Raw genomic sequence first — 57,671 nt, 5'->3', positions numbered from 1 at the left:
TACTAAGCCAATTAGTGATTTGTATGATGGTCTTAGAAATTAGAGATAGCAATGAAATTTATCCATTTTGCGGATGCACATTTAGATAGTCCATTTTTAGGACTATCTTTTTTACCATCTAATAGCTTTACCAAAATTCATCGAGCTCCCAACGATTCACTTACTAAAATTGTTGATTTGGCAGTGAAAGAACAAGTTGATCTGGTTTTAATAGCGGGTGATACCTTTGACAGTCCACGTCCTAATCCTAGCAGTCAGCTGTTTTTTTCGCATGAAATTGAGCGTTTAATTGAGGCAAGAATTCAAGTAGTTATGATTTTTGGTAATCATGACCATATGGAAAAAAAAGACTTGCTGGTTTCTGATAGTCCCTACTTTAAATTACTTGGTGACAGGGAACAAATTGAAACTATTACCAGGCGTACTAAGGGGGGGTTTGACTATGATGTAACGGGCTTTTCTTATTTAAATAATCATATTACAAATGATTTGGTTAACGATTTTCCTGTAAAAAGTTCCAATTACACCTTTGGTATGATGCATGCGCAGGAAAAATCAGGTAGCGGAGGACAAAATGTTTATGCGCCATTTAATTTAAGCGAGTTAAAGGAGCTTAATTACAATTATATGGCTTTGGGGCATATTCATTTACGACAAGTCCTTTCTCAAGCTCCTCTGATTGTATATTCGGGTAATATTCAAGGAAGACATATCAACGAAATGGGAGCTAAGGGTTGTTATTTAGGTGAAATCAATGAACAAACATTTCAAACGCAAATTCGTTTTATTCAAACTGGACCAATCACATGGCAACAAGCTGCAATTAAAATAACTGAACCTATTTCACAAACAGATTTACAGAGTAAAATTTTGCTGAACCTCACTCCTAAAGAAACCACATATTATAGTCTTAAAATTACAGGAGCAGAATTTTTAAATGATCAAGAGCGTGAGTTAGTTGAAGATAGTGAATTTTGGCAAATGATATCGCACAAACTCGATTTCGATTCACAACTTGTCGATGTCCGTTTCGCGGTAAGCAGTCGACTAAAGATTGCAGAAAATGATCAAGCATATTTTAAGAAAGCGCAGGAAGAAGTATTTACTGAGGATCAAATTCTGCGTCTATGTAAAGATTGGGCACAAAAAGATTCTTTTGCAACAGAACTTGCCCAAAATTCGCAATTCTTAAATGAAGTAAGGCAATTGGCTGAAGTAGAGTTAAACAGCAAGTTGAAAGGTAATTAACAATGAAATTAGTTAAAATCGCAATCGTTAATTTTGGCCAATTTTCAGATATGACAATCGATCTACCCAGTTCTGATATTAATGTTTTTTTTGGATCCAATGAGGCAGGGAAAAGTACAATTGTTGCCTTTATAAAGCAAATAATGTTTGGCTTTCATTTGGCTAAACATAAGAGCGACTTTTTCGAAGATTATCAACCGTTAGCTCGTGTTAGTCCTATGGGGGGATCTTTGTTTTTTGAAAATGCACAGGGTGATATTTATGAACTAGAGCGCTTATTTGCGAGTGGTAAGGGCTCTAAAGCAGGAACATTAACTGTTAAGCTCAATGATCAGGCAGTACCAGAAAGTACATTTTTTGACCAAATCAAAAATATTGATGGTTCTTTTTTTGCAGATAGTTTTATTTTTAATCAAGATATGTTAGCTAAAGTAAGTTCCATTCAGCAGACAGATTTGCTGGAGCGAATTTATTATCTTGGTGCAGCTGATAGTGACAAGTTAATTGATTTACGCGATTTTTTTGCCAAGAAGGCTAGTGAATTATTTAAAAAAGGAGGCTCTAAACCACCTCTTAATCAGTTAATCAAACGATTACAATCTCAAAAAAGTAAGGTTGATGATGCTGAAAGTGAGTTTACGACTTATCAAGAATTGAATTCAGACTTTAAAAACTTACAACAGCAACAAAAAGAGTATGAGAATGAACTTTTACAGCTTCAAAAAAAACAGAATAAATTACAACATTTACAAAATTTGATTCCTAGCTATCAAGAACTGACTTCGTTAGAAAAACAGCTAAAACCTGTCGAGTTTGATGAAGAAAAATATCAAGAAGCACAAACACTTTCCTTAAAGCTGCAGAGTTTAGAAGATCATCAGCGAAATTTACAAGAACGCTTAGCACAACTCAATCAGAATCAAGAAAATATGGCTGATGCTAGCAAATTATTGCAAAAAAAACCTGCTTTGCTGCAGTGGCAGGCTGAAGATCATAATTGTAGTCAAAAAAACCAGCAGCTTGCTAATGAACGTCAGCAATTATTAGCATTAGATCCTGAATTGTCTCAAATCGCTAAATTGGATCAGACAGCAGTTGCTCAACTTCAAGAAGAATATCAAAAATTATTGTCTCTTAATACCGATGTAGTAGTTCAAGAGGATAAGCAAGGACAAAGCCTGCTAGTGTTAGGAGTTGTTCTAGTACTTATTGGTATAGTTCTAATTTTGAGTATTTCTAAAATTGGTGGTTGTTTACTGGTAATGAGTGGAATTGTCTTTTTTTTGTTAGGAATAAAAAATCAGCAAAAACAAACTCAGATACAAAAACGTGCACAGAAAAGAAAACTTTTGGCAGAAAAGCAGCGCACTGCTTTTACAGCTAAATATGGTTTAAAACCAGATCGACTTGATATTACTAGATTAATTAATGATTGGCGACAATTTCAAACACTTGAGCACCAAAATAAAGTTAATCTCCAAAAAGAACAACAATTGGCAGATCAGTTAAAGCAACTAGCTATTGAAATAAGTGCGGTTCTGCATCAACGAGTTCAACCTGATTTTACCATTGTGGTTAGAGCGATGGATGAACTAGATAATAAATACAGTCAAAGTCGCTATCAGCAAGAAGCAGCCACTAACTTGAAGAATAATCTTGCAGAAAATTCTACAGCCTTAAAGAAAGCAAACTTGAGCCTGCAAACTGCTATGGCAGAATTTCAGGTACATAGTATGGCTGAATATGCGAATTTACAGGCTCAAAAGCAGAAGCAGACTGAATTACAGACTCAGATTAGTATCTTACAGAAAAATTTAGCAAAAGACTTGCCTCAATTAAAGTCATTTTTATTGGAGTCACAAACTGTAACAGATCAAAATAACCAATTACTTTATGAGATAAAGAAATGCCAAGAAAAACTTCAGACCACGCAAAGTGCAATTGCAGAAATCAAGGTAAAAATGGCCAACTTAGCTAATTCAACTGCTGTCTTTGCTGCTAAACAGGAATTAGCTGATTTGCAAACAGATTTTAGAAATTTATCAGCTAAATACTTGGCAAATGTTCTTGCTTGTGAATGGGTGGGACGTGCATTGGATTTGGCATCTAATGAGCGTTTTCCGAAGATGCTGGTAGTCGCCAAAGACTATTTGCGACTACTAACAAATAATCGGTATAATAATATTGAAGTTGGTAAGAAATTAACTGTTAGTCGCTATGACGGAAAGAAGATAAAAGTCCAATATTTATCACGTGGGACTTCTGAACAGCTTTACTTTGCTCTTAAACTGGCTTTTGTTCAGCAGATAGGGGATCAAATTAATTTACCAATTTTAATTGATGATTCATTTGTAAATTTTGATGATCAAAGAACAGAGTTAATAAAGGATCTACTAAAACAAATTGCTATGAGCAATCAAATATTGATTTTTACGGCTCAAGATAAAATAGTTGGTAAATTGCAGCACCCAATACTGCTAACGAAAGGAACCCAAAATGTATAGACGTTTGCTAGATTATAATGATGGTGAAGAATTAGAGTTAGTTGTTTTAATTAAAAATTCACAGTTACGGCATACTAAAAAGGGTAAATTATATTTGGCTTTAACTTTTGGAGATTCCTCAGGGGAAATTCATGGTAACTACTGGGATGCCAATAATCAAGATGCGACAATGTACAGCGCTGGAACGATTGTTGAACTTGATGGTAAACGAGAAGAATATCAAAGCCAGCCTCAGATTAAAATTTATAGTCTACGTGTTGTAGGACCTGAAGAAGGGTATGATCTTAAACAATTTATTAAGTCTGCTCCTGAAAAGATTTCAACAATGAAAGAAGAAATTAATCAATACGTTTTCGAAATTTTGAATCCGGTATGGAACCGAATAGTGCGCTTTTTGTTAAAAAAATGGAATCAGCGCTTTTTTGACTATCCAGCAGGTAAAAGTAATCATCATGCTGTTCGTGGAGGCCTAGCATATCATACTTTATCAATGTTACGCGATGCCAAGGCACTTGCTGATAACTATCCGCAAGTGAACCGCTCGCTGCTATATGCAGGCTGTATTCTACATGATATGGGAAAGGTACTAGAACTCACTGGCCCCGCCGCTACACAATATACAACAGAGGGAAATTTAATTGGCCATTTGGTACTGATTGATGAGCAAATTATGATTGCAGCGCATGAACTAGGAATTGATTCAGAGTCCGAAGACTTATTACTGTTACGGCACATGGTTTTGGCACATCATGGCAAATACGAGTATGGCTCGCCAAAGTTGCCAGCCTTACTTGAAGCAGAATTATTACACAGAATTGATGACTTAGATGCAGCGATTTATGCAATAACAAATGCTCTGCAACACACTCGTCCAGGTAGCTTTACTGATAGTATAATGAGTCAAGGTGGACGTAAATTTTATCGACCTCAAGTAGATGAAGCATTAACAAAATCTCATAAATTAGAATAAAATATTGTTTAGGGCGGAAGTTTATATAATCACTGCAGGCTCTTTATGAATGCTCAAATAGTTAGAATAACAACTAAGTATTAAGAGAATTTTTAAATGACTAAATATTTTAAGTCGGTAAAAGTAGGCAATAATTAGACAAAGAAAAGTGCTTAATTTTTGTTGTTCTTCAATTATGACTTTTTAGAAGATACCAAAAAGGGCTAATTCCATTATAATCTGGAGTTAGCCCTTTTTTATAAATTACTGATTAAAGCTCAAGATGATTATTTCTTATTTTCAGGAGTACTAATGTATGATGAAAGGGCATCTTGTAAGTCTTTATCCTTAATTTGAGGATCGGATTTCTTCAAAACAGTTGAAATAACGCTCCGCATTACTTCTTGATTCTGTGACATTGAACGATAAATTTGATCATCAATGTTTTTCTTGTGTGAAGCAAATGAACCTTTATCTGGATGGTCAATCATTCTAATTATGTGATATCCAGATTGTGATTTAACGGGGGTCTTAGTTGTTTGACCAGTCTTTAACTTAAATGCAGCTGCCTTGAATGCGGGATCTAAAGTTGAATCTGTTGAATCAAATGCTGGTAATTTTCCATCATTTGGTTTTGTAGCGGTATCAAGTGAATATTTCTTCACTAAACTCTTAAAACTCTTGCCATCTTTCAACTCGCTAATAACTTGTTCAGCTTTTGATTTTTTCGAAACTAAAATATGTTGAACAGTTACCTTAGGTTCATATGTTTTCCAAACTTTATCTTCTTGACTCTTGGAAATTTTTTTAACATCTTTCAAAGCTGCTTCAGTCAATAAGTTAGTCTTTAAACTCTGCTTGAAACTGGAAGCAGTCATTCCGTTTTGTTGCAATACAGCGTCGAATTGAGAACCATATTGCTTTTTATAGTTATTAAATTGCTTATCAACTTGACTACTAGAAACTTTACTACCATATTGTTGTTCCAATGCGCGATTGATGATCATATTTGCCAGGGTAGTTTTACCTGCTTGTGATTTTTTCAATTCTTCGTAATAATCTTGTTGGGTGATTTTACCACCTTTGTATGAGGCAACAGTCTTGCCCCCATTAGAACAAGCAGCAGTTGATAATGCAATTCCAGCTACAGCAACTACTGCAGCTAATCTTTTAATATATTTGTTCATAAAATAAATCTCCACATCCTTATTTAATTAAGTCACCGAGAACTAATATAACATAAACTGAGTAAAAACGTTTTTAATTTGTTGATTTTTACGGAAAAATCATTCTTTCTTTAATCTTTTTTAGAATTAGTTTTATTATCAATAACCAATTGTTCAGCCTGTTTTTGTAGTTCATCAATTAAGCGACTAATACTCATTTGATAATATTCAAAATCATTTTGCAGTGCTGAGATTGCCCTTTTACTTGCAGGTAATGTATCATTTAATTCTTGACGAGCGTTTTTTAAGTTAGAAATTGCCTGTGCAAGATTTGTCGCATCTTTTTTTGTTGCTTGCCCTTGATCTTGTATAGATTGTCCGAGCCGCCTGCCATTTTTAAATTTAAACAACGAAAGAATTATTCCACAAGCAGCTCCCGTAGCTAATCCCACATTAAAGTTAAATCGTTTCATAATTCCTCCTTAAAACTGTGCTTTTATTTGTGTAGCAATTTTTTGATAATCTGCCTCACTATATTGTTCTTCATTATTGCGAGTGGCAATTTTGAGCCCATCGCCTTCAAAGCGTGGAATGAAATGAATATGTGAGTGCATTACAACTTGTCCAGCACTGCTACCATTGTTCGTACTAATATTCATTCCGGATATTTTAGGGTCGAATTTTTTAATTGCATTAGCAATTTCTGGGATATACTGTAAGTATTTTTGTATATCTAGGGATGAATAATCGAAAAAGTTAACGAGATGTTTTTTGGGTATCATCAGAGTATGTCCAGGGTTAACTTGCGACAAGTCCAAAAAAGCTTTGACATCCTCATTTTCAAAAATGGTATAGCTGGGAACTTCACCGCGAATAATTTTACAAAATAAACAATCTTGTTTTAGTTCGTTCATGTTAAAACCTCTTAATTTCAAAATTTAGTTTCTTTTAGTATCATGCTATCATATAAGAAGAGTAAATTCATTAAAAGAAAGACAGGAATTATGGTTCTAAAAATAGATCATTTGACGGGGGGCTATGCTGGTGTCCCAGTTGTTAAAGATATTAACTTAGAAATTAAACCCGGTGAAGCTTTGGGACTGATTGGGCTTAACGGCGCTGGTAAATCAACAACGATTAAACATATTTTGGGACTGTTACGTCCGCAAAAGGGGAAAATATCAGTAAATGGGATTGAGCTAAGTAGCAATCCATCTGCCTTTAAGAAACAGGTGTCATATATTCCTGAGATGCCAGTTCTATATCCAGAGCTAACGTTACAAGAACATTTAGAACTGACAATTCTAAGTTATAATTTGAATAAGAAAAAAGCGAAAAAGAGGGCGAAAGAACTTTTACAGCAATTTCGCTTAGATGACAAACTGGACTGGCTTCCCATTCATTTTTCTAAAGGAATGAAGCAAAAGGTTATGATTGTGACGGCTTTTCTTGCCGATACGCAATTACTGGTAATTGATGAACCCTTTACTGGTCTTGATCCTTTAGCCGTTGCCAATTTGATTGCTTTAATTAAACAAGCTGTTGATAATGGAAAAATGATTTTGATGTCTACTCATATTTTGGCTGATGCCGAACAAGCAATCTCGAATTATGCTGTCTTAAATAATGGGACAATTGAAGTAGTTGGAAGTTTACAACAGTTGCGTGAACATTACGGCTTAAAAGCTGCCGATTCATTCGATAAAATTTATCGTATTCTAAACCAGGAGCAGCAACATGCGTAAGTTAGCGAAAAAGAGATTAAAGAAAAATTTCCAGCAATCACTTAAGTATTTGGTTCTTGTGTTTAACGATTTTTTTGTTTTAGCGTTGATTTTTTTATTTGGTGCATTGATGTTTTGGTATGCTCAAAGTATGAAAGTTATGCCTGAAAATTTATGGTTTTATCGACCAATAGTTGGTGCATTATTGTCCTTACCCATATTTGTAGGCAAACTAGTAACATTGATTCAACCAGCCGATTTACAATTTTTATTACCAGAAGATGAGAATATGCTCATTTATTTAGCTCCAATGCTTAAGTATAGTTTATTAGTTCCGGTAATCTGCTTATTATTTCTTGCAGGAATTTTATTTCCGTTTGCAACGATTAAGGCATTAGTTCCTTCATTAACTTATGTGATTGCAGTTTTAGCAGTTTTAGCAGCAAAGATTTTGCAGCTAAAAGTAATGGAATACAATCTATTTTTCACACGTAAAGTTTCACTTATCACTGTTAATTTACTGTTTTTGGCTATCTTTACTTTTGCGTTGATTTGGCCACAAACTATTTATATCATTGCGATTTTATTAATCATAATTTTGCTTTTTTTGCTATTGAAGCCGCAAAACGTTACCCTATTTGATTGGCGATATGCAGTTAAGCAAGAGCAAAATCGTAAAAGTCAAATTTATAATGTCTTTAGCATGTTTACTGACGTTAAGGAAAAAGTGCCCAAAATTAAGCGACGGAAATACTTGGATTTTTTGTTGCCTAAATCATTAGCAAAAGAAAATCCAAACGGTTTTCTTTACCGACGTTCGCTTTTACGAAATCCGGAAAATTTAAACTTACTAGTTAGAATGACAGCCTTTGCTGTTTTAATTTCATGGTTAGTACAAAACTGGCTTTGGGCACTTGGATTATCATGTTTGGTGGTTTTTTTGACCGTTTATCAATTATTACCCATGGCAAGCGAATTTGATGATAATATTATGTATCGGATTTATCCAATTGAGTCAGCCAAAAGAGGCCAAGATTTGGTAATGGTTTTAGCACTAGCATTAATTATGCAGTGGTTAATTATTAGTTTATTTTGGTTGTTGATTTTACCGATCAATCTGCAATTATTTGAAGCAAGTGGGCTACTTTTAATCTTTAGTTTATTAGTTGGCCGATTATATTTACCAATAAAAATTAAGCAAAGGAAGATTTAATCGATGAGATTACGTAATAAACCGTGGGCAGTTAACTTAGTGAATGAACATCCAGAAAGTGTTTTAGATCGTCCAGACCCTGATCAAAAAATCAATTGGGCAAACCGCTTTCCAGATCCTTCCAAGCCTCTAGCCGTCGAAATCGGGTCCGGCAAAGGAAAGTTTATTACTACACTGGCTGAGCAACATCCTGAAATAAATTTTGTGGCTGTGGAATTACAAATTACGGCTGCCGGAATTATTTTGCGCACAAAATTAGAAAAGCAATTAGATAATTTACAGATTTTATGCGCAGACGCTGCTAATATTGATCATTTTTTTGAAAAGCATAGTGCAGGGGTGCTATATTTGAATTTTAGTGATCCATGGCCGAAGACTCGTCATGAAAAGCGTCGTTTAACTTATAAGAATTTTTTGACAAAATATCAAGCAATATTGGTTCCAGAAGGGCAAATTGAATTTAAGACCGATAATTCCGGACTCTTTTCTTATTCGTTGCAGAGCATGAATAATTATGGAATGCACTTTGATTATGTTTCAGTAGATTTGCACAACGACTCAAGTGAGATTGCTAATGATAATATTGAAACCGAGTATGAACATAAATTTGCGGCCAAAGGTAATCCGATTTATGCCCTTCATGCTGATTTTGGAGTAAAATAGTAAATTAACAGTAATGATTGTGAGGTTTTTACATTGGAACAAATTAAAGAGTTAGATCAAGCTAAATTAACTGAAATTACTAAGTCAGGTCGTGTTGTCCTAGAATTTTCGGCCGATTGGTGCCCAGATTGCCGTTTTTTAGACCCATTTTTACCTGAAATTGAACAAGATTTTTCCAATATTAAGTTTTATCAAATCGACCGGGATGGTTCGATTGATTTAGCGAAAGAATTGAATATTATGGGAATTCCTTCATTTGTTGTCTACCAAGATGGCAAAGAAATTGGTAGACTAGTTAATAAGGATCGCAAAACTAAGGAAGAAGTAGAAAACTTTTTGCGATCACTTGACTAAATGAAAGAGGATTATAATAGATGATTACTAGTATTAACAAACGCAGCTACCCTAATACTTTGATTGTGATCTTAGGTCAAGACCATGGCAAAAGTAATTATGAAGAAAAAGATGGCGTAACGCGTATTAGCAATGAGGATGGTACTGTTACTGGCTATAACTTTTTTAATGTTGACCAATTAATCGCATATGATAAGTTACCAGATGGTCAAGTTAAACTTTCAGATGCTGAGCTTGCTGCTTTAAACAAAAAATTGACTGAAGTGGGTTTTGATGAAAAAATTGCTTATGGTCAACCAACGCTCGTTTATGGCTATGTTAAGAGCTGTGAGAAGCACCCAGATTCCGATCATCTGCATGTTACCACGGTTGAAGTGGGAAATGGTAAGGAGTATCAAATTGTCTGTGGTGCTCCTAATATAGCTCAAGGGCAAAAAGTTGTTGTGGCGTTACCTGGTACTTTAATGCCTAATGGTCAAATAATTTGGCCAGGTGCATTGCGTCACGTTGATTCTTATGGAATGATTTGTTCGGCACGTGAGTTAGGCCTTGAACATGCGCCTCAAAAGCGTGGTATTTTAGTGGTTCCGGATGATTTTGTGATCGGAGCTGCTTTTAATCCAGAAAAATGTGATGAGTTACTTGCGAGTGGCAAAATTAGCATGTAGCAGTAAAAAGAACTTTTTAATAAAAGTTCTTTTTTTATGGGTAGTGTTTCACTAACGCTTCTGCTCTTTTATAAAAATAATGGTAAAATGATAAGCAATGTGAATTAAATTTTGGAGCTTAAAATATGTTAGATAAAAATAAACAGATTTGGTTTATCGGAATTAAGGGAACTGGCATGGCCTCATTGGCACTGCTGCTTAATGATTTGGGATACAATGTTGCTGGTAGTGATATTGAAAAATACACCTTTACTCAGGTACCACTGAAAAAAGCCGGGATCAAAGTAGCTAAATTTGATGCAAAAAATATTAAGCCAAACGGTCAAATTGTTGTTAAGGGAAATGCTTTTAAAGAAGATAATATTGAAGTTAAGGCATGTCAAGATAAAAAGATTTCTTGGCAAAGTTACCCCGATACAGTTGAAGAAGTTGTTAAAATGCACACTAGTATTGGCGTTTCTGGGACTCACGGTAAGACTTCGACAACCGGCTTGCTTGCTCATGTATTAGGTGAAGCAGCTCCTACTTCCTATCTTATTGGTGATGGTGAAGGCAAAGGAGTTCAAAACTCGCGTTTCTTTGTTTATGAAGCTGATGAATATCGCAGGCACTTCTTAGCATATCATCCCGATTACCAAATTATGACTAACATTGATTTTGATCATCCTGATTATTTTAAGGATCAAGCGGACTATGCCTCAGCATTTCAAACAGCAGCTGATCAAACCCAAAAGGGCTTATTTGTTTGGGGAGCAGATGAACGGCTAAAGCAGTTACAAACGCGAATTCCTAAATATACATATGGCTTTAGCGCTAATGATGATTTTCAGGCAATTGATATTCAAAAAACAACCACAGGTTCGACATTTAAGGTGCAGACTCATGGCAAACTAATTGGCGAATTTACGATCCACCTCTTTGGCGATCATAATATTTTAAATACAACAGCAGTAGTTGCAATTGCCTATAAAGAAAATGTTCCGTTGGCTGATATTCAAAAGGGTTTATTGACATATCGAGGGGCTAAAAGACGCTTTTCCGAAAAAGATTTTGGTGAGACAAAAATTATTGATGACTACGCTCACCACCCAACGGAAATGCGGGCAACAATTCAGGCTACCCGGCAGAAATTTCCTCATAAGAGGTTAGTCGTCGTTTTTCAGCCACATACTTTTTCACGAACCAAAAAATATGCCAATGATTTTATTGAAATTTTATGCGGGGTAGATAAAGCATATCTAACACCAATTTATTCTTCAGCAAGAGAAGCTAGGGGTGACATTGCTAGTGAAGACATTGTGGCACAGATTCCAAATTCAGAAGTGATTGATTTGGATAATATTGCTGACTTAACTCAGAATAGAAATAGTGTTATCGTTTTCATGGGTGCAGGTGATATCCAAAAATATGAGGAAGCATTTGAAAAACTGCTTTAAAATTTGTTGCTAACCTAAAATAAAAATATTTTCTTCTAAAAAATAATGTTTATGTTTGATATAATTGTTTTATTGTAAGAGTTAAACACCTTATAAAATTATTATTATTAAACTTTAGTAAGTTAAGGAGACAAACAATGGTTAGTAAAAAAACAATTTTTAGTAGTATAATTTTGGCTGCTATGGCCTTAATGTCTACCAATGTTAAAATAGTGAACGCTGATTCTTTACAGAATAATCAAGAATCAAAAATGGCTGTGTCTGATCAAGCGCCATTTGTTGGTCCAGACGTAGTTGTATATTACCAAGATGAGCAGGGTAACGATATCGTACCTAGAGACGTTATTGAGGGAACTGCTAACAATGGATATATAACGAATGCAAAAGAAATACCTGGTTATACAATGATTAGTAGGCCAGCTAACGCTACTGGTATTTTTGGTGCAGTACCTCAAAGAGTTGTCTATGTTTATCGTTCAAATGATAGCCATCTTGTTTCAATGACCTTGATGCATAACGCATATATTTATGACCTGAATCACCAACGTATTGGTAAGGAAATGTTGCCAGCTTTTACAAAGGTTAACGTTTATTCACCACTTGTTCGCCTAACTGATGGTAGTTTGGCTTATCAAACGGACACCAATAGTTATATTATGGCAGGGAATGTTTTTGGAACCCTACGGACAGTGAAGAATGATACTTATGTTTATGAAACTAGTAGTAAGAAAACAAGCAAGCGTATAGTGCCAGCTGGTAAGCAGATTCTTACTTTTGGATCAAGGTACAGATTTTATGACTGTAATGGTTACTACCGTGTAGGTGGTCCAAAGAAACAATATATTCGCGTTGATAATTTTGTTAAAGAAGTAAAATAATTAACTAAAAACCCCGTAATAGTTACGTTGAATAACTGTTACGGGGTGTTTTTTAGTTGAATTTTACATTATATTTTTGCCCAATTGGCGGAAAAGTAGGTAGACGCAGTGGTGTAGTGTGCCACTGCGTAAATAAGGTGGCACATAATAGAATAAATGGAACATCCTCAGGTCGCAAAATATCACAAGTTAAGATTACACCCAACTTATTCATATCTGTTTTAACAGTCGCAATTTTTTTTAAGCCACTTAAAAATTTGTAACTACCATTTTTAATACTACCACTAACAAGATAGTTTAATCTGGTAATGTAAAAAAGATTAGTCAGTCTACTATTTAATTTTTTAACTTTGACTAACGAGTGATTAACGACATCAATTGTAAAAGATGAAATGAGACCATTTCCGTCAGAGTATAGTCGACCAATTTCTTTGCCATTAGTTCTTTTTAAATAAAGCGTATGATTTGGATTATCAAGATTGCCTTGAATAATGTAGCAAATCTTGCCATTTTGATCAGCTACGGGAATTTGGCCATACTCCTGTTTCTGATTTAATTCCAATAAATAGCGCATTAAAGCACCTCTATTCTTTAGCGTTGTCGCTAATAAATTTTCTTAAAATATGTGCCACACCATTTTCATCATTTGTCTTAGTAATTATTTGTGCCATTTTTTTAATTTCAGAAACTGCGTTAGCCATTGCAACACCAGTTCCTGCTGCTTTGATCATACTGGCATCGTTTAAATTATCTCCGATAGCTGCAATTTCTTCTGCTTGAATATTTTTGGTTTTACCATAGTCGAGTAAGGCTGGCCCTTTCTGAGCTTGGATATCGTTAATTTCAATGTTAGCAGAACCACTTGATGTTATCGCCAATCCTCCTAAGTCTTGAATTTCTTTTTTAGCATTAATAAACGCCTTAGGTCCCCGACCATCAAATGAAATAATTTTCATAACTTCAAGATTTTGCTGTAATAACAGGTTTCGCAGGTGAGGCACAAATGTCATACTCAACATCACGTTACTGCCAGCGGCAATCGCAACTGCTTGTTTGAAAGAAAGTTTCTTGTTTAAAGCAATCATTGAGCGAGCAAAATTAACGATTCGCTGACTGATATCTTCGGAATATATTTTATCTGCAGTAACCAATTCATAATAAAGATGGTGACGTTCTAAAATCGTGGCGATTTGCAAAGCCTTTTTTTGTGATAGAGGATGTTTAACACGTAGCTGGTCGTGTGCATCATAAACTAAAGCACCATTAATATTAATAAATCCAGTTTGAATACCGTATTTTCTGATTTCTTGGCGAGACTGTTCAGGGGCCCGACCCGTTGCAATTATAAATTCAATACCATTTTTTTGGGCATCACGAATTGCTTTTATGTTTTCAGATGAGATATCTAGGTTACTATTAAATAAAGTTCCATCAAGATCACAAGCTACTAATTTAATCAAGATAAAATTGCTTCCTCCTTTCAGTCTGCAGGCTAACAATGCTATTGCAAAATTTTGCCTATCGTCTTAGCTTAATTGCTAAAAAGCGATTAAATGTTTTAGTATTTTTATCAATATAAGTAATTTCATGATACCATAAAAGTCGGTGAAAGAGAGGCTGTTTAAATAATGAAAAAGTTTATAGGCAATGACTGGGATCAAGTTTTGGCACCTGTGTTTGCAAGTAATGATTATCAAAAACTGCGTACATTTTTGAAAAAAGAATATGCGACTAAGCAGATTTTTCCTGATATGTATCATATTTTTACTGCTTTTAAATTAACGTCTTTTGCTAAAACCAAAGTAGTTATTTTAGGACAGGATCCGTATCATAATCCAGGCCAAGCAACCGGAATGAGTTTTAGTGTAATGCCGGGGGTCGATTTACCACCGTCTCTAAAAAATATCTATCAAGAATTGTATGACGATGTTGGTTGTCAACCAGTGCAACATGGTTATTTGAAAAAGTGGGCAGATCAAGGTGTATTGATGCTAAATGCAGTTTTAACTGTGCCATATGGCAATGCTAATGGTCATCAAGGAATGGGCTGGGAGAAAGTAACTGATAAAGCAATTAAGGCTCTAAGCGATCGTGGGCAAGTTGTGTTTATCTTGTGGGGTCGGTTTGCTCAAAACAAGATCGCTTTAATTGACCAAAAGAAGAATTTTGTGATTAAATCAGCTCATCCTAGTCCATTTTCGGCTGATCGCGGATTCTTTGGGTCACGTCCCTTTTCGCGATGTAATGAAGCCTTAAAAAAATTTGGTAAAAGTCCAATTGATTGGCAATTACCGCTTCAAGTAATGCAATCAGAATTAGCATAGGTAAGATAAATGAGTGTTTTTGAATTATTAGAAAAAAAATTAACAATAACAGGTAAGAAATATCGTATTGTTTTTCCAGAAGGAGAAGACCTAAGAATTTTACGTGCAGCTGCGCAGCTGGCACAAGGTGGAGTCATTGAGCCGATTTTATTAGGTGATCCTAAACGAATTAATATGATTTTAGAAAAAGAAAAAATAATATATTCTTCGTCGCAAATTATTGATTTCATGCACTATCCTCGACTTGCAAAGTTACAGCAAGAATTTATCAATGCCCGAGGTAAACAAGTGGACAATGAGATGGTAAAGAAGCTTTTACAAAATCCCAATTACTTTGGCACAATGATGGTTCAAATTGGCGATGCGGATGGAATGGTTTCAGGTGTTGCTCATTCAACGGCTGAGACAGTTCGTCCTGCACTGCAATTAATTCATCCTGCTGCTGGAATGAAGAGGGTATCTGGTAGTTTTATTATGGAACGGGGTGAAGAAAAGTATATTTTTGCGGATTGTGCGATTAATCCTGAACCAGACAGTGCCACTCTAGCAGAAATTGCCTACCAATCGGTTCAAACTGCACAAATGGTAGATCTTGATCCTCAAGTTGCATTTTTAAGTTTTTCGACTAAAGGTTCTGCCAAAGGTGCAATGGTTGAACGAGTTGCACAAGCTTGCAAATTATTTAAACAAACTTATCCCACAATTCCAGCTGATGGCGAGTTACAGTTTGATGCCGCTTTTGTCCCCGAAATCGCAGCCAAAAAAGCACCGACATCAGTACTTGCAGGAAGAGCAAATATCTTTGTGTTTCCAGAATTACAATCAGGTAATATTGCATATAAGATTGCTCAACGCTTAGGTGGTTTTAATGCAGTCGGACCTATTTTACAAGGATTAGCCAAACCAATTAATGACCTGTCCCGTGGTGCGAACAGTAACGATATTTATAATGTTGCAATTTTGACAGCAGCACAAGCAATGTTGGGAGAAGAAAATTAATGGACCTTAAAGTCAATTCCTCTACTGAAATGAAAAAAATTGGAGCAGCCATTGCTCAAACTGCTCAACCACATGATTTATTATTACTGAATGGCGATTTAGGCGCGGGAAAAACCACTCTAACTCAAGGGCTTGGTGCTGCGTTAGGGATTAAAAGACCAGTTAAAAGTCCGACATTTACCATCGTGCGGGAATATCAAGAAGCTACTTTACCACTTTTTCACATGGATTTTTATCGCTTAGAAAATGATGATTTATCATCAATTGATTTAAACAGCTATTTAGCCGAACCTGGCTTAGTTGTCATTGAGTGGCCAGAAGTAATTAAACAAGAATTACCTGATCAATATTTGCAAATACAAATTCTGCGAGTTGATGATAGTTGGGATTCAACTAAGCGGATAGTTAGTTTGCAGCCACAAGGTGAAAGGAATGAGCGGTGGGTTCAAGCAATTATGAAGCAAATAAACTAAAAGAGGTGGGTCATATCATATATCAGACCCGCCTCTTTTTTAATAAAATCAAACTTGTTCAACTAAATTTTTGATTGCTTCATCGCCAAATTGCTTTTCCTGTTCAAGTAAAATACCTGCGCATGCTTCGCTGTCACTTAATGCATTATGATGATGCCACAATTCAACATTTAATGCCTTTGCTACTGTATTTAATTTATGATTAGGCAAATTAGGTTCAAATTGCTTACTAGTCCGCAATGTATCGATAACAAAATAATGTGGTTCACTAATATCATATCGCGCTAAACTCTGGCGCATAACATTGGTATCAAAACGTGCATTGTGTGCACATACAAGCATACCAGGTTGATATAGGTCTTTAATATAAGGCCATACTTCAGCCATTGTTGGAGCAGTTGCTACTTCTTGTGCAGTAATATCATGAATCTGAATATTACGAGCATCAAATGGCATTTGTGGGTTGATTAAAGTATAGAAACGGTCAACAATTTGATTGTTGCGAACCATCACTAAGGCAAGTGAACACGCACTTTCTGGGTGACGATTGGCAGTTTCAAAGTCCATTGCAATAAAATTCATTTTTTCTCCTTTAAAACGTAATTTTAGTATAACATAGAGTGAAGCAAAAGCCTGAATGCGGTAAAATATAAAGAAATACTTGTACAATAGAAGGGATTTTAGTATTGGAGTTAGTTGAACTTATCCAACAAGGAATTGAAATCGAACAAAATGTTCCACTGAGTAAATATACATTTACTAAAACAGGTGGGCCAGCGGAATACTTGGCTTTTCCACGTAGCCAAAAAGAACTTGAGCAGTTAATTTATATAGTTCGTAACCAAAATATATCTTTGACTATAATTGGTAATGCATCTAATTTAATTATTCGCGATGGTGGAGTAAAAGGATTAGTAATAATTTTAACCAAAATGAACCAAATTAAAGTACTAGGCGATGAAGTTACTGCTCAGGCTGGAGCGCGGATTATTGATACCGCGTTTAACGCTGCAAATAAGGGATTAAGTGGTCTTGAATTTGCGTCAGGGATACCTGGTAGTATCGGAGGAGCAATTTATATGAATGCTGGTGCTTATGGTGGAGAAATCGGCTCAGTAGTGAAAGAAGTTCAAGTATTGACTCGAGCTGGTGAATTAAAAACATATACAAAAGATAAAATGGTGTTTTCCTATCGTCATTCTTTAGTGCAAGACAATGGTGATATTGTTTTGTCGGCGACTTTTGCTTTAAAAAAGGGTCAAAAAAGGAAAATTCTGGCAGAGATGAACTATTTAAATGCGCTTCGACAATATAAGCAGCCTCTAGAATATCCCTCGTGTGGTAGCGTCTTTAAGCGGCCTACTGGTCATTTTGTTGGGCCAATGATCATTGCTGCTGGGCTTCAAGGTAAACAAATTGGTGGAGCACAAGATTCGATGAAGCATGCAGGATTTATTGTCAATAAAGGAGGTGCTACCGCAAGCGACTATCTTGCTTTAATTGAATTAATTCAGCAGAAAATTAAAGAAAAAGATGGGATAGATTTGCAAACTGAAGTTAGAATTATTGGTGATCCAGTTGAATAAACTGGTAATATAAAATAAATTGAAAGGATTAGTTATGCATTATAATGTTGCAAATATCTTCACTTGGAGTAGCTTGTCAACCATTCTGGATGTATTGATTATTTGGTTTTTGGTCTATCACCTTGTGGTTTTAATCAGAGGAACTAAGGCTGTTCAATTAGCCAAAGGGATTGTGTTGATTTTTATTGTGCGTATCATTGCGGGATTTTTGCAATTACATGCGACAACGTGGTTGATTGATCAGATTGTATCTTGGTCAGTAATAGGAATTATCATAATTTTTCAGCCCGAAATTAGGCGAGGATTGGAGCATTTGGGACGCCTACCTATTTTTGGTGAGCGCGAAGACAGTGAACGTGATCAATCGCTTCACTTTATTAATGAGCTTGATAAAGCAATTCAGTATATGTCCAAGCGCCGCATAGGTGCCTTAATTACTATCCAACAGGAAACTGGACTTGAAGATTATATTGAAACTGGAATTAAGTTGAATGCACACGTAACTGGAGAATTATTGATTAATATCTTTATCCCTAATACACCGTTGCATGACGGTGCTGTGATCATTAATAAGGATCATACAATTGCGGTTGCGGCGGCATATCTGCCACTATCTGATAGCACGATGATCCCTAAAAGACTGGGAACTAGACACCGCGCTGCTGTTGGTATTTCTGAAGTAACTGATGCAATTACAATTGTTGTTTCTGAAGAAACTGGTGGTGTCACAATCACTCGAAATGGTCGAATGATGCTTGATATGACTCGTGAGGAATACATGAAGTATTTAACCGCTGAATTAGTGCCTAAGAAAAACGGCAATGATAAGTGGTATCAAAAAGCCTTGCAAAAAATTTGGAAGTGGGGTGCAGATCGATGAAAGAGTTTTGGCGAAAAACATGGTTCATTCGCCTTGTTTCACTTTTGATTGCAATTTTATTAGTAATTTATGTTAATTACACACAAAATGGTTTTTTGACTCCAGGACAAGCGGAAAGAACCAAGCAAACTGCTAATAAGGTACAGACTGTCAAAGTTCCTTTACAAGTTTCAATTGATACCGATAAATATTATGTTGTGGGCTATCCTGAAAAAGTTAGTGTTACGTTGGAAGGATCAACGGCATTAGTAACGTCAACTGTTAATACACAGAATTTTCGAGCCTATATTGATTTAACTAATAACAGGATTGGAGATCAAACAGTTAAGGTTCATATTAATGGGATTAATAATCAAATTTCTTATACAGTTAATCCTAAAATTGTTCATGTAAATGTTCAACGTCGAAAATCAACGACAATGCCTGTACAAATAGAGTATAATAAAAATGCCGTAGCAAGCGGATACAAGTTTGGCAAAACAAGTGTTGATCCGCAACAAGTCGAAGTTACCGGTGCTCGTGGCGAAGTAGATCAAATTGATCAAATCGTAGCAAAGATTGTATTGCCAAATGGAATTGATCATTCTTATGAAAGACAAGTTAGTTTGATTGCTGAGGATCAAAGAGGTCGACAATTGAATGTGATTATTGAACCGGCAACGGCAAGGGTGACAATTCCAATTACTACCGCCCAAAAGAAAGTTAAGGTTGCATTACAGCCAAAACATGAAAAAGCTAGAAAAGTTTATTCTCTGACGGCTAAAAACAATTATGTTACTTTATACGGTAGTGAATCAGCTCTGGCAAAAATTAAAAGCCTACCAGTTGCAGTAGACCTTAGAGATGTTAACTCTTCGACAACAAAGACTGTGAAATTAAAATTACCCAATGGGGTCGTTAAGGCTAATCCTAATCAGATTAACGTTGAGTTAAAAGTAGATAATATAAACGATTTTAAAGATAAATAGAAAGGTGTTTTATATGTTAAAGTATTTTGGCACTGACGGTGTTCGAGGCGTAGCAAATCAGGATTTATCCCCCGAAATGGCATTTAAACTTGGGCGTGATGGAGGTTACATTTTAACTAAAAATAAGTTGAAGAAAGAACAAGCAAAGGTATTAGTATCTCGTGATACTAGAATTTCAGGTCAAATGCTTGAGTATGCTTTGATTTCGGGCCTTCTTTCCGTTGGTATTGAAGTGCTTGAAGTTGGTGTGATTACTACTCCTGGCTTATCTTATTTAGTACGTGCTCAAGGAGCGGATGCAGGAGTGCAGATTTCAGCTTCGCACAATCCTGTTGAGGATAATGGTATTAAGTTCTTTGGTAGTGATGGTTTAAAATTATCTGATGAGATGGAGGATGAGATTGAGAAATTGATCGATGCTCATGAAGATCTTTTACCCCGACCATCAGCTGATGGGCTAGGTTCTGTCACGGATTTTCATGAGGGTAGTGCAAAATATCTGCAATTTATTGAAAATACGATTCCCGAAAATCTTGATGGCATAAAGGTTGTAATTGATGGTGCGAATGGTGCAGCTAGTAGCTTGATTTCCCGTTTATTTGCTGATTGTGGCGTTGATTTTACAACAATTGCAACTCATCCTAATGGATTGAATATTAATGATCATGTTGGGGCAACTCATACTGAAAGGTTACAAGAAGAAGTAGTAAAGCAAGGCGCACAACTGGGCTTAGCATTTGACGGTGATGCTGATAGATGTATAGCTGTTGATGAAAACGGGCATGAAGTTGATGGTGATCATATCATGTATATTTTAGGAACTTTCATGGAAGATAGTGGTCGCCTAAAAAATGATACGATTGTAACAACAGTGATGAGTAATCTCGGCTTTACAAAAGCTTTAGAAAGACGCGGAATTAAGAATGTTCGTACACAAGTCGGAGATCGGTACGTTTCTGAAGAAATGCGTGCTCATGGCTTTAATTTGGGAGGTGAACAATCAGGACATGTGATTATGAGTGATTATCATAATACTGGAGACGGGATGCTAACCGGGCTTCATTTAATGCTTGTTATGAAAAAAACTGGTAAAACATTATCTGAATTATTGGTTGATTTTAAAGATTACCCCCAATGCCTTGTAAACGTTCCTGTCAAAGATAAGAATAGCTGGAAACAGCATCAAGCAATTCTTGATGTAATTAATGATGTCGAAAAAGATATGAATGGTGATGGACGCGTTTTAGTTCGTCCCTCGGGTACCCAATCACTTCTAAGGGTTATGGCAGAAGGACCAACAGAAGAAGAAACAGCTACGTATGTTAAACGTATTACCGATGTTGTTAAACAAGAAATGGGCGTTTAGTCAATGTATCATAAAAAAAATCTGTGAAAAATTGCAAATAAATAAAAGAGCTGATAATTCTCGTTGATTATCAGTTTTTATTTTTGATTTATCTCTTTGTGCCAAATTAAACTAAAAAAGATCTTTGAGTAAGCATTGATTTTTCAAATATTCTTAAATATGTATATACCAATTTAAAACACTGTGCTTGACCAATTCAAAATAAAAGGTTAATATTCTTTATGTAGCTTCAGTTATAAAACTAATCCATTTTTAAATAATATAACTATACCAAAGGAGATAAATATGTGTGGAATAGTCGGTGTTATTGGAAAATCTGCCAGAGACATTGTTTTGAATGGCTTGAAAAAGTTGGAGTATCGCGGCTATGATTCTGCTGGGATCTATTTGAATGATTTAGCAGGAAATGAGTTTCTAACAAAAACTACTGGTCGGATACAGAATCTAAAAAATAAAATGACTCCCAATGAGCAAGGTGTGGTCGGAATTGGGCATACACGATGGGCAACTCATGGAGCGCCAAGTGAAAATAACGCACATCCTCAATTTGATGAAACTAAGAGATTTTATTTAGTTCATAATGGAGTGATTGAAAACTATCAGGAACTTAAGAAACATTATTTAAAGGATGTAACCTTCAAGTCTGATACCGATACCGAAGTAGTTGTCCAGTTGGTCAGTAAGATTGCTCGTGATAAAAAACTGGATGCTTTCAGTGCTTTGAAACAAACTCTCACTCTTATTAAAGGCTCATATGCATTCCTTCTTGTTGATAATCAACAACCGGATCATATTTTTATCGCTAAGAATAAATCACCGTTAATGCTTGGGTTAACTTCTGAAGGAAATATTATTGCTTCTGATGCATTATGCGTTCTCGATCAAACCAATACCTTTGTTGATTTACATGATGGTGAAGTTGGCGATATTACTAAAAATCAGTATCGAATTGAAACTATTACAGGTAAAGTAGTGAAACCTCAACCTTATCAAGTAAGAGTTGATCCTAATGCTGCAAGCAAAGGCACATATGAGTTTTATATGTTGAAAGAAATTTCTGAGCAGCCAAATGTTTTACGTCATTTAAATCAATTTTATCTTGATCAAAAGGGAGAGCCAAAAGTCGATTCAAAGATTATTGATGCTTTAGTCAAAGCTGATCGGTTATACCTTTTTGCTGCGGGAACAAGTTATCATGCTGCTTTAGTAGGAAAGACTATGTTTGAAGAAATAAGTGGTATACCAACTGAAGTCGGTTTTGCGTCAGAAGCTGGATATCATTTCCCGATGTTATCGCAACATCCGTTTTTCATTTTTTTATCGCAATCTGGTGAGACAGCCGATTCACGTGTGGTCTTGCAAGAAGCTCTTAAGCGTAGAATTCCTTGCTTAACCATAACAAATGTTCCAAATTCAACTTTAGCTCGAGAGGCCGATTACACAATGACACTTGAGGCGGGACCTGAAATTGCAGTTGCGTCAACTAAAGCTTATACTGCTCAAATTGCTGTTGAGGCAGTGTTAGCTAAGGCTCTGGGAGAAAAGGCAAATCGCAAGCAAGCTGAGAAATTCCAGTTAAAAGAAAATTTGTCCTTAGCGGCAGAAGGAATTGATCAACTCTTGTCTGATCAATCAAAAATCGAAAAATTGGCTAAGAAATATATAGTGCCTTCTCGAAATGCCTTTTATATTGGTCGCGGTCTCGATTATCCACTTGCTTTAGAATCAGCACTTAAGTTAAAAGAAGTGTCATATATTCAAACTGAGGGCTTTGCTGCGGCAGAATTGAAACATGGCACCATTTCACTAATTGAAGATGGTACCCCGGTTATTGCTTTAATCAATGATCCTATAACGGCTGATTTAATGCGTGGTAATATTCAAGAAGTAGTTGCACGGGGGGCTAATGTGATTATAATTGCTAGCAAGAATTTGGCAAAACCAAATGATGATCTAGTGTTACCCAAGATTGATTATTATTTAACACCTTTAATAGCGGTTGTGGCTACGCAATTAATTGCCTACTATACATCAAAGGCAAAGGGATTAGATGTTGATAAACCACGTAATTTGGCTAAAAGTGTTACAGTAGAATAGATATAGAGTAGAGAATAAATAATATACTAAAAGGGTCGTAAGTAATTACGACTTTTTGTATAATTGGCTTATTACAAAGTAGGAGGTAAACGAATTTGGCAATTAAAGTGATCGCGCTAGATCTTGATGGTACTTTATTAAATAGTAACGTTGAAATCTCATCGGAAACTGAACAAGTAATTAAAAAAGTTAGTACTTTAGGAATAAAGATTGTTCTTGCAACAGGGCGACCATTATCAGGCGTTTTTTCCTATAATCAGCAGCTAGGTCTTGCTGGAAAAAGTCAATATAACGTTGTCTTTAATGGTGCGGTAGTTCAAGATCTTGACGGTAATATTATTATTAATCACAAGATGAATTACAATGATTTTACCAATATGCATAAGTTGCAACGTTTAGCTAAAGTAAATCTTCATTTTGAAACTACGGATTGTTTCTGGTCATGTGACCATGACCTCGGCTTGAATTTGACTAAAAACGCATATTTGCTAAATAATATCTTGAAAATTCGTGAACCGGACGAAATTAAGACGGACTTTACTTTCAACAAAGCCACCTTTGGCTTAATTGACGATATCGAGGATGTTGATCTATTATGGCAGAGTATTCCAGATTGGGCATTTGCTAAATACGATATTATTAGAAGTCTTCCGGAAATCATTGAGATTACTCCCAAAAATGTTTCAAAGGGTAGTGCCCTCGAACAATTAGCTGATCGCTTGAAAATTGACCAAAATCAAATAATGGTTTTTGGAGATCAGAGTAATGACTTGTCTATGTTTACAAATCCTAGATTTAAAAAGATTGCTATGGGAAATGCCATTGATATGATTAAAAAGAACGCGGACTACGTGACCGAAGATAACGATCATGACGGAGTTGCCCAAGCACTAAAAAAATTTATATTGTAGTAGAATTAAGATTGAGTTAATGGTTATGGTGGAAAAAAAGATCGAGCATAATATTTCTGAAGCGGAATGGGAAGTCATGCGTATTGTGTGGACACTAGGTAAAATACATACGGGTGATGTGATTGAACAGTTGCAATTAAAAAAAGATTGGTCGCAGTCAACGATTAAAACATTGATGAGACGCTTAGTGAAGAAAGGTCTTTTGCAAGCACATAAGGATGGTCACCGTTTTGTATATTCGGCGACGGTTACTCAAGTGGAAATGATGATTCAAGTTACAAATGAAATGATGAGTCGTATGTGTGATATGCATAAAGGACAGGTGTTGATTGAAATTATCAAAAAGATACCATTAACTAAAAATGATATTACAACAATTGAACAAGAACTAGCCTGTAAAAAAGAGAATGCTCCGGCAATGGTTCCGTGCGATTGTTTAACGCTGGGGCAGCATGATTGTTAACCCTAAGCTAACTAATCGGAGGCGAATAGTTTAAATGAAAAAAATTGGTAATTTTTTGTTGCGAATAGTTTTTGCTGTTTTGGTTTGCATTTCTGGTTTCTTATTATTGAAAAGCCCTATAAATATCGTTGTAGAGAATGTTCCAGCAATGGCTAAAGCAATTGTTCAAAAGAATGTTGACCACTCAGACAATATAGATTTAAAAAATACGTTAAAATTAGGGGAAGAACTTGGCGTTACGGATAAAATTTGGGGTCAACTTCAACGCAAGTATCAGTATAATCTTTCTTATACAAACCTTTATAATCTTAGCGTTAGTTATCAAGAAAATGGAGAATTGACGGATAAGAATTTAAATCTAACTGAGAAAAATCAAATTCAGAAGGCCTTTAATTATGTTATCATAGACAGAATTAATCATAATTTGAAACATAACTCACAGTCAGTAAAGCAAAAAATTAATATGTTTCATTACTTTTTCTTCGGAGTAATTGCCGTCTTTGCGATTACAGCGCTTCTTATTTTACTTGGCAAAAAAATCGCTTCGTTATTATTGCTACTTTCAGCGGGAGCAACATTTGGCTTGCAACAATTCTACGTTAATGAATTATTGCAATATCTGCAAACTGAGTTTTATCACGGGATTACTTTGTCAACGTCGGCTGCCCTTTGGCTCGGCTTGGGACTTGCATTGGTAATAATAGTGCTTTGGCCGTTAGTTTTAAAAATAATTAAATTAAAATAGATTAAAAAATCCAAATTTTCAGTAATTGAAAATTTGGATTTTTTGCTTTGAATATCTCAGACAATTTAGAAATATTTCGAAAAGAATAATTATAATTAAAAAGTTTATGTTATTTAAGATTTAGGTTGGATGAACTTAACTCTAACATCTTAAAAATTAAATACCGAAAAAACAAATAAACGACTTTTCTATGCACACCAAGGCCCTAGTCTGCAAGATGCGATAAAAACTGTTAAAATGATAGTTAAATTAATTGAAGTTTTACATGAGGAGATCTAATGGCTAATCAAAAATTGCTTTTAATCGATGGTAATTCTATTGCCTTTCGTGCTTTTTATGCACTATACCGTCAGCTTGATAATTTCAAGAATTCAGAGGGTTTGCATACTAATGCCATTTATACATTTAAAAATATGTTGGATGTTTTGTTAAATGACATCAACCCCGACCATGTATTGGTTGCTTTTGATGCTGGCAAAACGACTTTTAGAAATGCTATGTATGATGATTATAAAGGTGGACGACAGAAAACCCCTCCAGAACTTTCGGAGCAACTTCCGTATATTCAGGAGTTATTGCATGATTTGGGGATTTCGACCTACGAGTTAGTCAATTACGAAGCTGACGATATTATTGGAACTTTTGCCAAGCTAGGGGAAAATTCCGCTTACGATGTTACAGTTGTAACTGGAGATAAAGATTTAACGCAGCTTGCTTCTGATAAAATTACTGTTATGGTAACCAAGACGGGTGTGCAGAATTTAGAGGCTTATACCCCAGAACACATGAAAGAAGTTAATGGCGTTACTCCGACGGAATTTATCGATATGAAGGCTTTAATGGGGGATAATTCGGATAACTATCCTGGGGTTACTAAAGTTGGTCCCAAGACAGCTTCGAATTTGATTCAACAATACGGCTCAGTGGAAAATCTATATCAGCATGTAGGTGAGTTGAAGAAGTCTAAATTGAAAGAAAATTTAATCAATGATAGGGATAAAGCCTTTTTAGCTAAGAAACTAGCGACAATTAATTGCCAAACGCCCGTAACCATTACTCTAGATGACATAAAAAAACAAGAAGTTAATTACAAAAAGCTTCATCGTTTTTATGAAAAAATGAATTTCCGTAAATTTTTAAACGAATTAGAATCTAATACCGATTTGGTTGCCATTAAAAAAACAACTCCAATCGTACCAGTTAAATATACTATTGTAACTAATGAAAATATTACTGATATTAAAGTGAAAAGTGGGGCAACAATTAGTTTTTACTTAGCCATGCTTGGCGCAAATTATCATCTTGCCAATTTTGTTGGCTTTGCCCTTAAAGCGGGTAAGCAAATCTTTGTTAGTCGCGATATGGATCTTTTAAAAAGCACTAATCTCCAACATGCGCTTGAAGATAAGCATGTTAAGAAAAATGTGTTTGACTTAAAGCGAATAATGGTCGGCTTAAATCGTTTGGGAATCACTGCTCATGGAATTGATTATGATATGCTTTTAGCCTCATATCTTATTAATAATGAAAACAATTCTGATGACATGGGTGAAATTTGTCACATGTACGGTAACGACTCAGTTATGCGTGATGAGGAAATTTATGGTAAAGGTAAAAGTTTGCAAATTCCTAATGATGATAAAAAGATATTTAATCATTTAGCAAGTAAAGTACAGGCTGTTGAAAGTTTGAAGAATATTTTAGTCGATAAACTGCAAGAACATGAGCAAGACGACCTTTATGCAAGTATTGAGATTCCAGTTGCGCGAGTTTTAGCCATTATGGAAATGAATGGTATTAAAGTGGAAGCAGGTACTTTAATCGATTTACAAAAAGAATTTGCCCAAAAATTAAGTGAATTAGAAAAGCAGATTTTTGAAGAAGCTGGTGAAGAATTCAATTTGAATTCACCAAAACAGCTAGGACATATTCTGTTTGAAAAGTTGAATTTGCCTCCAATTAAAAAAACTAAAACTGGTTATTCAACCTCAGTTGATGTTCTTAATCAATTAAAGGAGCAAAATCCAATTATTCCTCATATATTGACATATCGTCAAATTTCTAAGATTCAGTCAACTTATGTGAATGGCTTACTGGATGTTATTCAACAAGACGGTCGTGTGCATACGCGCTACTTGCAAACATTAACAGCAACTGGTCGTTTGTCATCGGTTGATCCTAATTTACAAAATATTCCAACTAGAACTGAGGAAGGCAAGCAAATTAGAAAGGCTTTTGTTCCAAGTGAACCAGATGGATATATTTTTTCTTGTGACTATTCGCAGATTGAGTTGCGTGTTTTAGCGCAAGTTTCTGGTGATGAGCAAATGCAAGAAGCTTTTAAGACTGGATATGATATTCATGCTCATACAGCGATGAAAATTTTTCATTTGAATTCCACGGATGAAGTTACACCGCTAATGAGGCGTCGTGCAAAGGCTGTTAATTTCGGTATTGTTTATGGAATTTCGGATTATGGTTTATCCAAGAATTTAAATATTAGTCGTAAACAAGCTAAGGAATTTATTGATAACTATTTTGAGCAGTATCCCAAAATTAGTGAATATATGGATAACGCTGTGCAATTTGCACGTGAACATGGTTATGCGGAAACTATTATGCATCGGCGTCGCTACTTACCAGATATTCACGCTAAAAACTATAATGTACGTTCTTTTGCTGAGCGAACAGCGATAAATTCACCAATTCAAGGATCAGCTGCTGATATTATTAAAATTGCAATGATTAATATGCAGCATAAGCTCGACGAATTAAAGTTAAAGACCAAGATGGTAGTTCAAGTACATGATGAATTGATCTTTGATGTGCCTAAAGATGAGCTTGAAATTGTTTCAAAAATTGTTCCACAAGTAATGCAATCTGCTGTCAAACTTGATATTCCTCTAATTGCAGATTCGGGTTATGGTCATAACTGGTTTGAAGCCAAGTAAAGGAGTAATAATAAATGCCAGAACTGCCAGAAGTTGAGACTGTGCGGCGCACACTACTGCCGCTAATTACGGGCAAAACAATCAAGAAAATAACATTGTGGTATCCTAAAATTATTGCCAGTGATCCTAAGGAATTCGTTAATCAATTGACCGGAAAGAAAGTTATTAATATTGATCGTTATGCTAAATATTTACTAATTCGTTTTAATGATAATTTTACCGTTGTGTCGCATTTACGCATGGAGGGAAAGTATCGTTTGGTTAATGAGTTAGATCCTAAAAACAAGCATGATCATGTTCAATTTGCATTCACAGATAGTACGGCACTACGCTATAATGATGTGCGTAAATTTGGTAGAATGCAGTTGGTTAGGACGGGAACAGAAAGAGAAGTTACTGGAATTAGTAAACTTGGCTTTGAACCAAATTCTCCTGAATTTACCAAGGCTTATTTGAGAACCAGTTTAAAACATAAAAAAAAGAATATAAAAAATACATTACTGGATCAATCTGTTGTGGCAGGTCTAGGTAATATTTATGTTGATGAAGTTTTATGGCGCTCTAAAATTAATCCGCTAAGTTTGGCTAGTAAAATCCCCTCAAATCAAGTGGATAATTTGCGTGACAATATTAATGAGATTATTGCGCAGGCAATCATTGAGAAAGGAACAACTATTCATACATATCTAGATGCAAATGGTGAGACAGGCAATTTTCAAAAAATGCTTTTAGTTTATGGGCACCGAGGGGAACCCTGTCGACGCTGCGGAACGGCATTAGAAAAAATTAAGGTTAATGGTCGTGGCACGACATTTTGCCCTTATTGTCAGGTAACCTATTGATGACATTAGTTTTAGGATTAACTGGTGGGATTGCCAGTGGTAAAAGTACTGTCGATGATTTCTTTAAAGAAAGGCAACTGCCAGTTATTGATTGTGATCAGATTGCTCACGAAATTTTGGATATTGGGCAACAAGGGTATAATGATGTGGTAAAGCACTTTGGTAAGAAAATTTTAAATTCTAATCAAACAGTTAATCGTCAGTATCTAGGACAAATGGTCTTTAGTGATAAAGGACAATTGCAAGTTCTTAATCAGATCACTCATCCATTGATTTTTCGGGAAATTCAGACTAAAATTACGCGATATAGGAAGTTACAGAAGCCGTTTATTGTTGTTGATGCTCCTGTGTTATTTGAATCCGGAGGTCAAAATTATTGTGATCGCACTATCTTAGTGACTGTACCAGAGAAAACCCAACTTGAACGCTTAATGGCGCGTGACCATTTAACTAAAGGAAATGCTCTTAAACGTATTCATAGTCAGATGCCCTTAGCTCAGAAGGAAAAATTAGCCGATTATGTCATCACTAATACTGGTACTATCGAAGAATTAAATCAAAAATTAAGCCACTTACTAGTTAAAATAAAAAAGGAGGAACAATATGGAATGTCCTAACTGTAGACAGAATGCCTCGCGAGTCATTGATTCACGACCTAGTGACGAGAATCGGGCAATCAGAAGGCGACGTGAATGCGAAAATTGTGGGTTTCGATTTACTACATTTGAACGAGTAGAAACCACCCCTTTATTGGTTGTCAAGAACGATGGCACACGTGAACCGTTTAGCCGTAAGAAGATTTTACGTGGAGTGATGGCTGCGGGACAAAAGCGACCGATTACCAGTGAACAATTTGAGCAACTGGTTGATCATGTGGAAAATCTGGTCCGTCAGCAAGGAATTAGTGAAATTTCTTCGAAAAAAATTGGTCAACTAGTGATGGATGAGTTGGCAGAATTGGATGATGTTGCTTATATTCGTTTTGCTTCAATTTATCGTGAATTTAAAGATATGTCTAGTTTTATGAAGACAATGGAAGACATGATTGCCAAACGTGAGAAGGACAATTAGTGATGTATGAAACGCCTAATCCTAAACAGCCTTTCTTTATTACTAACCGAGTAGATGTTTTTCCGGGTGATTTACGAGTTCTAATTAAACTTTATCAGCCGTTAATTGGTTCAAGAGCCTTGTCGCTATATTTAAGCATGATTGAAGATTATGACTCTGGAGCGATGCTGTCTGATGCCAAGGGAATTTATACACTGCAGGAACAGCTTGACTGTGATATAAACAAACTATTATCGAGTTTGCATAAGCTTGAAGCCGTTGGTTTAGTCAGAACTAGTAAGTTAGAAAATCAGATTATGGGACAAATTTTACTCTTTTCTTTGAAGCGTGTACCTAGCAGCAGTGAATTTTTTTCAACGGCACTTTTAACTAGTCTGTTGAAGGAAAAAGTAGGGATAACGATGTTTCAATCATTGAGTCATGAATTTGCTCGTGAAAGTCAAAAATCGTTCAGTCAAATTAATGGTCTTAAGTCTGCTAAAGATGTTTCTGCCTCTTTTATTGACGTTTTTCGGTTGTCAGAAGAAGAAGCAATTGATCCCTCTCCCGAAGTTAAGAAAGCAGCACAAGAAAACCAGATTGTGCAAAGTAAACCGGCCGAAATTAATCCTCCAGAACAAATTGACTGGGAATTTATGAAACAACAGTTTGAAATTTATCAGATTGCTGGAAGTGAAATTGAGCGAAATCGTCCTGCTATTCAAGGTTTGATGAGGACTTATGGCTTGTCCGAACAGGAATTTGTTGATGAAACCTTGCCGTGTTTACATGGTGATTACCACTTGAATATGCCGTTGATTAAACAAACAATTGCTAACAGTATTCATGCTGAGCATACACGCCAGAATCTTAAGCAGCAGGAGCAAGCTTCTAATAAAAGTGAGGATATTAAACATTTTAGTATACGAGAACAGCAGGTATTACAACTTGCACAATCGAAGTCTCCTGCCCAATTTATATATCAACTAAAATCAGATCGTCATGATTATGTTGATGCTAGTGAATATCAAGTTCTTGACAATCTTTATAATCAGAAAGGGATTTCTGCTGATTTACTAAATATCTTGACCTATGCCTGTTTGAAAAGTGCCCCAAATGTATCATACCGACTAGCTAACAAAATTTTGCATGATTGGTTGCAACATGGGGTGCAAAGTGGCGCACAGGCGATTGATTACATGGATAAAAGAGAACAAGATAAATTCAAAAAGCAACAGACTCGTTCAGCCAGTTTTTATTCTCATAAATCAGTCGAAAAAGGTACCGATTGGAGTAAAAAGAAGTCGGCAAAAAAGACTGATGTCTCTACAGCAGATCTAAAACAATTCTTTAAAAATTTTGAAGATCAAAACGGCATGAAATAGGTGATAATTATGCAACCAATCAACAAATTTTTAGCACATGGAAATGCAACAAAAGCACAAGGGCACGATAATGAAAACCTGCGTAAGCAAATCTTGAATAATCCAAAAATTCATAAATTTATCAGTCAATATCAAGATCGGTTGACACCTGAAATTATTAATAATAGCCTATCAAGTTTATATGAATATTATCTCTCGCAAGAGCATGATGACCCGGTAACTAGTGGCTATCGTCCTGAACTTATTTTAAGTGGTCAAGCAATCACACTAAAATATGTACCAAAAGAAAGCAAATTGGAAAAAGATCGTGAGCAAAGTATTAAAAAAAACGTGCGTTTAATTAATTTACCATTTGCATTACACGATGTCCGTTTAAGTCAAGTAGAAATGGCTCCGGGACGGGCACCTGCGATTGCAGATATTCAAACTTTTTTAGTGAATTATTCAAAAAATCATCATCCCCAGGGTTTATATTTATCTGGTGATTTTGGAGTTGGTAAAACTTATCTTTTGGCTGGACTTGCAAATACAGTGGCTGCGATGAACAGACAAGTAATATTTTTGCATTTACCAACCTTTATTGCTAATTTGTCAAGTCATTTTAATGATAATAGTTTGGCGGATGAGGTTCAACGAATTGCCCAATGTGATCTATTAATTATTGATGATATCGGTGCAGAAACGCTTAGCCAATGGTCACGTGATGAGGTACTTGCAGTGATTCTGCAAGCTCGAATGGATAATGTTTTACCAACCTTCTTTTCTTCAAATATGGCGATGGAAGAATTAAAGGAACATTTCAAGGAAACAAGAAATGCGATTGATCCCGTTAAGGCAGCTCGATTAATGGAAAGAGTTCATTTCCTAGCTAAGGAAATTGTTGTGTCTGGTCCTAATCGGCGCAATTAAAGTAAAGCATTAAGTGATATGAAACTGATGCTTATACTAATTTCGAAGCATTTTTGTCTAGTATTTTATCAATCTAACAATTAGATAAAGGTGGTTAGAAATTCTCTAACAATCTTCATTAAATTTTAAAAAAGTTTGCAATATGATATTAATTATGTATAATTAACATCAATGAATGAACATGATATTACTCTATTCAGAGAGAAAGACATTATTCTGTAAGTCTTTCAATTGAGTAATACCCCACTCATTCACATGAAAAAGATTTTTAAACGGGTGAGTTCCATTATCAATTCATAGAGATGGTCAAGAATTTTTTTGACCAAACTTTGGGTGGAACCACGCTAAATACGTCCCAGTGCATTTCGCACTGGGACTTTTTTGTTTTGGAGGTATACATGAGTTTTTCAATAATTTTGCCAGATGGTTCAAAAAGAAATTTTAGTCAGGCTATTACGATTAGTAACTTGGCTCATAGTATTTCGACTTCTCTTGGCAAAGCAGCACTTGCTGGTAAGGTTGATGGTCAAATTCGATCGGTTGATTATGAAATTAACCAAGATGCTAAGGTTGCAATTATTACAGATAAGGATGATGAGGGACTAAACATACTTCGTGCCAGCGTTGCCTTTGTTTTTGAAGCAGCAGCTAAGAAAATTTATCCAGAAATATGTTTAGGTGCACATGCAGCAAACGAAGATGGCTTTTTTGTTGATACTGATAAGGAAAATCAAATTAAAATTAGCGAATTACCAGAATTAGAAAAAGCTGTTAAGCAAATGGTTAAGTCTGGCGCAAAAATCGAACCAGTTACAATGCCAAGAGCCGAATTGGAAGAAATTTTTAAAGCTGATCCGTATAAGTTGGAGTTATTAAAGGCCGAAGAAGGTGAAACCATTTCAGCATACAAGTTAGGCAATTTTGTTGATTTTGGTTTCGCGGCTCTTTTACCAAATACTGGTAAAATTAAGCAATTTAAATTGTTGTCAGTTGCTGGCGCTTATTGGCAAGGTCAATCATCTAACCCAATGCTACAAAGAATTTCGGGTACAGCTTTCTTCAAAAAAGCAGACCTTGACGCTGATTTGAAACGGCGAGAAGAAATTAAGGCACGTGACCATCGAACGATTGGACGTGATCTTGATTTGTTCTTTGTTGACCCAAAAGTTGGTGCAGGTCTTCCTTATTGGTTGCCTAAAGGTGCAACAATTCGCCGTGTTGTTGAACGTTATATAATCGACAAAGAAGTTGCTGACGGCTATCAACATGTTTACACTCCCGTTTTAATGAATGTTGATGCCTATAAGACTTCTGGTCACTGGGCACATTATCGTGATGACATGTTCCCACCAATGGACATGGGCGATGGTGAAATGCTTGAACTACGGCCAATGAATTGCCCATCTCATATTCAAATTTATAAGCATCATATTCGTTCATATCGTGAATTGCCAATTCGTATTGCTGAATTAGGAATGATGCACAGATATGAGAAATCTGGAGCCTTGTCTGGTTTGCAACGTGTGCGTGAAATGACACTGAACGATGGTCATACTTTTGTTACTTTAGATCAAGTGCAGGAAGAATTTTCTAAAATTTTGAAATTAATTATGGATGTTTATAATGACTTCGATATCACTGATTACTACTTCAGATTATCGTATCGTGATCCAAAGAATACAGAAAAGTATTTTGCTAATGATGAAATGTGGGAAAGAAGTCAGTCAATGCTAAAAAAGGCAATGGATGACATGGGACTTGATTATGTTGAAGCTGAAGGCGAAGCTGCCTTCTACGGTCCAAAATTGGATATTCAAACTAAGACTGCATTGGGAGCAGATGAAACAATGTCTACAATTCAACTTGACTTTATGCTACCAGAACGCTTTGACCTCTCATATATTGGTCAAGATGGTGAAGAACATCGTCCAGTAATGATGCACCGTGGAATTGTTGGTACAATGGAACGCTTTATTGCTTATCTAATCGAAATTTATAAAGGTGCCTTTCCAACTTGGCTGGCTCCAACTCAAGTGCAAATTATTCCAGTTAACCTAGATGCTCATGCTGAGTATGCTAAGAAGGTTCGTGACGAACTCAATAAGCGTGGCTTTAGAGCAGAAGCTGATCTACGTAATGAAAAGTTGGGCTATAAAATTCGTGAATCACAAACTCAAAAAGTTCCATATACCTTGGTTTTAGGCGATAAGGAAATGAAGTCAAATAGTGTTAATGTTCGGCGTTATGGAACAGAAGAAGAGGTATCAAAGACATTTGATGAATTCATCAAAGAAATTAAGCAGGATGTTAAATCATATTCACGTAACAAATAATTGATAATAGTTACTCTGGATTTTTTTAACAATCGATATTTAAATATTGGGAGAGCCGTTATGAAGAAAATATTAGGGCTAATTCCGATATTATTCAGTGCTTGTTTATTAATCGGTTGCAGCCAAAGTGTTTCTGATCGAAATGCTTTAAAGAATGTACAAGAGTCTCATGCACTTACTTGGGGAATTGAGAGTGATGTTAGATTGTTTAGTTTAACTGATACTCAAGATAATCAAGAAAAAGGTTTTGAAGTTGATATGGCAAAAGCCATTACTAAAGAAATTTTAGGATCAAAGGGAAAAGCAAAGTTTATTTTGGTGACTGCACAATCACGAATTCCATTATTGAAGAATGGGAATGTTGATGCCGTTATTGCAACGATGACTATTACACCAGAACGTAAAAAGATAATTAATTTTTCTAAATCTTATTTTGCTGCAGGCCAATCACTCTTAGTTAGAAAAAATTCGAGAATCAAAAACATTCATGATTTGGTTGGTAAAACAGTGATTGGCATTGTAGGGGATAATTCAGTTGATGTGATTAAAAAAGTGGCACCTAAAGCTAAAGTTGTTCAAATGCAGGATTATGGTCAAGCCGTAATCGCGTTAAAAGCGGGTCAAGGGGATGCACTTTCGAGTGACAACGGAGTTTTATATGGCTTGGCAGTTGAAAACCCGAGGTTAACGGTACGTGGCGGGACTTTTACAAAAGAGCCATACGGAATAGCAATAAATAAACATCAGCCTGAATTAGAAAATGCCATAAATACAGCAATTTCGAAATTACAACATAGTGGGAAATATAATCGGTTGATTAAGAAATGGTTCAGCAAAGTACCTGGTTTTAATTATAAAGTGATGTATCGCAATTAAGAATTATATTTACGCTTGAAACAAAAATTATTTGACGTAAATAATGAGAACGTGTATAATCGCATTAGTTGAGAACAAGAAGGAGCTTCCCGCTTCTCGCCTAAGTTAAGTTGACCTCTGGGCTAATCGATATTTTCTGTTGATTAAAGGCGGGGCACTTAGTACCCGTCTTTTTCTTGTCCTCAAATTAACATGGAGGTGAAGAATTATACCAAGGAATTTGATATTAAACGATCAGATACGTGCACGTGAAGTTCGTTTAATTAATGAAGATGGTGAACAAGTTGGTGTTGTAACTAAGGATGAGGCATTACGCCAAGCCAGTGTTGCAAGTTTAGATTTAGTTCTAATTTCGCCTAATGCCAAACCACCGGTTGCCCGGATTATGGACTATGGTAAATACCGTTTTGAACAACAAAAAAAGGTTAAAGAATCACGTAAGAAGTCTAAGACTGTTAGTGTGAAAGAAATTCGCCTAAGTCCGACAATTGAAGGCAATGATTTCAATACTAAATTAAAACACGCTCAAAAGTTCCTAACTAAAGAAGGAGCTCAGGTTCGTGTTTCGATTAGGTTCAGGGGTCGAGCTATTACTCATAAAGAATTAGGACGCGATGTACTTGAAAAGATGGCGGAAGCTACATCTGATATTGCTACTGTGATTAGCAAGCCAAAGATGGAAGGTCGCTCGATGTTCTTAATACTTGCTCCTAAGAGTGATAAAAAATAAATAGTTAATTTGGAGGAATTAGAAAATGCCTAAAATGAAAACCCACCGCGCTTCTGCTAAGCGTTTTAAAAGAACTGCCTCTGGTGAATTAAAACGTCATCACGCTTTTACTGGTCACCGTTTCCACGGTAAGACTAAGAAACAACGTCGTCATTTGAGAAAAGCTGCATTAGTTTCACGCAGCGACTTGAAGCGCATCAAACAGATGCTCTCTCAAATGCGTTAATTATTAAGTAAAAACGATATTTAGGAGGAATTTTAGATGCCAAGAGTTAAGGGTGGAACAGTTACACGTAAACGTCGTAAGAAGGTTATGAAGCTTGCTAAGGGGTACCGTGGCGCAAAGCATATGCAATTTAAGGCTGCAAGTACACAATTATTTGTATCCTATAGATATGCATTCCGTGATCGTAGAAGACGTAAGAGCGATTTCAGAAAGTTATGGATTGCTAGAATCAATGCTGCAGCTAGACAAAATGACATTTCTTACTCTAAGCTGATGCATGGTTTGAAAGTTGCTGGTATTGACGTTAACCGTAAAATGTTAGCTGATATTGCTTATAACGATTCAGAAACTTTTGCAACATTAGCCGAAACTGCTAAGAAGGCTTTAAACTAAGCTAGAAAATGGCGCATTTGCGCCGTTTTTTTATGTAAAAAATTATTACTTGAAGGTTAATCTTTGGTATATTAAACTATGGAATGACAATGAGGGGAAAGTTAAATGTTATTTAGGCCACGATATACAATTGATACAATTTATCATCTAGATACCGATATGCTTCACCAATTAGGAATTAAAGCGGTATTTTCTGATTTAGACAATACTCTTTTAGCGTGGAATAAGTTTGAAACGGCAAATGAAATGGGAAGGCTAAACGAACGTTTAGCTGATGCTGGAATTAAATTGGTGGTTATTTCGAATAATAACGCTGAGCGGGTTGGTAAGGTGCTTAATCCTTATCAGATTGACTTTGTGGCCAAGTCAAAAAAGCCGCTACCGTTTGCAATTAAAAATAAAATACAAAAAATGTGCTTAAGTTCTAATCAAGTAATGATGGTTGGTGATCAGTTGATTACGGATATTCAAGCGGGTAATCTTGCTGGCGTAAAATCAGTGTTAGTTAAACCACTTGTTCAGACAGATAAGTGGAATACGCGCATTAACCGCTTTTTGGAAAAAATTATTTTTTTCTTTTTGGGTTTATCACACCCTGTAACTTTTAAGGAGATATTAAAACATGGATGATAAAATTATTTGTATTGGTTGTGGGGCAATATTGCAATCGACTTGTCCTGAAGAAGCCGGGTACATTCCCGCATCCAGATTGAAGAATGTTCAAGATGGTGAAGATAATGATGTTTATTGTCAGCGATGCTTTCGCTTGCGTCACTATAATGAAATTATGCCGGTAGATACCAATAATGATGACTTTTTAGCTTTGTTAAATTCAATGGCAGAAAAAAAAGCGTTAATTGTTAATGTAGTAGATTTGTTTGACTTTACTAATTCACTTTTATCATCAATAACACGTTTTATTGGTAATAATGATTTCATTTTAGTTGGGAATAAATTTGACTTATTCCCGCAAAATTTGCGTCAAAGTAAGATTAAGGATTGGATGCGTCAAGAAGCGAATCGTGTTGGTTTATTCCCTAAGAAAATATTTTTGGTTAGTGCTAAAAAGCAAAAAAATCTTGAAAAATTAATATCTTATCTTGACATAGAATCACGCAGCCAAGATGTGTATTTTGTTGGAATGACTAATGTCGGCAAGTCAACCTTGCTAAATGCAATCATTGATCAAATGGGTGATATTCAAGATTTGATTACCACCTCTCGCTTTCCAGGAACTACACTTGATAAAATTGAAATTCCACTAGAAAATGGACACTTATTGGTTGATACTCCGGGGATTATGACAGAAAATCAATTGGCAACGCATTTAAGTGCAAAAGAGTTAGCAATTATTTCACCGCAAAAACCGCTTAAACCAGCAACTTATCAATTGAAGCCAGGTAACACTCTGTTTTTGGCCGGATTAGGTCGAATTGATTTTTTGAAAGGTGAACCTGCTAGTTTTACAGTTTATGCTGCACGAGAATTATATATTCACCGAACTAAGACAGAAAAAGCTGATGAATTTTACTCAAAACATGTGGGGGAATTGCTTAGTCCGCCAAGTAATGAGGATAAACTACCAGAATTGAAAGGGAAAAAATTTCATACAAGTAGTAAGAGTGATCTCTTGTTTGGTGGCATCGGATTTGTAACAGTGCCAAATGATTGCTTAGTTAAAGTTTATACACCTAGTCAAATTGGCTTAGGTATAAGACGCGCACTGATTTAGAGGGGAAAATGATTGCTATTTCTAAGGATGAAAAAAGTCCAGTAGTTGCTGTTGAAACAGAAAAAATTGATTCAATTAAGGGTAAACAAATTGGCATTTTGGGTGGCACCTTTAATCCGGTTCATTTGGGACATCTGCTTGTTGCGCAACAAGTCGTAACTAAACTTCATTTAGATGAAATTTGGTTTATTCCAACTAATATTCCACCCTTAAAGGATGCACCGAAAGTTTCACCTGAAGATCGAGCCAATATGCTTGAATTAGCTACGCACGATAATCCACAATTTTATGTAAAGCTTTTTGAATTATTTCGCGGTGGCGTTTCATATACGGTTGATACATTGCGTCATTTACATAATATACAGCCCCAAAACCACTATTATTTAATTATAGGTAGTGATCAGGTTAATAATTTAAAAAGTTGGAAGGAGCCTACTAAGATAGCACAATTAGCTACTTTAGTTGGTGTTCAGCGACCAGGATACCCACAAAAGGCAGCTTTACCAATAATTTGGGTTGATGTGCCAAAAGTAGAAATAAGCTCAACATTAATTAGACAAACAATTGCAATGGGAGGCTCCATTAAATATTTGGTGCCAGAAGCTGTTGAAAATTATCTTTACCAAAAGAGGCTTTATAATGACTGATTTTGTTTTGAAAAATACTTATTCTTCATTATCCAGTAGTGAATTGATCAAGTTAGAAGAAAATAACATGGATCATAAGCGCTTTAAACATTGTATCGGAGTAAGTCTGACGGCACGTAAATTGGCACATCTTAACAATTATGATGAAGACAAGGCTGCTTTAGCAGGATTTATCCATGATTATGCCAAACAAGTTTCGGTTGCGGATTTTCGCAAAACAATTCAGACACAGGGCTTTGATCAAGAGCTTTTGAATTGGGGGCCGGCAATTTGGCATGGAATTGTAGGAACATATTTTATTAAACGAGATTTAAAAATTACTGATCCTGAAATTTTAACAGCCGTTAGACGCCATACTACGGGTGATACTGAAATGACAATGCTTGACAAAATCGTTTATATGGCTGATTATATTGAGCCGGGAAGAGATTTTGTGGGTGTCGACACGGCACGAAAAATCACTTTTGCTAATTTGGATGAAGGTGTTGGTTTTCAATTAGCTCACACTCTTAATTTTTTAATAGGAAATAGAAATAAGGTATATCCACGCACTTTGGCTGCATATAATGTGTGGAGTATTAAAGATAATGAGGAGAAAAATTGACTAGTAAAGATATCTTAGCTTTCGTCTTGAAAGCGATTAGTGATCGTCATGGCGAAGATACGGCTGCCTATGACATGCAAGGGTATAGCATTTTGTCTGACTATTATGTTGTGACTAGTGCTGGCTCAAATAGGCAGTTGCACGCAATTGCGAATGCGATTATTGATGAAGCTCATAAAGCCAACTTTTATAATTATAGAGTTGAAGGGACCAGTGAATCAAATTGGCTACTACTTGACTTAGGTGATGTTGTGGTTAATGTATTTACTGAAGAAGCTCGTGATTTTTATAATGTTGAAAAATTATGGGTAGATGGTAAAAAAATAGATTTAAAGGAAGATTAACTAACAATGAGTGTAGTTGGGATCATAGCAGAATATAATCCCTTTCATAGTGGTCATGAGTTTTTGATGAATGAGGCACGCAATCTTGCTGGTAGTAAAGATCCAATTATTGTCGTCATGTCAGGAAATTATGTGCAACGTGGTGAGATGGCAATTATGGATAAGTGGTCACGAGCACAAACTGCCCTTGAAAGTGGAGCAGATTTGGTGTTTGAACTCCCCTTTTCAACCTCAGTTGAACCAGCAGATTTATTTGCTCTTGGTAGTATTGATTTATTGGTTAAGATCGGCGTAAATCACTTAATTTTTGGCGTTGAAGATGCAACTCAAAATTTTGCTTATTTAGGAAGTAAAATTGCTGAAATACCTCCCAACCATATGAACTTTAATGATTATAGTCAAACATATTCTACTCAGTATAATCAAATGGTGGCTCGTGAAGTTGGTCAAGAAGTTAATGAACCTAATGCAATTTTAGCCTTGGCTTATGCCGTTGCTAATTATAATTTGGGTTCGCCATTAGTTTTACATCCAGTTAACCGAATTGGAGCCGGTCACGATGATATTTTGCAACACAATGGTATAGTTCAGAGTGCAAGTGCGATTCGAAACCTTATATTACATAACCAAGTTGACTTTAACTTAAAACAATGGATGCCACTTAAAGAAATAAATTTGCTTCGCAAACAGCAGGCATATCCAAATTGGAATCTGTTGTTTCCTTTTTTGAAGTATCGTCTTGAATCTTCTTCAATTGTAGAATTGCAAAAAATTTATCAAATGAACGAAGGGCTCGAATATAAGATGAAACATGAAATTCATTTGGCGCAAAATTTCACTGATTTCTTGCGGAGAGTTAAGTCTAAACGTTACACATATTCACGTTTGCGTAGGCTCAGTTTATATACATTATTAAATGTTACACAAGATGATATGATTGATAGTTTTAATCATGAATCGCTATTCTTACTTGGTTATAGTAAGCTAGGTAAGAAATATTTAAAGCAAATTAGAAAAGAAACATCTGCTGAAATTGTTTCTAAAATAGATCAAAAGAACACAAAATATGGGTCATTGCATTTACAAATGCGGGTTGATCGATTATATGAACAAATAACAAAGGTTGACCAAAACTTTGGTCGCCGTCCAGTGGAGGTGTAGAAATGTTATCACTGAATTTTTCACAAATTGTTAAAAGCACAGAACCTTTAATTCATCTTGAACAAAACGTGGAAATGCGGCCAGAATTTTTAAAGCGAAGTCAGAAACTACTGTACCAGATTGAGAAAGTCAAAATTATCGGTGATTTGTTTTATAGTGAACCATATGTTACTGGTGATTTTACTGTGACAGCAGATTTGATAGTTCCTTCAAGTCGAAGTCTTGCTCCAGTCGAGCTACATGAACAGTTCCATTTTTGCGAAAATTATACAGAAAAAGATGTATCTAAGGAAGAATTAGATGAAACAGAAATCCCAATTGTAAAAGTTGAAAATGATTTGATTGATTTGCAAACAGCAATTGAAGACAATATTTTGTTACATATTCCTACGACTATTCTGACCAAGCAGGAAAAAGAAAAGGAAATATATCCTCATGGAAATGGTTGGTCAGTTATTTCTGAGGAGGAGTATAATCGCAATAAAAGCAATCAAATTAATCCGGCATTTGCAAAGTTAAAGGATTTATTTAAGCAAGAAGATTGCAATGACAATAAGTAAGTGTGATCTTCAAAATGAAAAACAAGAAAAATATTAACTCGATTTTTAATCTTGTTTTAAAATCACTTTTAAAGTATGCTTTACTTATAAAATGGAGTCTAATTTAGAAATTAATAATTTTAAAAAGGATAGAGAAATGGCAAGAATTTTAATTGTTGAAGATGAAAAGAATTTGGCACGTTTTGTAGAATTAGAATTAAAACATGAAAAATATGATACTGTCGTTGAAGGTAATGGACGTAAAAGTCTAGATTTAGCATTAAAGGAAGACTTTGATGCGATTTTGCTAGATCTAATGCTTCCTGATTTAAATGGGCTTGAAATTGCTCGACGTGTTCGTCAAGTTAAGAGTACGCCAATCATTATGATGACAGCTCGTGACTCTGTAATTGACCGTGTTTCTGGCTTAGATCATGGTGCAGATGACTATATTGTTAAACCATTTGCAATTGAGGAACTATTGGCTCGTCTACGAGCAGTCTTACGTCGAGTAAAAATTGAAAAAGAAGCTTCCGATGGTACAATCGAAAAGAAGGTAGTTAAGTTTAAAGACTTAACAATTGAAACTGCTAATCGAATTGTCCGCCGTGGTGATGGCAAGACTGTTGATCTAACTAAGCGCGAATATAATTTGTTAATGACTTTAATTCAAAACAAGAATAATGTGGTTAGTCGTGATCAGTTATTGTCTAAAATTTGGGGTCCAAGTTCAAATATTGAAACAAATGTTGTCGAAGTTTATGTTCGCTACTTGCGTAATAAAATCGACATTCCTGGCCAACAATCGTATATTAAGACCGTTCGTGGTACTGGATATATGGTAAGAGACGAAGATGATGAGAAGAAATAAAGATAAACAATTTCAGGAGACCAAACATTCATCCTTAGTAGTACATTGGGTGAGTGTCGTTGCATTAACGATAATGGTCTCTTTTATTGTATTTTCAGTTGTAATATATTCGATTGTGGGACAACAATCATTGGTGCAACAGAAGGAAACATCAAGCGAAATGATGACCAAGCTTAATGCTAATCTTATGCGAATTCCAACAGAGTTGCAGATTTCTAATGTGGTTCCATCATTGACTCCTTCAACACAAAAAGTATTACAAGGCAGTCCTGCAATTAGTCAATCAGAATATGGAACCAGTGCTTTTAACGATGACTTGCTGTCTTCTTTGACCAACCCCGATTTAAATGTTGTAGTTTATAATCTTGAAAAAGAAGACGTTTTTGACAATGGTAGCAATATTCCTCAGTTCAAATCATTTAAAGGTGATCTCTTAATGGAGACTGTTTATCATAATCATCGCCGTCAATTATTGACTTATCAAAAGGTTCGGTCTATGAAGAATGGACAAGTAACAGGCTATATTGTGGTCAAAAATAAAATGTCATATTATAACGGCTTGATGAGGGATCTACTTAAATGGATGATTCGTATTTCCCTGATTGCAATTATAATCTTTACAATAATTTCTTTCATTATTGTTTTGGGGATTGTTAAGCCGATTAAAGAAATGTCTAAAGTAGCCGGAGAAGTTAATGTAGATCCAAATAGTACGGCAAGAATCAAAGATTTCCATCGCCATGATGAATTGCAAGAACTTGCAATTTCATTTAATCAAATGCTTGACAGGATGCAACGCTATATTGAGCAGCAAAAGGAATTTGTAGGCGATGTTTCACACGAATTACGAACTCCGGTTGCCGTAATTGAAGGACATTTAAATATGTTGGAACGTTGGGGAAAAGATGATCCAGAAATTTTATCTGAGTCGATTACAGCTTCATTGCAAGAAGCAAAGCGAATGCAGCATCTAATTCAAGAAATGTTAGATTTAACCCGAGCTGAACAAATTAATGTTCAGTATCCGAACGCAGTGACTAAGGTTTCAGATGTATTAAAGAGAGTCACAGGAAATTTATCTATGGTTCATCCAGACTTTTCTATAAGGCTTGATATGGATGATTTACCATTAGAAACTGAAATTCAAATTTATCAAGGACATTTGGAACAATTACTGGTCGTACTAATCGACAATGGAATTAAATATTCAACTACCCGCAAGGAACTAAATATCTCAGCCGGATTGCTCAATAATGAAGTTAATATTATTGTACAGGATTATGGTGAAGGCATTTCTGAAGCAGATCAAAGTAAAATTTTCAATCGCTTTTATCGTGTTGACAAGGCAAGAACACGAGAAAAAGGTGGCAATGGTTTAGGTTTGGCAATTGCCCAAAAGTTAGTTACTAGCTATCATGGTAAAATTAGTGTTGAATCTGTGGAGGGTCAAGGAAGCCAATTTATCATGACCTTTCCATCTTTGACAAAAGAGCAGGCGGACAATCTGCGTCAGCGCGAACAAGATAAGCAAAAGCGTGATACCTGAATAATTAAAAAAGTGTTTCTTAATAGTTATTTTAGCTATTAAGAAACACTTTTTGCTTAACAATTAATTTATCCATAATAAAAACCTCCAGCTGGGTTTTGAACCCATCTAGGAGGTTAGCTTTACTTCAAAATGAAGTCTTGCAAATTAAAATATTTTATTTATATATAGCTATTTTTAATTTTTATGATTTTTTTGCTGTTTTCCCTTATTACGTTTGCGAAGATCTTGATGTAATTGATTGACTTGCTTATTTTCTTGAGATGCTTGAGGTGCAACATTCAACAGTTCATCAATCTTTGCCTTATTAACTACTTCTTTAATTGGCTCATGCTGTAATTCTTTATCAACATTTCGTTTAACCTTGGGCATAATAATAAAGGTTACAATCAACTGTTGAATAACTGAAAAGAAGTTACCAGCTGCCCAATAAAGAGCAACGGAGCCTGAAACAGATAATGAAATAAACAATGTCATTAAGGGGTTCATCAACATCATAGACTGCATTTGCTTTTTTTGCTCTTTAGGTATACCAACTAATGAAAGATATCCCTGAATAAAAGCAAAGATTGTGGCAATAATAGTGACCACAATCGAACGACTGCTCAATGAAATACCAAAGAATGATGAGTTGGCCAAACTATGAGAATACATTACTGCCTGATAAATTCCAATCATGATTGGAAACTGAATAATCAATGGTAAGCATCCAATTCCACCAGTCAATGATAGATTGTTTTGCGAATAAAGTTGCCGTTGCCAGCCTGCCAAAGTCATTTGTTGTTCTTGAGTTAAATCTTTTCGTTTCATTGTGTCTTGAATTAACTTCATTTGAGGTTGTAAACGGGCCATTTTTTCTTGTTGTGTAGTTGATTTATTTTGTTGACTTAACATTAAAGGCAAAAGGATCATTCTAACTACGAAAGTCATCAAGATGATTGCCCAACCAGCACCATTTGCGCCACCAATAATCTTGGAGAAGTACAACATAATATTCTGCAAAGGTAATCCGATATATTGATAAATCCACCCATAAAAACCGCCGGTTGGTGGGGCACTGTTAGCACCACTGTGTTGTGAACATGCTGTAACAATTAACATGACTGCCAAGCAAAGGACAGTCAATCCGATATATTTACGATATTTTTTCATTAAATCCACCATATTAATAAACTTAGTCAATAACTAATATAATACATGAAAACTACTCATTTTGGCTACATTTGTTAATTTTTCTTTATGTATTTTTGTAATTCGTGCAAATTGTGAAATTTTTTGGGGCAGCTCAGTGCAAAACTGGTTGACGCGGTCTAAACTAGTCTGTAAAGTGATAGTAACAGTTTGATCGCTATTATTGCATACGGTACCACAAATGTTCATTTGTTTTGCTAAATTTAAGACACTCCAGCGAAAGCCCACGCCTTGAACAATTCCTGAAACAGTTAGTTGCCAGGTTTCAATTGGGGATTCAGTATTAGCTTGCTGTTTTTTATTAAAAAGACCCATAATTATTCCTTTCTATAGACTAGACTATTTTAATTTTACCATTTTACCCAGGAACTATACGCTATAATTGAAGTTTGAAAGAAGATGTTTGATTAATGGAACAAATTAGTTCGGTTAACAATAAGTTAATCAAAAACTTAGCCAAGTTGAAGCAAAAAAAATACCGTGAAGAAACTAGCTTATATATAATCGAAGGGTTTCATTTGGTTCAAGAAGCTCTGAAGGCAGGATATAAGTATGTGTATCTTTTGGGTACAGCTGAAGCTTTAACTCAGGCTAAAGACAATTATCATGTAGATTTGACCACTAGTAAAATCGTTACAATTAATAATGCAATTGCACGGCATTTATCGAGTACCAAGAATTCACAAAATATTTTTATGGTATTGAAAGTTTCCGAACCTAAAAATTTTTCGTTTAACTATGGCAAATGGGTCCTGCTTGATCAACTTTCGGATCCGGGCAATGTTGGTACAATCATTAGAACGGCTGATGCTGCCGACTTTAATGGTGTAATTTTAGCACCACAAAGTGTCGATTTATACAATCCCAAAACTCAACGAGCAATGCAAGGTAGTCAGTTTCACATTGATCTAATCACACAGGATTTACCAGACGTGATTGGAACATTTCATAGCAACGCAATTCCAGTTTATTCAAGCATGCTGGATCACTCAGCAAAGCAATTACAAAATTTTGCACCGCTTCCACAGTTGGGGCTAGTGATTGGTAATGAGGCTCATGGAGTCAGCAAAGAAATTGCACATCTTTGTGATGAACGGCTATATATTCCAATTAAGGGACAGGCTGAATCATTAAATGCTGCTGTAGCCGCTGGTATCATAATTTATCATTTTGCTTGATTAAAGAGCTTGTTTTTAGTAAGTGAATTTTTTATAATTAGAACCGTAATTATCACTTGACGATGGAGGGAAAATTTTATGTCACAAGTCACGAAAACAGAGGATCAAGCTGACTGTGGCGCTACTGATTTTGAATCATGCGAACATTTTATTAATGCTTTTCAAATTATTGGCAAAAAATGGAACGGCTTAATCATTAGCTCTCTGTGTGGCAGTAAATATCTTCGATTTAAGGATTTGGCACGTTGTGTGGTTGCTTGTTCTGATCGGGTGTTAGTTGAAAGATTGAAAGAACTCGAACAGGAAAATATTATTAAACGCTCTGTCGATGCTAATACTAAAATTATTTCTTACCGGTTAACCCGAAAAGGTGAGGAACTTAAGCCAGTTTTTAATCAAATTCATGATTGGGCAGATAAGTGGGTGTGAGAATAAAGTATTTACTTGCAAGTTTTGTAAAAAAGAATTATTCTATTAAGTAATTACAGAAAGTAAGATTAGTAGCAGAAATCATTTATGCAGAGAGACTTTTTTAGTGAGCTGAAAGAAAAGTTTGAACGGATCTGTGAATTTCACCTTACTAGTAGGATCTAATCAATTCCGGTATTCGCCGTTATCGAAAACTTAAGTGTAAGCTATTAGTGGCTTAAACTAGGGTGGTACCGCGAAGTTTCGTCCCTTTAGAGGGGGCGGAACTTTTTTGTTTGAAAGGAAAAAACAATGGATTTATTTGATAGGCTCAACAAGCTACGCGAAAAAGGCTTAGCCGAAATTGCCAAAGTTAAAAATGAACAAACGTTGAATGAAGTGCGTGTTAAACTTGTCGGTCGTAAAAGTGAATTGACCGAAATCTTACATTCGATGAAAGATGTTGATCCGGACAAGCGCCGTGATATTGGAAAACAGGTTAATAAAGTTCGTGATTTATTTAATCATAATCTAGATAATGTAAAAACAGAAATTGCAAAAGAACTTGCAGAAAAACAGCTAGAAAAAGAACGGATTGATGTTACATTGCCAGGTCGGGCAACACATGTCGGTTCAAAACATCCAATCAATATTATTTTAGATGATTTAGAAAAATATTTTATTGGAATGGGTTATCAAGTTGTTCAAGGACCTGAAATCGAAACTGACCATTATTGTTTCGAAATGATGAATCTTCCCAAAGATCACCCAGCTCGTGACATGCAAGAAACTTTTTACATTGATACAGAAGACTTGTTACGATCACAAACCTCTGGCGATCAAGCACGTGTCTTAGAAAAATTTGACTTTTCTAAAGGCCCTCTTAAGATGGTTGGTCCAGGTAAGGTTTATCGTCGTGATGATGATGATGCGACTCATTCTCATCAATTTATGCAAATGGAGGGTTTGGTTGTTGATAAAAACATTACCATGGGTGATCTTAAAGGGACACTTGAAATGATGACTAAACACGTTTTTGGTCAAGATCGCAAGACACGATTACGGCCAAGTTACTTTCCATTTACTGAACCATCGGTTGAAATGGATGTTTCCTGTTTTAATTGTGACGGTAAGGGCTGTGCAATTTGTAAATATACAGGATGGATTGAAGTTCTGGGTGCTGGTATGGTTCATCCAAATGTTTTAGAAAATGCGGGTATTGATTCAAAAATTTATGGTGGATTCGCTTTTGGTGTCGGACTGGATCGCTTTGCAATTTTAAAATATGGGATTGATGACATTCGTGACTTTTATACTAATGATGTTCGTTTCTTAGAACAATTCAGTAAGGAGGAAAGATAAATGCTAGTTTCGTATAAATGGCTACAAGATTTTCTTGAACTTAACAAGGATCCATATCAATTAGGAGAAAAAATAACTCGAACTGGAGTCGAAGTTGCCGATGTTAAGCATCCCCAAGAAGGACTTAAGAAGTTAGTCGTTGGGCACATTCTTGATTGTACACCGGTTGAAGGGACGCATTTAAATGTAACACATGTTGATGTGGGAGATGAAGAGCCGCATCAAATTGTCTGTGGTGCGCCTAATGTTGCAGCAGGAGAAGATGTAATTGTAGCCCTTCCTGGTGCTAGAATTGCCGACAATATTAAAATTAAGAAAGGTAAGTTGCGTGGCTATGAATCGAATGGGATGATTTGTGGATTACAGGAGATTGGCTTTGCTGATAGCGTTGTCCCTGAAAAATATGTTGACGGTATTTTTCTGTTTCCTACTGATGCTGATCTTCATCCGGGCCAAGAAGTGTTTGAGTTATTAGGTATGGATGATTATATTTTTGACTTTGATATTACTCCTAATCGCGCTGATACTTTGTCCATGGAAGGGGCCGCGTATGAAGTTGGTGCTATTATTGATGAACCCGTTAAAGTCGAAGACGTTGCCTTGAAAGCAGATGGTCCTGATTGGACTGATCAGCTTAAAGTTCAGGTCGATAGTAAATTAGCACCTAAGTTTTATCTCCGCAAAATCAAAAATGTCAAAATTGGTGATAGTCCTTTGTGGATGCAGGCGCGTCTTTGGAATGCTGGAATCAGACCAATTAACAATGTTGTTGATGTTACAAATTATGTCATGCTTTTGACTGGTCAACCACTGCATACTTATGATGCAAGAGCATTTGAAAGTGGTCAGTTGGTTGTTAGAAAAGCCACTGCGGGTGAAAAACTAACTTTATTAAATGACCATGAAGTTGACCTTGATCCTAATGATATTGTAATTACAAATGGTGATCAGCCTGTAATGATGGCTGGAGTGATGGGCGGACTCAATTCAGAAATCAAAGAGGATACTACTGACGTCATTTTGGAAGCAGCTATTTTTGACCCAACTTTAGTCAGAAAAGCTGCTTTACGTCATGCCAATCGCACAGAGGCTTCAAGTCGTTATGAAAAAGGAGTCAATTATGATGCTACAATGCGTGCTTTGAATATGGCTGCGTTATTGTTGCGTAATGATGCGGATGGAACGATTGCAGAGGGTATAATTACCGGAAGTGATAAGAAGCAAGAATCTGTCACTGTTAGAACTACTGTTTCTTATATCAATAAAGTATTGGGAACCGAAATTTCGTCATCTGAAATGCTAAACATTTATAAGCGCTTGAATTTTAATGTTGAAGTGGCTGGTAAAGATTTAGTAGTTGATATTCCTGCGAGACGATGGGATATTTCAATTCCAGCTGATTTAGTTGAAGAAGTTGGTCGCTTATACGGATATGACAATATTAAATCTACCCAACCAGTTTTACCGGAAACCCGTGGTGGTTATTCTCAAACTGAGGATGTAATTCGGCGAATTAAGAGTGTGGTCCAGGGACAGGGCTTAATTGAAGCAATTTCGTATTCTTTGACCTCAAGTGAAAAAGCTGTCACTTATACTAAAACACCACAGCCACTAGTAAAAGTTCAAATGCCTCTTAATTCTAGTCGTTCTACTTTAAGGCAAAATCTTTTAACAGGATTAATTGATGCTGCTGCTTATAATATGGCACGAAAACAAAATCAATTAACTCTCTACGAACAAGGGCGAGTTTATGATTTTGCTGGTGATACGTATAATGAACATGAACATCTTGCTGCACTTTATTCGGGTAATGTTTATTGGGACAATTGGCAACATGAAAATGAGCAGATTGACTTTTATTTTGTCAAAGGTCAATTAGCCAATTTGCTACTTGCTATTGGAATTGATTTAAATCAAGTGGAATACAAAGCTGAAACTATTTCTGGCATGCATCCGACTAGAACTGCTGGAATTTATATAAAAGGGCATTATGTCGGTTTAATTGGAATGATTAGTCATGAAATCACAAATGTTAATAAAGCGATGAATGGTAATGAGATTTATGGCTATGAACTTAATCTAGATGAAATAATACCATTAATTATTAATCCGAAAACAATTTCAAAAGCTGCTCCTAAATTCCCTGCCGTTGATCGTGATTTATCTGTTTTAATCGATCAAGAAGTGACTAATCAAGAAATTGAGGACCTTATAAAAGCTAATAGTGGCAAGTATTTAATTAAATTGCGGGTAATTGATACTTATCAAGGATCACATATTGCACAAGGCAAAAAGAGTATTGCTTATCGATTAACTTTTCTTAACAGGAAAGACACGTTAACCGATGAGGTTGTTACTAAAGCAATGACAGCCATAACTGATTGCTTACAAGATAAACTTAAGGCTGAAATACGTTAGGTGCTTGACTTTAAGCTGGAAAATAAATATTATAGATCAGTGCAAATAGAAAATTTTAACTTTAAGGAGTAGAAAATTTTATGCCTGAGAAATCATATCCAATGACTGCTGAAGGTAAAGAAAAGCTTGAAGCAGAATTAAAAAATTTGAAATTAGTAAAGCGACCAGAAGTAATCGAACGTATTAAGGTTGCTCGTTCTTATGGTGATTTATCTGAAAATTCTGAATATGACGCCGCTAAGGATGAGCAAAGTCATCTTGAAGACAGAATCAGTGTTGTTGAAGAAATGTTAAAATATGCTGATGTTGTTGAAGCGGATAAAACTGATCCCGATGAAGTAGCGGTAGGTAAGACTGTAACTTATACTGAAGTTGGTGAAGATGAACCGGAAACTTATACAATTGTCGGAAGTGATGAGTCTGATCCATTAAGTGGTAAGATTTCAAATGACTCACCAATTGCTCAAGCCATTTTAGGTAAGAAGAAGGGTGAGACGGTTACAATTTCAACACCTGGTGGTAAGTTTGATATAGTTATCAATAAAGTTGAAGAATAGCGCAGATTAGTTTGATTTGCATAACCATAAAAAGACTAGAATAGTTATCAAGACTTTTGCAGAAGGTACTGATAAAAACTAATTCTAGTCTTTTGTTTGTTATTATTTGAATTGGAATTGTTAGTTAATGGCTAGTGAAGTAGCGATAATCTTTGCTCTTATCAAAGACCACTCCGCGTGCATTTTCACCGTTAGAAATAGAAAACTGAACGTCTGGATACTTAGCCCAGACCTTTTCTTCTAAGAAATTGCGCAACATCTGATTATTGGCTAAGACCGACCCAGTTAGTGCTACTTTCATTGGCTTGGGTTCTTCATAACGATCAATTCCAATTATGATATCACGCGCCAATAACTCTGCCTGCTTTTTAATAATGGAGGTGGCGTTCTTATCACCATTATCTGCAAGTTTAGCTACACTAACTGCCATCGAAGCAATCTGCGGATTGCTCATTTTATAAAACTTAGCGGTTGCATCGACTAAATTATCTACTTTGAAAAGCTGGTTGAATAATGGAATTAATTGGTTTTTCTGACGTTTATCCCAGCTAAGTAGGGCACTTTTAAAGGCTGAAATAGTAATTGCGTAACCTGATCCTTCATCACCAAGGATTGAGCCGTATCCACCAGTAGTAATGATGCTACCTTTTTGTAAGCCATTAAAAACTGAACCAGTCCCAGCAATAACTAACCCACCATCTTCTCCTTCTAAGCCATTATAGAGGGCCAAGAGTGAGTCGGTTATAGCTCTGGTAGGCAAATTATTTGACTTTGCCGAAATTTCTCCTGCGATTTCAGAAGCATTGCCAATTACAGATAATCCAGCAATACCACATAAAATTCTTTGACAGTCACCATTAATTTGATTAATTAGTTGGTTAATTGCCGTGGTAATATTATTGATCGCGCTGTTATAATCGGTATTAACTTGACCTGGGCCGGCTTCAGATCTCGCCAATTCTTTGCCAGTTAGATCATAGGCAATTGCGGTAGTGTGAGTGCCACCGGCATCGACGCCGATTTGATACTTAAGTGTCATAATATATCTTCTTTCTTTTAAAGTTACTAATGATATTCTAAAACAAAACAAAGTTTTATAGAAGATCTTTGTAAGCGGTTTTTAAGCAGTGTTGAATTAGTAGGGATTAGGAAATTGCTTTTTGAAAAGTTGTTAAAATTTTGTCAAAAGCTAGTGAAGCAATAGAATTGCAGATTATTATTTGTTAAAATAGCACTAGTTTAGTGAGGTTTGATTTACGTGAAATTGACTAAAAAAAATCAAGGAACTAGGGATGCAGGTAAGCAATCCTCTACACCCATCAGAATGAAAATTATATTGGGAATTATTTTTGTTCTTTTTGCAACATTGATCGCCCAATTGGCATATTTACAAATTGGTTATGGTTCACGCTTTAAAGCTGAGGTTCAAAAGTCAAGTTCCGCAGTTGTTTCCAGCCAAGTTCCTAGGGGAGTTATGTATGACAACAAAGGTCGAATTTTAGTTGGCAATAGAGCCCAAAATGCTATTACTTATACTAGGAGTGCTGCAACAACACCAGATGATATTTATCGAATTTCGAATGCATTAAGTCAATATATTCGAATTAACGATGAACAGCCGACTAAGCAACAGGTGGCCGATTATTATTTGGGTAATAAAACTAATAGTGCTAAAGAAGAGTCTAAAGTACCTAAATCAATTAGAGATACCCAAGATGATAAATTAATTAATCAACGAATTAATGAGCAAGTCTTATCTGAAAAGATTAACTTAACTTCTCGTCAAAAAACGGCTGCACTAATTTATAATAAGATATCTGGTGCGTATAGTTTATCAACGATATATCTTAAAAACAATGGTTTAACTGATAAGGAAATAGCTCAAGTTGGTGAACATTTATCTGAACTTCCGGGAGTCGGTATAGGAACGGATTGGCAACGCTATTACCCGAATGGGTCATCTATTCAAAGTATTATTGGTTCCGTTTCAACTGAGAAAGCTGGGTTACCAGGAGATAATTTACAATATTATCTCACGAATGGATACTCTCGCAATGACCGAGTAGGTACCTCATATTTAGAAGAAGAATATGAGCCGCTGTTAAAGGGGAGCAAGTCAACTAGCATGGTTTCTACTAAATCTGCGGGTGATATTGAACAAACAAAGTCAATTTATGCTGGTCAAGCAGGTTCTAGTTTGATATTAACACTTGATGCCCAATATCAAAAGCAAGTACAAAAATCGTTAGAGCAAATATATTCTTCGGCACTTGCAGCCGGTGCTGCCAGATATTCTAATGGTGCTTATGCAGTTGCAATGGATCCACAGACAGGCGCATTACTAGCAGTTGCTGGTATTAGTCGTGATCCTAGTAAAAATAAGATGACCAACAATGCATTAGGTGTAATCAACCAGTCATTTGTAATGGGGTCTGCTGTAAAAGGGGCAATGGTTAGTGGCGGTTTAATTAATAAAGTAATCACGCCGTACAGTAACACCTTGCCTGATACACCGGTTTATTTACCCGGAACACCGATTAAAAAATCGGTATATCCTGTTGGAACCTTTGGCGCATTAGACGCTGAAACGGCATTAGAAGTCTCTAGTAATATCTATATGATGCATCTAGCGATGAACTGGGTTCATGCAAAATATGTTCCGAAGGAATATATAAGTATGCCACAAACTTCGTTTGATACGCTGCGTCATAATTTCAATATGTTTGGTTTAGGTCAAAAGACAGGAGTTGATTTACCTGGTGAAGTTGCCGGTATTCAAGGTCGCTCATTTAATGAGCAAGGTCAAATTCTTTCAGGTTCAGTTCTCGATTTAGCATATGGTAACTATGATGCCTATACGCCGATTCAAATGGTGCAGTATGTTGCCACCATTGCTAATGGTGGATATAGGATGCAACCATATATTGTGCAATCAATTGGACGAACTGCTAACAATGGCAAAAAGGTTCATATAGACTATAATAAAAAACCAAATGTACAGTTAAGAATTCCATGGACATCAGATGAACTGAATATTGTTCGCCAAGGTTTTTGGCGGGTAGTTCATGGGACTAATTCATGGGGCACTGCTCATCGACTTAAAGATGTAAAGCCTGCAATCTCTGGCAAGTCTGGGACTGCTCAAACATTCTATTATGATCCTGATCATCCAAATCAAAAGAATCCGCCAGAACTTGTTAATGCAACATTTGTTGGCTATGCACCATCAGATAATGCCAAAATTGCGACGGCTGTAATTTTCCCTGGTCTTGATCCCGAATTGGAAGGTTCGTATACTTTACAAATGACCAAAGCAATGGTTCAAGATTACTTTAAATTACATAAAAAATAGAAATTTGTTAATAAGTCTGGTAAAATCTATAAGAAGATGATAGACTAATACAGTCAAAATAAAATAGTAGGTGGTGAAAGAAATGGCAGATAACATCATTTTGGAATGCACCGAATGTGGCGATAGAAGTTACTTATCTAAGAAAAACAAGCGTAAGCATCCGGAACGTTTAAGTTTGAAGAAGTATTGTCCAGTTGAAAGACATACTACTCTTCATCGTGAAACTAAGTAATAAACTGATATAGCAGGGCCTATGCTCCTGCTATTTTTGTATGATGGAAGAATCATGAATAAGAACGAATTACGACAAAAACAAGTAACACGACTAGATCATTTTGCAGAGACTGAAGAAAAGGCAGCAGAAGATCATGTTTTACTTCAAAAAATTATGGATTCAGAATTGTTAGCAACAAGTCAGAGTATAGGGATTACTTCTTCTTTACCTTACGAAGTCGATACTTCTCGATTAATTGCTCAGTTGTGGGATCAGGGCAAGGATGTGTATCTAGCAAAAGCACATAACAATCCTGAGCATTCACAAGACTTTATTTCTTATACTTACATGACAAAAATAACTAAGTCCAAGTATGGTGTTGAAGAAGTCTTGGATCCCAACGCTACAATTAATAATGAACTTGATTTAATCATAGTTCCTGGTCTAGCCTTTACGCTTGATACGCATCAACGCTTAGGCTTTGGCGGTGGATATTATGACCGTTTTCTTGCTAAGCATCCCCAAGCTAAAACAGTTGCCTTAGTTAATTCAAAAATGATCTTTGAAACGGCAACGTGGCAGATTGAGCCAACAGATATTCCGATTCAAACAATAATTACGTCGCAATCAAATTTGCAAGATTAATGAGGTTAAAATGAATCAAGTACGTACTCTTAAAAGCTGTTATATGACAGTGGCAATTTTAGTGATCCTCTTTGTAACTTTCTTAGTTGAAACTGCACTGGGTGGTTCGCAAAGCACATATGTTTTACTAAAAATGGGTGCGCTGAATAATTATGCAGCTGTGGCCGGAGCACAGTGGTGGCGGTTATTTACTGCCCAGTTTTTGCATATCGGTATTATGCATTTGGTATCTAATGCGGTAATGATCTATTATTTAGGACTATATCTGGAAGAAATTATTGGTCATTGGCGGTTTTTAATTCTTTATTTGTTATCTGGAGTTGGCGGCAACTTGTTAAGTCTAGCCTTAGGTAGTGACAGATCAATTAGTGCGGGTGCTTCAACAGCATTATTTGGCTTATTTGGTGCAATGACTGCTGTTTCACTTCAAAATAGGGATAATCCTATTCTTGTTTATCTGGGTCGTCAATCGTTTTGGCTTGCTTTGATTAATATTGGAATTGACTTATTTGCACCAAATATTGATATCCAAGGACATATAGGTGGGTTAATTGCTGGTTTTCTAATTGCAATTATTATTGGAAGTCGAGCAAGACACCAATATTCGTTTAAGTGGCGGGTTATTGCAGGTTGCTGTTTGGTAGTTTATGTTGTAGCAACAATCAGAATTGGTATGGTAATAAATCTATAATGAAGACTTTATACGATGTCCAACAACTATTAGAAAAATATGGTATCATGGTCCATCTTGGAAAACGCATTTGGGATATAGAATTAATGGCACTTGAGCTTGATAATATTAATCGTTCTCACTTAATTAGTAAACATGACTATTTAATTGCAAAGTTGATTTTGCGGCGAGAGCATGAATATGAAGAAAAATTAGCTAAAGATAAGCATGGTTCGTAAAACAATTTAGTAGTATATTATTTTTAGAAGTTTATTTAGAAAGAGAAAGAATTTATGTCAACTTTTTTAATTATTGTAGACACTGTCTTAGTCGTCATAATTCTTGCATTTGTTTTAGTTTGGTTGTGGAATAAAATTCAAACCAAACGTTTAGGTAATGGCGATCTGAGCAATGAAGAATTTAAACAGGGAATGCGTAAGGCCCAAATAGTTGATTTACGTGAAAAAGAGCCTTTTAAAAGAAAGCATATAGATGGTGCGCGCAATTTGCCATATACAATGATGAAATATCAGTACACTGAATTAAGAACCGATCTACCGGTTTATTTGTATTCCGATTCTTTATCAGTAACTTTGCGAGCAGCAAGATTTTTGCAAAAAAAGCACTTTTCATCAATTAAGTGGCTCAAAAGTGGTTTTGACGAGTGGGATGGTCGAACCAAGACATCTAAATATTAATCAGAAAAACATGTTTGCAGACTTTTCAAACGTGTTTTTTTCTATATAATAAAAAATAGCAAGGAAAAAAAGATGCAAAAAGTAGTAGCAGTCGTTGGTCCAACCGCAATTGGCAAAACAAGTTTAGCGATTGCGTTGGCGCAAAAATTGAATGCAGAAATCATCTCCGGAGATTCGATGCAAATTTATCGTGAAGTTGAGGTAGGAACAGCTAAGGCCACGGA

Annotated in this window: 63 protein-coding genes and 2 other annotated features (2 of these 65 only partly in view); of the genes, 54 read left to right on the top strand and 9 right to left on the bottom strand. The window is 35.7% G+C overall.

What is annotated here, in order from left to right:
• The 4 genes in view from F5ESL0246_RS05720 to F5ESL0246_RS05705 are tightly spaced (at most 8 nt apart) and all read left to right on the top strand, a layout consistent with a single transcriptional unit that may run on beyond the window.
• Positions 1-43 carry the 3' end of a YlbF family regulator gene (locus F5ESL0246_RS05720; RefSeq protein WP_122018554.1) on the top strand. The gene continues 308 nt to the left of window position 1, outside the view, so only the last 43 of its 351 coding nucleotides appear in the window; its start codon lies off the left edge, out of view; the stop codon is at positions 41-43.
• Between the two features lie 8 nt (positions 44-51).
• Positions 52-1,248 carry a DNA repair exonuclease gene (locus F5ESL0246_RS05715; protein ID WP_122018553.1) on the top strand — a complete coding sequence of 399 codons (1,197 nt, stop codon included), beginning with the start codon at positions 52-54 and terminating at the stop codon, positions 1,246-1,248.
• 2 nt (positions 1,249-1,250) lie between these two features.
• On the top strand, positions 1,251-3,752 hold the full coding sequence (locus F5ESL0246_RS05710; RefSeq protein ID WP_122018552.1) for an AAA family ATPase: 2,502 nt from the start codon (positions 1,251-1,253) through the stop codon (positions 3,750-3,752).
• Entirely contained in the window at positions 3,745-4,722 is a 978-nt protein-coding gene (locus F5ESL0246_RS05705; protein ID WP_122018551.1) for a 3'-5' exoribonuclease YhaM family protein, read from the top strand. The genes F5ESL0246_RS05710 and F5ESL0246_RS05705 overlap by 8 nt, the downstream gene beginning before the upstream one ends.
• 266 nt (positions 4,723-4,988) lie before the next feature.
• Here F5ESL0246_RS05705 and F5ESL0246_RS05700 read toward each other — a convergent pair whose 3' ends face one another.
• From F5ESL0246_RS05700 to F5ESL0246_RS05690, 3 genes are all read right to left on the bottom strand, one after another.
• Positions 4,989-5,888 (bottom strand): peptidylprolyl isomerase PrsA, encoded by a 900-nt coding sequence (locus F5ESL0246_RS05700; protein WP_122018550.1) that lies wholly within the window; start codon positions 5,886-5,888, stop codon positions 4,989-4,991.
• A gap of 110 nt (positions 5,889-5,998) precedes the next feature.
• Positions 5,999-6,340: a hypothetical protein gene (locus F5ESL0246_RS05695; protein ID WP_122018549.1), complete on the bottom strand. Its 342-nt coding sequence runs from the start codon at positions 6,338-6,340 to the stop codon at positions 5,999-6,001.
• A gap of 9 nt (positions 6,341-6,349) precedes the next feature.
• Positions 6,350-6,781, bottom strand: a complete 432-nt coding sequence (locus F5ESL0246_RS05690; RefSeq protein ID WP_122018548.1) for an HIT family protein — start codon at positions 6,779-6,781, stop codon at positions 6,350-6,352.
• A gap of 90 nt (positions 6,782-6,871) precedes the next feature.
• Here F5ESL0246_RS05690 and F5ESL0246_RS05685 point away from each other — a divergent pair, with 90 nt between their 5' ends.
• The 7 genes from F5ESL0246_RS05685 (at position 6,872) to F5ESL0246_RS05655 (ending at position 12,803) form a co-directional block, all read left to right on the top strand.
• Positions 6,872-7,612: an ABC transporter ATP-binding protein gene (locus F5ESL0246_RS05685; RefSeq protein WP_122018547.1), complete on the top strand. Its 741-nt coding sequence runs from the start codon at positions 6,872-6,874 to the stop codon at positions 7,610-7,612.
• Positions 7,605-8,804 carry an ABC transporter permease gene (locus F5ESL0246_RS05680; RefSeq protein ID WP_122018546.1) on the top strand — a complete coding sequence of 400 codons (1,200 nt, stop codon included), beginning with the start codon at positions 7,605-7,607 and terminating at the stop codon, positions 8,802-8,804. The genes F5ESL0246_RS05685 and F5ESL0246_RS05680 overlap by 8 nt, the downstream gene beginning before the upstream one ends.
• Positions 8,805-8,807: 3 nt before the next feature.
• The gene (gene trmB, locus F5ESL0246_RS05675; RefSeq protein ID WP_122018545.1) at positions 8,808-9,467 is read left to right on the top strand and encodes a tRNA (guanosine(46)-N7)-methyltransferase TrmB; all 660 of its coding nucleotides are present in this window, start codon (positions 8,808-8,810) and stop codon (positions 9,465-9,467) included.
• Positions 9,468-9,500: 33 nt separating this feature from the next.
• Positions 9,501-9,821 (top strand): thioredoxin family protein, encoded by a 321-nt coding sequence (locus F5ESL0246_RS05670; protein ID WP_122018544.1) that lies wholly within the window; start codon positions 9,501-9,503, stop codon positions 9,819-9,821.
• Positions 9,822-9,841: 20 nt separating this feature from the next.
• Entirely contained in the window at positions 9,842-10,489 is a 648-nt protein-coding gene (ytpR, locus tag F5ESL0246_RS05665; protein ID WP_122018543.1) for a YtpR family tRNA-binding protein, read from the top strand.
• A gap of 125 nt (positions 10,490-10,614) precedes the next feature.
• Positions 10,615-11,925: a UDP-N-acetylmuramate--L-alanine ligase gene (gene murC / locus F5ESL0246_RS05660; RefSeq protein WP_122018542.1), complete on the top strand. Its 1,311-nt coding sequence runs from the start codon at positions 10,615-10,617 to the stop codon at positions 11,923-11,925.
• A 137-nt stretch (positions 11,926-12,062) separates the two neighbouring features.
• A complete protein-coding gene (locus tag F5ESL0246_RS05655; protein ID WP_122018541.1) occupies positions 12,063-12,803 on the top strand; it encodes an SLAP domain-containing protein in 741 nt (246 codons plus the stop codon).
• A gap of 52 nt (positions 12,804-12,855) precedes the next feature.
• Here the strand turns inward: F5ESL0246_RS05655 and F5ESL0246_RS05650 are convergent, their stop codons facing one another.
• Positions 12,856-13,377, bottom strand: a complete 522-nt coding sequence (locus tag F5ESL0246_RS05650; RefSeq protein ID WP_122018540.1) for a hypothetical protein — start codon at positions 13,375-13,377, stop codon at positions 12,856-12,858.
• Positions 13,378-13,387: 10 nt separating this feature from the next.
• Positions 13,388-14,263: a Cof-type HAD-IIB family hydrolase gene (locus tag F5ESL0246_RS05645; RefSeq protein WP_122018539.1), complete on the bottom strand. Its 876-nt coding sequence runs from the start codon at positions 14,261-14,263 to the stop codon at positions 13,388-13,390.
• A 168-nt stretch (positions 14,264-14,431) separates the two neighbouring features.
• Between F5ESL0246_RS05645 and F5ESL0246_RS05640 the strand changes: the two genes are divergently transcribed.
• From F5ESL0246_RS05640 to tsaE, 3 genes are read left to right on the top strand one after another with little or no spacing between them, the layout of a single operon-like run.
• Positions 14,432-15,127, top strand: coding sequence for a uracil-DNA glycosylase (locus F5ESL0246_RS05640; RefSeq protein WP_199688572.1), 696 nt, complete (start codon positions 14,432-14,434; stop codon positions 15,125-15,127).
• Positions 15,128-15,136: 9 nt separating this feature from the next.
• On the top strand, positions 15,137-16,126 hold the full coding sequence (gene pta / locus F5ESL0246_RS05635; protein ID WP_122018537.1) for a phosphate acetyltransferase: 990 nt from the start codon (positions 15,137-15,139) through the stop codon (positions 16,124-16,126).
• Positions 16,126-16,599 carry a tRNA (adenosine(37)-N6)-threonylcarbamoyltransferase complex ATPase subunit type 1 TsaE gene (gene tsaE, locus F5ESL0246_RS05630; RefSeq protein ID WP_122018536.1) on the top strand — a complete coding sequence of 158 codons (474 nt, stop codon included), beginning with the start codon at positions 16,126-16,128 and terminating at the stop codon, positions 16,597-16,599. The genes pta and tsaE overlap by 1 nt, the downstream gene beginning before the upstream one ends.
• Before the next feature lie 48 nt (positions 16,600-16,647).
• On the opposite strand, the gene F5ESL0246_RS05625 is transcribed toward tsaE, so the two are convergent.
• The gene (locus F5ESL0246_RS05625) at positions 16,648-17,181 is read right to left on the bottom strand and encodes a 3'-5' exonuclease (protein WP_122018535.1); all 534 of its coding nucleotides are present in this window, start codon (positions 17,179-17,181) and stop codon (positions 16,648-16,650) included.
• Positions 17,182-17,285: 104 nt separating this feature from the next.
• Here F5ESL0246_RS05625 and murB point away from each other — a divergent pair, with 104 nt between their 5' ends.
• The 28 genes from murB (at position 17,286) to F5ESL0246_RS05490 (ending at position 44,754) form a co-directional block, all read left to right on the top strand.
• Positions 17,286-18,185: a UDP-N-acetylmuramate dehydrogenase gene (gene murB, locus F5ESL0246_RS05620; protein WP_122018534.1), complete on the top strand. Its 900-nt coding sequence runs from the start codon at positions 17,286-17,288 to the stop codon at positions 18,183-18,185.
• 34 nt (positions 18,186-18,219) lie between these two features.
• Entirely contained in the window at positions 18,220-19,065 is an 846-nt protein-coding gene (cdaA, locus tag F5ESL0246_RS05615) for a diadenylate cyclase CdaA (protein WP_122018533.1), read from the top strand.
• Complete coding sequence (locus F5ESL0246_RS05610; protein ID WP_122018532.1) at positions 19,062-20,033, top strand: YbbR-like domain-containing protein; 972 nt, start codon at positions 19,062-19,064, stop codon at positions 20,031-20,033. Before cdaA ends, F5ESL0246_RS05610 begins: the two co-directional genes overlap by 4 nt.
• Before the next feature lie 13 nt (positions 20,034-20,046).
• Positions 20,047-21,399 (top strand): phosphoglucosamine mutase, encoded by a 1,353-nt coding sequence (gene glmM, locus F5ESL0246_RS05605; RefSeq protein ID WP_122018531.1) that lies wholly within the window; start codon positions 20,047-20,049, stop codon positions 21,397-21,399.
• A 285-nt stretch (positions 21,400-21,684) separates the two neighbouring features.
• Positions 21,685-23,496, top strand: a complete 1,812-nt coding sequence (gene glmS / locus F5ESL0246_RS05600) for a glutamine--fructose-6-phosphate transaminase (isomerizing) (RefSeq protein ID WP_122018530.1) — start codon at positions 21,685-21,687, stop codon at positions 23,494-23,496.
• A gap of 95 nt (positions 23,497-23,591) precedes the next feature.
• Positions 23,592-24,407 (top strand): Cof-type HAD-IIB family hydrolase, encoded by an 816-nt coding sequence (locus F5ESL0246_RS05595; RefSeq protein WP_122018529.1) that lies wholly within the window; start codon positions 23,592-23,594, stop codon positions 24,405-24,407.
• A gap of 25 nt (positions 24,408-24,432) precedes the next feature.
• Positions 24,433-24,870: a CopY/TcrY family copper transport repressor gene (locus F5ESL0246_RS05590; RefSeq protein WP_122018578.1), complete on the top strand. Its 438-nt coding sequence runs from the start codon at positions 24,433-24,435 to the stop codon at positions 24,868-24,870.
• A 34-nt stretch (positions 24,871-24,904) separates the two neighbouring features.
• Positions 24,905-25,615 carry a hypothetical protein gene (locus F5ESL0246_RS05585; RefSeq protein ID WP_122018528.1) on the top strand — a complete coding sequence of 237 codons (711 nt, stop codon included), beginning with the start codon at positions 24,905-24,907 and terminating at the stop codon, positions 25,613-25,615.
• A gap of 278 nt (positions 25,616-25,893) precedes the next feature.
• Positions 25,894-28,566, top strand: coding sequence for a DNA polymerase I (polA, locus tag F5ESL0246_RS05580; RefSeq protein ID WP_122018527.1), 2,673 nt, complete (start codon positions 25,894-25,896; stop codon positions 28,564-28,566).
• Positions 28,567-28,580: 14 nt separating this feature from the next.
• Complete coding sequence (mutM, locus tag F5ESL0246_RS05575) at positions 28,581-29,408, top strand: bifunctional DNA-formamidopyrimidine glycosylase/DNA-(apurinic or apyrimidinic site) lyase (protein WP_122018526.1); 828 nt, start codon at positions 28,581-28,583, stop codon at positions 29,406-29,408.
• Complete coding sequence (coaE, locus tag F5ESL0246_RS05570; RefSeq protein WP_122018525.1) at positions 29,408-30,025, top strand: dephospho-CoA kinase; 618 nt, start codon at positions 29,408-29,410, stop codon at positions 30,023-30,025. Before mutM ends, coaE begins: the two co-directional genes overlap by 1 nt.
• Entirely contained in the window at positions 30,012-30,479 is a 468-nt protein-coding gene (gene nrdR, locus F5ESL0246_RS05565) for a transcriptional regulator NrdR (RefSeq protein ID WP_122018524.1), read from the top strand. The genes coaE and nrdR overlap by 14 nt, the downstream gene beginning before the upstream one ends.
• A 2-nt stretch (positions 30,480-30,481) precedes the next feature.
• Positions 30,482-31,843, top strand: coding sequence for a DnaD domain protein (locus F5ESL0246_RS08305; protein ID WP_199688570.1), 1,362 nt, complete (start codon positions 30,482-30,484; stop codon positions 31,841-31,843).
• 9 nt (positions 31,844-31,852) lie between these two features.
• Entirely contained in the window at positions 31,853-32,752 is a 900-nt protein-coding gene (gene dnaI / locus F5ESL0246_RS08300) for a primosomal protein DnaI (protein ID WP_199688568.1), read from the top strand.
• A gap of 398 nt (positions 32,753-33,150) precedes the next feature.
• Positions 33,151-35,085, top strand: a complete 1,935-nt coding sequence (thrS, locus tag F5ESL0246_RS05555; RefSeq protein WP_122018523.1) for a threonine--tRNA ligase — start codon at positions 33,151-33,153, stop codon at positions 35,083-35,085.
• A 60-nt stretch (positions 35,086-35,145) separates the two neighbouring features.
• Positions 35,146-35,961 (top strand): transporter substrate-binding domain-containing protein, encoded by an 816-nt coding sequence (locus F5ESL0246_RS05550; protein WP_122018522.1) that lies wholly within the window; start codon positions 35,146-35,148, stop codon positions 35,959-35,961.
• A 70-nt stretch (positions 35,962-36,031) separates the two neighbouring features.
• Positions 36,032-36,144: a sequence feature (ribosomal protein L20 leader region), on the top strand.
• Between the two features lie 37 nt (positions 36,145-36,181).
• Positions 36,182-36,691, top strand: a complete 510-nt coding sequence (gene infC / locus F5ESL0246_RS05545) for a translation initiation factor IF-3 (protein ID WP_122018521.1) — start codon at positions 36,182-36,184, stop codon at positions 36,689-36,691.
• Between the two features lie 25 nt (positions 36,692-36,716).
• On the top strand, positions 36,717-36,917 hold the full coding sequence (rpmI, locus tag F5ESL0246_RS05540; RefSeq protein WP_122018520.1) for a 50S ribosomal protein L35: 201 nt from the start codon (positions 36,717-36,719) through the stop codon (positions 36,915-36,917).
• 36 nt (positions 36,918-36,953) lie between these two features.
• The gene (gene rplT / locus F5ESL0246_RS05535; RefSeq protein WP_122018519.1) at positions 36,954-37,310 is read left to right on the top strand and encodes a 50S ribosomal protein L20; all 357 of its coding nucleotides are present in this window, start codon (positions 36,954-36,956) and stop codon (positions 37,308-37,310) included.
• Between the two features lie 105 nt (positions 37,311-37,415).
• Positions 37,416-37,940, top strand: coding sequence for a YqeG family HAD IIIA-type phosphatase (locus F5ESL0246_RS05530; protein WP_122018518.1), 525 nt, complete (start codon positions 37,416-37,418; stop codon positions 37,938-37,940).
• Positions 37,933-39,042 carry a ribosome biogenesis GTPase YqeH gene (yqeH, locus tag F5ESL0246_RS05525; RefSeq protein WP_122018517.1) on the top strand — a complete coding sequence of 370 codons (1,110 nt, stop codon included), beginning with the start codon at positions 37,933-37,935 and terminating at the stop codon, positions 39,040-39,042. Before F5ESL0246_RS05530 ends, yqeH begins: the two co-directional genes overlap by 8 nt.
• 8 nt (positions 39,043-39,050) lie before the next feature.
• Positions 39,051-39,689, top strand: coding sequence for a nicotinate-nucleotide adenylyltransferase (locus F5ESL0246_RS05520; RefSeq protein WP_122018516.1), 639 nt, complete (start codon positions 39,051-39,053; stop codon positions 39,687-39,689).
• Complete coding sequence (gene yqeK, locus F5ESL0246_RS05515) at positions 39,682-40,293, top strand: bis(5'-nucleosyl)-tetraphosphatase (symmetrical) YqeK (RefSeq protein WP_122018515.1); 612 nt, start codon at positions 39,682-39,684, stop codon at positions 40,291-40,293. The genes F5ESL0246_RS05520 and yqeK overlap by 8 nt, the downstream gene beginning before the upstream one ends.
• Complete coding sequence (gene rsfS / locus F5ESL0246_RS05510; protein ID WP_122018514.1) at positions 40,290-40,637, top strand: ribosome silencing factor; 348 nt, start codon at positions 40,290-40,292, stop codon at positions 40,635-40,637. Before yqeK ends, rsfS begins: the two co-directional genes overlap by 4 nt.
• A 6-nt stretch (positions 40,638-40,643) precedes the next feature.
• A complete protein-coding gene (locus F5ESL0246_RS05505; RefSeq protein ID WP_122018513.1) occupies positions 40,644-41,798 on the top strand; it encodes a nucleotidyltransferase in 1,155 nt (384 codons plus the stop codon).
• Positions 41,799-41,800: 2 nt separating this feature from the next.
• Positions 41,801-42,358, top strand: a complete 558-nt coding sequence (locus F5ESL0246_RS05500; protein WP_122018512.1) for a DUF177 domain-containing protein — start codon at positions 41,801-41,803, stop codon at positions 42,356-42,358.
• 136 nt (positions 42,359-42,494) lie between these two features.
• Entirely contained in the window at positions 42,495-43,208 is a 714-nt protein-coding gene (locus tag F5ESL0246_RS05495; protein WP_122018511.1) for a response regulator transcription factor, read from the top strand.
• Entirely contained in the window at positions 43,195-44,754 is a 1,560-nt protein-coding gene (locus tag F5ESL0246_RS05490; protein ID WP_122018510.1) for a HAMP domain-containing histidine kinase, read from the top strand. The genes F5ESL0246_RS05495 and F5ESL0246_RS05490 overlap by 14 nt, the downstream gene beginning before the upstream one ends.
• Before the next feature lie 177 nt (positions 44,755-44,931).
• Here the strand turns inward: F5ESL0246_RS05490 and yidC are convergent, their stop codons facing one another.
• Both yidC and F5ESL0246_RS05480 read right to left on the bottom strand, forming a co-directional pair.
• Positions 44,932-45,906 (bottom strand): membrane protein insertase YidC, encoded by a 975-nt coding sequence (gene yidC / locus F5ESL0246_RS05485; protein ID WP_122018509.1) that lies wholly within the window; start codon positions 45,904-45,906, stop codon positions 44,932-44,934.
• 33 nt (positions 45,907-45,939) lie between these two features.
• The gene (locus F5ESL0246_RS05480) at positions 45,940-46,215 is read right to left on the bottom strand and encodes an acylphosphatase (protein ID WP_122018577.1); all 276 of its coding nucleotides are present in this window, start codon (positions 46,213-46,215) and stop codon (positions 45,940-45,942) included.
• 140 nt (positions 46,216-46,355) lie between these two features.
• Here F5ESL0246_RS05480 and F5ESL0246_RS05475 point away from each other — a divergent pair, with 140 nt between their 5' ends.
• The 5 genes from F5ESL0246_RS05475 to greA all read left to right on the top strand — a co-directional run bounded on the left by F5ESL0246_RS05475 (position 46,356) and on the right by greA (position 51,868).
• Positions 46,356-47,123 carry an RNA methyltransferase gene (locus F5ESL0246_RS05475; protein ID WP_122018508.1) on the top strand — a complete coding sequence of 256 codons (768 nt, stop codon included), beginning with the start codon at positions 46,356-46,358 and terminating at the stop codon, positions 47,121-47,123.
• Between the two features lie 78 nt (positions 47,124-47,201).
• A complete protein-coding gene (locus F5ESL0246_RS05470) occupies positions 47,202-47,552 on the top strand; it encodes a helix-turn-helix domain-containing protein (protein WP_122018507.1) in 351 nt (116 codons plus the stop codon).
• Between the two features lie 49 nt (positions 47,553-47,601).
• Positions 47,602-47,806 (top strand) — a binding site (T-box leader).
• Between the two features lie 37 nt (positions 47,807-47,843).
• Positions 47,844-48,893 carry a phenylalanine--tRNA ligase subunit alpha gene (gene pheS, locus F5ESL0246_RS05465; protein WP_122018506.1) on the top strand — a complete coding sequence of 350 codons (1,050 nt, stop codon included), beginning with the start codon at positions 47,844-47,846 and terminating at the stop codon, positions 48,891-48,893.
• On the top strand, positions 48,894-51,311 hold the full coding sequence (pheT, locus tag F5ESL0246_RS05460) for a phenylalanine--tRNA ligase subunit beta (RefSeq protein WP_122018505.1): 2,418 nt from the start codon (positions 48,894-48,896) through the stop codon (positions 51,309-51,311).
• An 80-nt stretch (positions 51,312-51,391) separates the two neighbouring features.
• Entirely contained in the window at positions 51,392-51,868 is a 477-nt protein-coding gene (greA, locus tag F5ESL0246_RS05455) for a transcription elongation factor GreA (protein ID WP_122018504.1), read from the top strand.
• A gap of 124 nt (positions 51,869-51,992) precedes the next feature.
• Here the strand turns inward: greA and F5ESL0246_RS05450 are convergent, their stop codons facing one another.
• Positions 51,993-52,907 carry an N-acetylglucosamine kinase gene (locus F5ESL0246_RS05450; protein WP_122018503.1) on the bottom strand — a complete coding sequence of 305 codons (915 nt, stop codon included), beginning with the start codon at positions 52,905-52,907 and terminating at the stop codon, positions 51,993-51,995.
• 219 nt (positions 52,908-53,126) lie between these two features.
• Here F5ESL0246_RS05450 and F5ESL0246_RS05445 point away from each other — a divergent pair, with 219 nt between their 5' ends.
• The 7 genes from F5ESL0246_RS05445 to miaA form a co-directional block, all read left to right on the top strand.
• Positions 53,127-55,220 (top strand): penicillin-binding protein 2, encoded by a 2,094-nt coding sequence (locus tag F5ESL0246_RS05445; protein WP_122018502.1) that lies wholly within the window; start codon positions 53,127-53,129, stop codon positions 55,218-55,220.
• Between the two features lie 82 nt (positions 55,221-55,302).
• Positions 55,303-55,452 (top strand): 50S ribosomal protein L33, encoded by a 150-nt coding sequence (rpmG, locus tag F5ESL0246_RS05440; RefSeq protein WP_081945351.1) that lies wholly within the window; start codon positions 55,303-55,305, stop codon positions 55,450-55,452.
• A gap of 54 nt (positions 55,453-55,506) precedes the next feature.
• Complete coding sequence (locus F5ESL0246_RS05435; RefSeq protein WP_122018501.1) at positions 55,507-56,079, top strand: 5-formyltetrahydrofolate cyclo-ligase; 573 nt, start codon at positions 55,507-55,509, stop codon at positions 56,077-56,079.
• A 10-nt stretch (positions 56,080-56,089) separates the two neighbouring features.
• On the top strand, positions 56,090-56,770 hold the full coding sequence (locus tag F5ESL0246_RS05430; protein WP_122018500.1) for a rhomboid family intramembrane serine protease: 681 nt from the start codon (positions 56,090-56,092) through the stop codon (positions 56,768-56,770).
• Complete coding sequence (locus tag F5ESL0246_RS05425) at positions 56,770-56,988, top strand: YqgQ family protein (protein WP_122018499.1); 219 nt, start codon at positions 56,770-56,772, stop codon at positions 56,986-56,988. Before F5ESL0246_RS05430 ends, F5ESL0246_RS05425 begins: the two co-directional genes overlap by 1 nt.
• 54 nt (positions 56,989-57,042) lie before the next feature.
• Positions 57,043-57,447 (top strand): rhodanese-like domain-containing protein, encoded by a 405-nt coding sequence (locus tag F5ESL0246_RS05420; protein WP_122018498.1) that lies wholly within the window; start codon positions 57,043-57,045, stop codon positions 57,445-57,447.
• A gap of 72 nt (positions 57,448-57,519) precedes the next feature.
• Positions 57,520-57,671 carry the 5' end (the start) of a tRNA (adenosine(37)-N6)-dimethylallyltransferase MiaA gene (miaA, locus tag F5ESL0246_RS05415; RefSeq protein WP_122018497.1) on the top strand. The gene runs 769 nt beyond the window's last position, so 152 of the gene's 921 nt are visible here — the first part of the coding sequence; it begins with the start codon at positions 57,520-57,522; its stop codon lies beyond the right edge, outside the window.

The sequence above is a fragment of the Lactobacillus sp. ESL0246 genome (assembly GCF_003692965.1).
Classification (GTDB): Bacteria; Bacillota; Bacilli; order Lactobacillales; family Lactobacillaceae; genus Lactobacillus.
This window is presented reverse-complemented; position numbering and strand designations above follow the sequence as displayed.

Bases quoted from the DNA above. Each gene is read 5' to 3' on its own strand.
- yqeK (WP_122018515.1), top strand. From the start codon at position 39,682: ATGACTGATTTTGTTTTGAAAAATACTTATTCTTCATTATCCAGTAGT.
- dnaI (WP_199688568.1), top strand. From the start codon at position 31,853: ATGCAACCAATCAACAAATTTTTAGCACATGGAAATGCAACAAAAGCA.
- F5ESL0246_RS05435 (WP_122018501.1), top strand. From the start codon at position 55,507: ATGAATAAGAACGAATTACGACAAAAACAAGTAACACGACTAGATCAT.
- F5ESL0246_RS05610 (WP_122018532.1), top strand. From the start codon at position 19,062: ATGAAAGAGTTTTGGCGAAAAACATGGTTCATTCGCCTTGTTTCACTT.
- yqeH (WP_122018517.1), top strand. From the start codon at position 37,933: ATGGATGATAAAATTATTTGTATTGGTTGTGGGGCAATATTGCAATCG.
- F5ESL0246_RS05705 (WP_122018551.1), top strand. From the start codon at position 3,745: ATGTATAGACGTTTGCTAGATTATAATGATGGTGAAGAATTAGAGTTA.
- F5ESL0246_RS05430 (WP_122018500.1), top strand. From the start codon at position 56,090: ATGAATCAAGTACGTACTCTTAAAAGCTGTTATATGACAGTGGCAATT.
- mutM (WP_122018526.1), top strand. From the start codon at position 28,581: ATGCCAGAACTGCCAGAAGTTGAGACTGTGCGGCGCACACTACTGCCG.
- ytpR (WP_122018543.1), top strand. From the start codon at position 9,842: ATGATTACTAGTATTAACAAACGCAGCTACCCTAATACTTTGATTGTG.
- pheT (WP_122018505.1), top strand. From the start codon at position 48,894: ATGCTAGTTTCGTATAAATGGCTACAAGATTTTCTTGAACTTAACAAG.
- trmB (WP_122018545.1), top strand. From the start codon at position 8,808: ATGAGATTACGTAATAAACCGTGGGCAGTTAACTTAGTGAATGAACAT.
- pheS (WP_122018506.1), top strand. From the start codon at position 47,844: ATGGATTTATTTGATAGGCTCAACAAGCTACGCGAAAAAGGCTTAGCC.
- F5ESL0246_RS05700 (WP_122018550.1), bottom strand. From the start codon at position 5,888: ATGAACAAATATATTAAAAGATTAGCTGCAGTAGTTGCTGTAGCTGGA.
- thrS (WP_122018523.1), top strand. From the start codon at position 33,151: ATGAGTTTTTCAATAATTTTGCCAGATGGTTCAAAAAGAAATTTTAGT.
- F5ESL0246_RS05590 (WP_122018578.1), top strand. From the start codon at position 24,433: ATGGTGGAAAAAAAGATCGAGCATAATATTTCTGAAGCGGAATGGGAA.
- F5ESL0246_RS05550 (WP_122018522.1), top strand. From the start codon at position 35,146: ATGAAGAAAATATTAGGGCTAATTCCGATATTATTCAGTGCTTGTTTA.
- F5ESL0246_RS05470 (WP_122018507.1), top strand. From the start codon at position 47,202: ATGTCACAAGTCACGAAAACAGAGGATCAAGCTGACTGTGGCGCTACT.
- F5ESL0246_RS05420 (WP_122018498.1), top strand. From the start codon at position 57,043: ATGTCAACTTTTTTAATTATTGTAGACACTGTCTTAGTCGTCATAATT.
- F5ESL0246_RS05490 (WP_122018510.1), top strand. From the start codon at position 43,195: ATGAGAAGAAATAAAGATAAACAATTTCAGGAGACCAAACATTCATCC.
- glmS (WP_122018530.1), top strand. From the start codon at position 21,685: ATGTGTGGAATAGTCGGTGTTATTGGAAAATCTGCCAGAGACATTGTT.
- greA (WP_122018504.1), top strand. From the start codon at position 51,392: ATGCCTGAGAAATCATATCCAATGACTGCTGAAGGTAAAGAAAAGCTT.
- F5ESL0246_RS05640 (WP_199688572.1), top strand. From the start codon at position 14,432: ATGAAAAAGTTTATAGGCAATGACTGGGATCAAGTTTTGGCACCTGTG.
- glmM (WP_122018531.1), top strand. From the start codon at position 20,047: ATGTTAAAGTATTTTGGCACTGACGGTGTTCGAGGCGTAGCAAATCAG.
- F5ESL0246_RS05710 (WP_122018552.1), top strand. From the start codon at position 1,251: ATGAAATTAGTTAAAATCGCAATCGTTAATTTTGGCCAATTTTCAGAT.
- F5ESL0246_RS08305 (WP_199688570.1), top strand. From the start codon at position 30,482: ATGTATGAAACGCCTAATCCTAAACAGCCTTTCTTTATTACTAACCGA.
- F5ESL0246_RS05505 (WP_122018513.1), top strand. From the start codon at position 40,644: ATGAGTGTAGTTGGGATCATAGCAGAATATAATCCCTTTCATAGTGGT.
- F5ESL0246_RS05655 (WP_122018541.1), top strand. From the start codon at position 12,063: ATGGTTAGTAAAAAAACAATTTTTAGTAGTATAATTTTGGCTGCTATG.
- F5ESL0246_RS05695 (WP_122018549.1), bottom strand. From the start codon at position 6,340: ATGAAACGATTTAACTTTAATGTGGGATTAGCTACGGGAGCTGCTTGT.
- F5ESL0246_RS05685 (WP_122018547.1), top strand. From the start codon at position 6,872: ATGGTTCTAAAAATAGATCATTTGACGGGGGGCTATGCTGGTGTCCCA.
- rplT (WP_122018519.1), top strand. From the start codon at position 36,954: ATGCCAAGAGTTAAGGGTGGAACAGTTACACGTAAACGTCGTAAGAAG.
- F5ESL0246_RS05650 (WP_122018540.1), bottom strand. From the start codon at position 13,377: ATGCGCTATTTATTGGAATTAAATCAGAAACAGGAGTATGGCCAAATT.
- tsaE (WP_122018536.1), top strand. From the start codon at position 16,126: ATGGACCTTAAAGTCAATTCCTCTACTGAAATGAAAAAAATTGGAGCA.
- F5ESL0246_RS05495 (WP_122018511.1), top strand. From the start codon at position 42,495: ATGGCAAGAATTTTAATTGTTGAAGATGAAAAGAATTTGGCACGTTTT.
- F5ESL0246_RS05475 (WP_122018508.1), top strand. From the start codon at position 46,356: ATGGAACAAATTAGTTCGGTTAACAATAAGTTAATCAAAAACTTAGCC.
- F5ESL0246_RS05500 (WP_122018512.1), top strand. From the start codon at position 41,801: ATGTTATCACTGAATTTTTCACAAATTGTTAAAAGCACAGAACCTTTA.
- F5ESL0246_RS05520 (WP_122018516.1), top strand. From the start codon at position 39,051: ATGATTGCTATTTCTAAGGATGAAAAAAGTCCAGTAGTTGCTGTTGAA.
- F5ESL0246_RS05530 (WP_122018518.1), top strand. From the start codon at position 37,416: ATGTTATTTAGGCCACGATATACAATTGATACAATTTATCATCTAGAT.
- pta (WP_122018537.1), top strand. From the start codon at position 15,137: ATGAGTGTTTTTGAATTATTAGAAAAAAAATTAACAATAACAGGTAAG.
- cdaA (WP_122018533.1), top strand. From the start codon at position 18,220: ATGCATTATAATGTTGCAAATATCTTCACTTGGAGTAGCTTGTCAACC.
- coaE (WP_122018525.1), top strand. From the start codon at position 29,408: ATGACATTAGTTTTAGGATTAACTGGTGGGATTGCCAGTGGTAAAAGT.
- murC (WP_122018542.1), top strand. From the start codon at position 10,615: ATGTTAGATAAAAATAAACAGATTTGGTTTATCGGAATTAAGGGAACT.
- F5ESL0246_RS05425 (WP_122018499.1), top strand. From the start codon at position 56,770: ATGAAGACTTTATACGATGTCCAACAACTATTAGAAAAATATGGTATC.
- rpmI (WP_122018520.1), top strand. From the start codon at position 36,717: ATGCCTAAAATGAAAACCCACCGCGCTTCTGCTAAGCGTTTTAAAAGA.
- F5ESL0246_RS05625 (WP_122018535.1), bottom strand. From the start codon at position 17,181: ATGAATTTTATTGCAATGGACTTTGAAACTGCCAATCGTCACCCAGAA.
- polA (WP_122018527.1), top strand. From the start codon at position 25,894: ATGGCTAATCAAAAATTGCTTTTAATCGATGGTAATTCTATTGCCTTT.
- yidC (WP_122018509.1), bottom strand. From the start codon at position 45,906: ATGAAAAAATATCGTAAATATATCGGATTGACTGTCCTTTGCTTGGCA.
- F5ESL0246_RS05450 (WP_122018503.1), bottom strand. From the start codon at position 52,907: ATGACACTTAAGTATCAAATCGGCGTCGATGCCGGTGGCACTCACACT.
- nrdR (WP_122018524.1), top strand. From the start codon at position 30,012: ATGGAATGTCCTAACTGTAGACAGAATGCCTCGCGAGTCATTGATTCA.
- F5ESL0246_RS05690 (WP_122018548.1), bottom strand. From the start codon at position 6,781: ATGAACGAACTAAAACAAGATTGTTTATTTTGTAAAATTATTCGCGGT.
- rpmG (WP_081945351.1), top strand. From the start codon at position 55,303: ATGGCAGATAACATCATTTTGGAATGCACCGAATGTGGCGATAGAAGT.
- F5ESL0246_RS05715 (WP_122018553.1), top strand. From the start codon at position 52: ATGAAATTTATCCATTTTGCGGATGCACATTTAGATAGTCCATTTTTA.
- F5ESL0246_RS05680 (WP_122018546.1), top strand. From the start codon at position 7,605: ATGCGTAAGTTAGCGAAAAAGAGATTAAAGAAAAATTTCCAGCAATCA.
- F5ESL0246_RS05585 (WP_122018528.1), top strand. From the start codon at position 24,905: ATGAAAAAAATTGGTAATTTTTTGTTGCGAATAGTTTTTGCTGTTTTG.